Raw genomic sequence first — 56,044 nt, 5'->3', positions numbered from 1 at the left:
CGCAACCAGAACTTCCCGTCGACCTTCGGCCACAACACGGTCGGCATGGTCTGGGGCTCCGGCGGCGCCTACGCCACCTGGTTCAGCGCCGAGCCCGAGATGATCCAGGGCATCAACATGCTGCCGATCACCGGCGGGCACTTCTACCTCGGCGAGTGGCCGTCCAACGTGCTGGTCAACTACAACGAGCTGGTCACCAACAACGGCGGCCCGCCGACGGTCTGGCAGGACATCATCCAGGAGTTCCGGGCCCTGGCCGACGGGCCGGCCGCGTTGTCGGCCTTCCAGGCCAACCCGAACTTCACCTCCGAGGAGGGCGAGAGCAAGGCGCACACCTTCCACTGGCTGCGCAACCTCGCCTCGCTGGGTACGGTCGACACGACGGTCACCGCCAACCACCCGCTGGCGAAGGTCTTCGTCAAGAACGGCACCCGGACCTACGTCGCGTCCAACATCACGGGCAGCCCCCTCACGGTGACCTTCTCCAACGGCACGACGCTGACCGCGCCGGCCGGTAAGACCGTCACCTCGGGCCTGTTCACCTGGAGCGGCGGCAACGCCTCCGGCGGCGGCACCTCGTCGCCCAGCCCGTCGCCGTCTCCGTCGCCCTCGCCGAGCCCGTGCGCGACCTCGCTGCTCTCGCAGGGCCGCCCGGCCACCTCGTCGAGCGTCGAGGCCGCCTACTCCGCGAACCTCGCGGTCGACGGCAACGCCGCCACCCGCTGGGCCAGCGCGTTCAGCGACCCGCAGTGGATCCAGGTGGACCTCGGTTCGACGCAGAACATCTCCCGGGTGCAGCTCAGCTGGGAGGCGGCCTACGGGCGGTCGTACCAGATCCAGACCTCGACCAACGGGTCGACCTGGACCAACGTCTACACCACCACGACGGGCGACGGCGGCACCGACAACCTGACCGTCTCCGGGACGGGCCGCTACGTGCGGGTCTACGGCACGGCGCGCGGCACCGCCTGGGGCTACTCCCTCTGGGAGTTCCAGGTGTACGGCGGCGGCTGCCCCACCAGCCCGTCGCCCAGCCCGTCACCCTCGCCCTCGCCGGGCGGCCCGTTCGCGGCCACCCGCTACCCGCAGTCGAACGGCACCCTGCCCGGGACGACGGGGTCGGCCGCCACGGTCACGCTGGCCGCGGCCAACGGCAACCGCGACGGAACGCCGACCAACGCCGCCGTCTACAACGCGACCGGCCTGACCGCGACGTACAGCGGCGCGGCCACCACGTTCGACCTGTTCGTGGACGCCGGGACCAACGTCGGCAACGCCACCCAGGTCAGGGTCTCCTACGACCTGACCGGCAACGGCAGCTGGGACCGGGTGGAGACCTACACCTACTTCGCCACCGACCCGGTCGCGGGGTATGAGCACTACACCCAGGCGGCCGGGGTGAAGACCGCCACCGGCGCGCTCGGCAACCTGGCCAACGGCTCGGTGCGGGTCGAGGTCTGGAGCGCGATCGGCTCCACCACGACCAACGTCGGGATCGGCAACCAGAGCGTCATCGGGCTGCCCTTCGCGTGATCCGGCCCGAGGGCCGTCTCTCCGGGGGGAGAGACGGCCCTCTCGTCGTCGAGGCCGGACCTTTGCCTGCAACACCGGGAAAGCGGACATATCGGTGGGAATCTCTGTCCTCGTCCAGAGAAACGCCACACCGGGAGACCGCTGATGCTGAGTAAGGCCCGTTTGCCGCTGGTTGTCCCGCTGGGTGTCGGCGCCGTCATGATCGGCGTCACCGCGCTGGGCGTGCTGAAACCCGGCCAGAGCGGCGTGCCCGCCGGCGCCGTGATCAAGAACGTGCAGGGCCAGACGGTCGGCTCGCTCCAGATCGAGGACGCCGGCAACGGCAAGTCCAAGGTCACCGTCGCCGTGACGAACCTGCCGGCCGGCTACCACGGCTTCCACGTGCACGCCAAGGGCGTCTGCGACGCCCAGTCGAAGGACCCGGCCACCGGCAGCGCGTTCTTCAGCGCGGGCGGCCACTTCGACCTCGGCTCCCACCCGCACGACCACCACACCGGGGACCTGCCCAACCTGCTGGTCGGCGCCGACGGCACCGGCACCGCCTCGGCGGTGACCGACCGCTTCCAGGTGGCCCAGCTGTTCGACGTCGACGGCAGCTCCATCATGATCCACGCGCTGGCCGACAACCACGCGAACATCCCCGACCGCTACCAGGACGAGACGGGCAAGAAGGGCCCCGACGCCGAGACCCTGAAAGCCGGCGACTCCGGCGGCCGCATCGCCTGCGGCGTCATCGCCAAGGGCTGACCGGGGCTGCGCCGCTCGATGAGGACCACGTCGCGTCGGCGGCGCTCGATCTCGTCCATGACCGCGACGACGGCGGGGTCGACGGTCGCGGCGGACGCCGACCCGGCCGACCGCACCACGACCGCGCCCTTGGCGTGGTGGTCGAGCAGCGCGGCCGCCATCTGCGAACGGCCGGCGTTGTGGACGCAGACGAACAGCACCTCGGGCAGCCGGACGGGGTCGGCGACCGCCTTGAGGACCCTCGCCAGCTCTCGCCGACCTGGAGGCGTCCATCGCCTTCTCTTCGGCACCGAACCGGCCAAGCGCCGCCCCGGTCACGCCAACTACGCCATCGCCGAGCCGTCGCTGAAGCTCGTGCTCCTGGAGGGCGAGCCCGGCCGGGCGACGGTGCTCGACCACCTCGGCGTCGAGGTCGCCTCCGCCTCCGCCCGGCTGGCCGGGGAGGGGCTCGCCACCGCCGACGAGGCCGACACGTCCTGTTGCTACGCGCTCCAGGACAAGGTGTGGGTGCACGGGCCGGGCGAGGTCTACACGGTGAAAGCCGACGCCGCGACTCTGACCAAGGAGAACTGCCGCCAATGAGAAAAGCCCTTCCGGACGACCCGGAAGGGCTTTCACTCATCGGGTCAGACGCAGATGGCGTAGACCTTGAGCGAGGCGCTCTTGTTGTGGTCGAGCGTGACCCGAACCGCCCAGCCGGTGCTGTTGCCGTTGACGTTCGGCTTGCTCATGGACACGTTCTTGACGAAGTCGGAGCCGGAGACGACCTCGTGGCCGCCGCCGACGACCTTCTTGCCCGGGTCGCACCAGGTCACGATGATGTCCGAGCTGCTGTCGACCAGGGACGAGACGCCCGTCTTGATCACCGGCGTGACGCCGCCGGGGGCGCCGTCCTTACCGTCCTTGCCGTCCTTGCCGTCGACGCCGTTGCGGCCGTCGGCGCCCTTGGCTCCGGCCGGGCCCGCGGGGCCGGCGGGGCCGTTCTCGCCCTTCTCGCCCTTGGCTCCGGCCGGGCCGGTCGCGCCCGTCTCACCCTTCGGGCCCTGCGGGCCGGCGGGGCCGGTCTCGCCCTTCGCGCCCTGCGGCCCGGCGGCGCCGGTCTGGCCCTTGGGACCCTGCGGGCCGGTCTGGCCCTTCGGGCCCGTCGCGCCGGTCGCGCCGGTCATGCCCTGGAGGCCCATCGGGCCCTGTGCGCCCTGGCCACCCCAGGTGACCTTCGTCTCGGTCGCGCGGCACTTCGTGGTCGCGTTAACAATGCGCGCGTAGCGGGTCTTCTTGTTGACACAGGCGTAGATGACGGTGTCAGCAGCCGAAGAAGCGGTCGCCATGCCTCCGACGGCGAAAATCGAACCCGCGAGCGCGCCGACGGTCAAAATCCCGATCGTGCGTCCGCCCGGCAACCTGATAGCCACTGCAATTCCTTCCGTGAAAAAACCGTGCCTCTGTTTCTGCAGAGGATCCTGTGGTTGACGGTTAAACCACACGCTCGGTTCACCGCTCGAATATCACGGCTCGATATCGACCGCTACCATTCAGTAGGTGTTCACTTACGAGAAAGTCGGACCATTTGTCAGCCGTCCGATAAAGAAAAGCGACTGGACGGTACGTCCAGCCTGGACATAGAGTCCAGGCCATGGACGACGACTCCCGGGTGCGGACATGGGCCCCGGTCTGCCAGGCCGTGGCCGCGCTGCTCGGCCCCTATGCCGAGGTGGTCCTGCACGATCCCGGCACCGACCGGATCCTGGCGATCTGGAACCCGATGAGCACCCGGAGGCCCGGCGACGCGTCGTTGCTGGGGGAGCTGGACACCCTCGACCCCTCCGCCCCGGACGTATTCGGCCCCTACGAAAAGCTGCTCGCCGACGGCCGCCGGTCGTCGTCTGTCAGCGCGATCGTGCGCGACGCCGACGGCCGCGCCTCGGTGGTGGTGTGCGTCAACCTCGACCGCACGCCCCTGGAACAGGCCGCCGCCGTGTTGTCCGCCTTCGGCGCGCCTGCCGTCGCCCGGCCGGAGCCACTGTTCGAGCACGACTGGAGCGAGCGCGTCCAGCACGTCGTCGGCTCCTACGTACGCGAGTGCGGCCGCCCCGTCGAGCGGCTGACCCGCGCCGACCGCCTCGCCGTGCTGGCCCGGCTGGAGCAGGCCAAGGTGTTCGCCGTGCGCCGCGCCACCCCGGTCGTCGCCGCCGCGCTGCGCGTCTCCCGATCCACCCTCTACGGCCTGCTGGCCGAGCTCAGAGCACCGAACCCGAAGGACCACGCACGATGACCCGGCTGCCCGACTTCCGGCTTGAGACCTACTTCTCCCGGTGGGAGTTCACCGCACGGCACCACCTCACCGCCTCCGACGCCCAGAGCATGTCGCTGCGCGACCTGCTGGCGCTGGCCGACGACGGCGACCGGGCCGCGTTCGAGAACCTGTCCCTCGGCTACACCACCACCCACGGCGACCCGGCCCTGCGCGAGGCCGTCGCCCAGACCTACGACCGGGTCGACGCCGCCGACGTGCTCTGCTTCGCGGGCGCAGAAGAGGCCCTCTACCTGGCGATGAACGTGCTGCTCGACGCCGGCGACCACGCGGTGGTGGTGACCCCCAACTACCAGGCGGCCGAGACCGTCCCGCTGGCGCTCTGCGAGGTCACCGGCGTGGCCCTCGACCCCGACGACGACTGGGCGCTCGACCTCGACCGGATCAGGGCGGCGATCAGGCCGAACACCCGGGTCGTGTCGGTGAACTTCCCCAACAACCCCACCGGCAAGGTCGTCGGCGCGGCCGACTTCGCCGAACTGGCCCGGATCTGCGACGAGCACGGCGTCCACCTGTTCAGCGACGAGGTCTACCGGGGGCTCGAACGCGACCCCGCCCGCACCCTGCCGCAGGCCGCCGACCTGTCGGAGCGGGCCCTGTCGCTGAACGTGACCTCGAAGGCGCTGGGCCTGCCGGGCCTGCGGATCGGCTGGCTGGCCTGCCGCGACCGCGACCTGCTGGCGCGGCTGGAGCGGGCCAAGCACTACACGACGATCTGCAACTCCGCGCCCAGCGAGGTGCTGGCCCGGATCGCGCTCAAGGCCCGCGACACGATCCTGGCCCGAAACCGGGCCCTGATCGCCCGCAACGTGCCCGTCTTCGACACGTTCTTCGCCGGGTTCCCCGATCTCTTCGAATGGCGCGCGCCCGACGGCGGCTGCGTCGCCTACCCCCGCTACCTCGGCCCCGACGGCGTCGAGGAGTTCTGCGCCCGCCTGGTGGCGGAGGCCGGCGTCCTGCTGCTGCCCGCGAGCATCTACCGGTCGGAGCTCACCCCCACCCCCGCCGACCGGTTCCGCGTCGGCGTCGGCCGCGCCGCGCCGGAAGAGGGCCTCGCGGCCTTCGGTGACTGGCTCAGGCGAGGGATTTGACCAGCTCGCGCATCGTCTCGGCGAGCTCGGTCGGGCAGGTGACGGTCCGGTCGCCGCAGGTCCGGTAGAGGCCGAGCCGCTCGGCGTCGTAGAGCTCGGCCAGTTCCGCCGCGATCCGCGGCGGGAGACCGGCGTCCACCATCGCCCCGGCCCAGCCCTCGCGGGGCACGGTGACGACCTGGAGCGGGCGGCCGAGCGCGGCCGACAACTCCTCGGCGACCTCGCGCTCGGTGTAACGGTGACCGTCGAGGTCGACGACCTCGCTGCCCGGGGCGGGGGAGAGGAGCGCGTTGGCGGCCACCACGCCGATGTCGCGGGTGGCGATCATCGTGGTCGGCACGTCGGCCGACTCGGCGAACACCGGGTAGACGCCCTGGAGCACCGCGCCGAGCAGCATCTCGGCCTTCTCCTGGAAGTGCCACGACCGGATGGCCGTCACCCGCGTGCCGGTCGCCCGCAACCCGTTCTCCAGGTGGTGCAGCCACCGGATCGGCCCGGTGCCCTCGGCCAGCTCGGCCCCGATCGACGACAGCAGCACGACGTGCGGCACGCCGCTGTCGGCGACCGCCCCCGCGATGGTGTCGGCCAGCGCGCGGTGGAAGGCGTCGGGGTCGGCCGGGCTCAGGTCGGTCGGCAGCAGCACGAACGCGCCCGCGCACCCGCGCAGCGCCTCGGCCAGCGCCGCCCGGTCGCCCAGGTCGGCCACCGCCACCTCCGCGCCCTCGGCCGACCAGCCGGCGCCCTTCGCGGCGTCGCGGACCACCGCGCGCACCGCCTCTCCCCTGGACAGCAGCTCACGCGCCGCCGCTCCGCCGACGTGGCCGGTCACTCCGGTGATCGCGTACATCGTGGTACCTCCGTTGCGGTTCTTTTTCGGGTACGCCAAGTACATCCGGGCCCGGTGAGACGATCCATGTTCCACGCACTCGATTCCATGTCTGAACGTCTACGCTGGAGTCCATGGACCCCCTCGCCGACCTCCTCGACGGCGTCCGCGCGCGCAGCGCGGCCTTCTGCCGGGCGATCCTCGAACCGCCGTGGGCGCTGCGCATCGCCGACGAGGCCCGGCTCGCCCTGGCCACCACGCTGCGCGGCCACGCGTGGATCGTCCCCGACGCCGGGGAGCCGATGTTGCTGGCCGCCGGCGACGTCGCCATCGTCAAGGGCCCGAACCACTACACCGTCGGCGACGATCCGGCCACCCCGCCCGACATCGTCGTCCTCCCCGGCAACCGGCTGACCACCCTCGACGGCACCGACGTCACCGACCAGCTGCGCCTCGGCCCGCGCACCAGCGGCCGCTCCGCCGAGGGCTCGGCGGTCGTGGCCAGCGGCACCTACCAGGTCAGCGGCGAGGTCAGCGACCGCCTGCTGAACGCCCTCCCGGAGATCGTGCTGGTGCCGAGGTCGAGCACCCCGTCACCGGTCATGGACCTGCTCGCCCACGAGGTCGACAACGAGGGCCCCGGGCAGGGCGTCGTCCTCGACCGGCTGCTCGACCTGGCGCTCATCGCGACGCTGCGCGCCTGGTTCGCCCGCCCCGAAGCCCGCGCCCCCGGCTGGTACGCCGCCCAGAGCGACCCCCTGATCGGCCCGGCCCTGCGGCTCATCCACGACGACCCGGCCCACCCGTGGACGGTGGCCTCCATGGCCGAGAAGGTCGGCGCGTCGAGGGCCGCCTTCGCCCGCCGGTTCGCCGTCCTGGTGGGGGAGCCGCCGCTGACATACCTGACGGGCTGGCGCATCGCCCTGGCGGCCGACCTGCTGCGCTCCTCCGACACGACGATCGACGCGGTCGCCCGCCGCGTCGGCTACGCCAACGCCTTCGCGCTGAGCGTCGCGTTCAAACGCGTCCGCGGCGTCTCACCGAGCGGCCACCGGGCCGGTGTGCCGCTGGTCAGCAGTTGAGCGAGGCCGTGGTCTGCGGCCGGCCCGAGCCGGGGTGGAGCGCGACGGGGAAGGCCCGCCCGTCGCCCACCCGGATCTCCAGCGTGTCTGGCCCCGTCCACCTGACCGAGTCGAACCCGTCACCGGGGACGTCGTCGTTGAAGCAGCCGAGTTCCCACTCCCGGCTGAGCAGCCCGTCGTCCCTGCGGAGGCTGAGCCACATCACCGCGTCCGGCCCGAGCCCCGCCATCGTCTGCTGAACGCGGATCCGGTACGGGTCCGGCCCGTCGACGAAGCCGTCCTCTCCGATGGAGGAGAAGGCGAGGGCGAGCACCGCCACGAGCAGCGTGGCGGCCGTGGCCAGCCCGGCGAAGGCCATCAGGAGATCGCGTGCCCACGCCGGCCGCAGTCCGGCGGCGGCGAGCGTCGCCAGGAAGAAGGCCAGCGCGCTGAACGCGAACGGGCGGTCCAGGTGCTCCCGCCAGAGCACCAGGTCGAGGGCGTCGGTGAACGCCAGGGCCGCAAGAGCGGCCGCGCAGAGCGAGGCGGCCGACAACACGCGTGAACGACTGGACATCGGGGATCCCATCGGTGAGGCGCCGTCAAGATCATGACGGTGCCGCCGTGCCGCGGCCAGGCCATGCACGGGATCTCGACGAAACCCCTACGAACTCCTCCGTTGGCGGAAGGCCCTGACCTTGGCGCGGTTGCCGCATTCCGACATGCCGCACCACTGCCGGTTCTCCGCCCGTGAGGTGTCGACGTACAAGCGGGTGCACTCGGTGTTGGCGCAGCGCTTGACGCGGCCGGGGACCGGGGCGGCCAGCAGGTCGAGCAGGTCGGCGGCGAGGGTGGCCAGGAGTTCGTCGGGGGTGCCCGACCGGCGGGTGCTGCCGTCGGGCCGCAGGGTGGGGACGAGCTTCGGGCGTCTGGCGTGGTCGTTCAGGAGGGTCACGTCGGCCTGCTCCGGGCGGCGTCCGTCGAGGCGGGCCGAGGCGGTGCGGTAGACGGCCTCCCGCAGGTCGATCGCGGTGGCGAGGTCGGATTCGCCGAACGGGGGCACGACGTCGAGCAGCCCGGCGGCCTCGACCCATCGCGACAGGTCGGCGGGGGAGAGCAGCTGCTCCTCCGGTGTGTCGGCGTGCCGCCACTTGCGGGTGCCGGCGAAGTCGAGGGAGCGGCGGCCGCTCACGAAGACGAACCCCATGTAACCATCTTGACAGGTTACGGACCCGGCGTGCAATCGTGTAACCATGCAGGACGGTTACACGCAAGTGGCGATCACCGGTGACGACTTCCTCTTCTTCGCCGGTCGTGCGGTCGAGGGGATGAGCACGATCCTCGGCGAGCTCGGCGACGAACTGGCCAACACCCGGCCCGGCCTGCCCGCCGCCAACACCCCGTTCGCGCTGCTCACGCACTGTCTCGGCGTGATGGAGTACTGGGGCGGCCACCTCGTCGCCGGCCGCCCCGTGCGGCGCGAGCGGGAGGCGGAGTTCCACGCGAGCGGCCCGGTCGCCCCCCTTCAGGCCAGGGCCGCCCGCGCGCTGGAGACGCTCCGCGACGACGTGCGGGCCTCCCGGCCGGGGGCGTCCCTGCACGCGGAGCCCGACCCCGGCGCGCTCGGCCCGCGCCGCGAACTCACCCGCGACTCCGCCCTCCAGCACCTCTACGAGGAACTGGCCCAGCACCACGGCCAGATGGAGATCATGCGCGACTGCCTGCTCGCGGCGCGCCGCCCGGCCGATCCGGTCGAGGCGCCGATCGAGTGGTTGCGGGCGAAGCAGGGCGTCAAGTGGCACCGCCCCGGGCCCTCGCTGCTGCCCGCCTGGGTGGCCGACATGGACTTCCCGCTCGCGCCCGTGATCGCCGACGCCATCGGGGCCGCCCTCGGCCGGGGCGACCTCGGCTACCCCGACTGGGACGGCCACCCGCTGGCCGGGGCGTTCGCCGACCGTATGGACCGGCGGCACGGCTGGCGGCCCGACCCGGGTCACGTCCGGGGCGTCACCGACCTCATCCAGAGCCTTCAGCTGACCCTGACGCTGCTCACCGAGCCCGGCGACGGCGTGGTGGCCTTCACGCCCAGCTATCCGCCGTTCCTGCGCACGCTGGAGTCGATGCGCCGCCCGCTCGTCGCGGCCCCGCTGGAACCCGGTCCCGGCGGGGGCTGGACCTGGGACCACGACCTGCTGGAGCAGCGGGTACGCGCCCAGCGCGCCCGGATCCTGCTGCTGGTCAACCCCCACAACCCCACCGGCAAGGTGTTCACCGCCGCCGAACTGCGGCGCGTCGCCGACCTGGCCGAACGCCACGACCTGACCGTGATCAGCGACGAGATCCACGCCGACCTCGTGCACGCCCCGCACCGCCACCACCCGTTCGCCGCCCTCGACGCGGCCACGGCCGCCCGCACGGTGACGGTGACGTCGGCGTCCAAGGCCTTCAACATCGCGGGGCTGCGCACCGCGCTCGCCCACGTCGGCCCGGCCGCGCTGCGCACCGCCTGGGACGCCCAGCCGCCCGACCTCTACGGCGCCACCAACGTGCTCGGCGTGGCGGCCACCCGCGCGGCCTGGGCGCACGGCGACCCGTGGCTGGCCGCCGTCACCGCTCACCTGACCCGGCAGCGCGACCACCTCGCCGAACGCGTCGCCGCCCTGCCGGGCGTGGACCTGCTCGTCCCGGAGGCCGGCTACCTGGCCTGGCTCGACTGCCGCGACGCCGGGCTCGGCGAGGAGGCCGCCGACTGGTTCCGCCGCAACGCGGGCGTCGAGCTCAGCGCCGGGAGCGAGTTCGGCTCCGGCGCGGTGGGCGTCGTCGCCGGGTCGCGGGCCCGGCTGAACTTCGCCACCACCCGGGAGGTCCTCGACCTGATCCTCGACCGGATGGCGGCCTCCCTGGGCAAGGGAAACGGATTCCGACCCCCAGAAGCCCATCTTTCGGCCAGCGGATGACCATGAGCGGAAGGGTCGGTGAATTGGGGCGGCGGAGGTTGCCGGGGCTGAAGCGGCCGCAGCAGTGTTGGGAAACGACCGCCATCCCCCCATGACGGAAGTGCCCCCTCGTGCGTCTGCTCGCCCTCTTCGCCGCCCTCGTCGTCACGTTCCTCACCGCGACGCCGGCGCAGGCGCACGTCCGTGCCACCTCGGTCGCCGTCGACCTGCGGGGGCACGGCGACGAGGTCGCGGCCGTCGTCGACGTCGAGTACGACGTCCTGGGCCGGCTGCTGAGCCTCGACGGCGTGGTCAGCCCCGACGCCGACGGCGGCGTCGCCGAGGTGCCCGCCGGGGTGCGGCGCGACTCGCTCGACGCGCACGCGGCCGAGGCGGCCGCCTACATCGGCGGGGCCGTGCGGCTGAGCCGCGGCTCGATCGGGTGCGCCGCCCAGGAGGGCGGCCGGGTCGAGCTCACCGACTCCGGCGCGGTGCGGGTCGCGCTCGCCTACGCGTGCCCGGCGTCCGGCGCGCTGACCGTGCGCAGCGACGTCTTCGGCAGCACCGAGGGCCTGGTCGACGACGTCCGCACGACCGTCGCCTACGACGTCGACGGGATCCGGGGATCGGCTCTGCTCGACGTGGCCCGCACCAGCGTCACCGTGGGGCACGCCGACCCGATCGGGGAGATCCCGGGCTTCGTCCTGCTCGGCGCCGAGCACCTGTTCTTCGGGCTCGACCACGTGCTGTTCCTGCTGGCCCTGCTGCTGGGCGCGAAGCGGCTGCGCGACGTCGTCGAGGTCGCCACCGCCTTCACCGTCGCCCACTCGGTGACCCTCGTGCTGGCCGCGATCGGCTGGGTCAGCGTGCCCGGCTGGATCGTCGAGCCGCTCGTCGCCCTGTCGATCGCCTTCGTCGCCCTCGACAACCTGCTCTCGCCCCGGACCGGCCGCCGCCTGCCCGTCGTCTTCGCCTTCGGCCTGCTGCACGGGCTCGGCTTCGCCGGTTCGCTCAGCGTCGACGGGCCCGCGTCGCTCTCGATGCTGGTCAACCTGGTCTCCTTCAACGTCGGCATCGAGCTCGCCCAGCTGGCGATCATCGCACTCGCCTTCCCGGCGTTGCTGTTCCTGCGCAGGGCCGCGACCGGGCCGGTCGCCGCGCGCGCTCTCATGCTCGGCACCGCCGGGGCGGCTGTCGCCGTCGCGGGTGCCGGTCTCATCTGGTTCGTCGAGCGTTCCCCGCTCCTCACCTGAAGGATCACGAATTGTCCGCGTTAACCGGGACACGCGCGCGCCTGCGCGCCGTCCTGTACACCGTCACGCTGGCGCTCGCCGTCAGCGTCGTGGCGGGTCCGCTCACCACATATGCCGCGAACGCCGTCGACCCGCCCGAGGCGGTCGTCACGGGCGTCGTGTACGTCGACGCCAACGGCGACGGCCGCCGCGACGCCGGTGAGACCGGTCTCGCCCGCGTGCGCGTGTCCGACGGCACGGTCTCCACCACGACCGCCGCCGACGGCTCCTACGCCCTGACCATCTCCACCGACCGCCGCAAGACCGACATCGTGTGGGCCACCCAGCCCCGCGGCTACCGGTTCGGCCTCGACCAGTACAAGGAGCCGAGGTTCTGGGCGAACCTCGGCGAGCTGGCCGACGACGCCACCCCGACCGCGGACTTCGCGCTGGTGCGCGACGAGCTCTCCGACGGCGACGTCTTCTCCTGGGCCAACATCGCCGACCCGCACGTCAACGCGCAGCTGCCCGACCAGATCCGCGAGATCAACTCCACCGGCACCGACCTGCGTTTCATCGCGGTCAGCGGCGACCTCACCAACGACGCCAGCCAGGGCCAGTTCGACACCTACCGCCGCGGCACCGCGCAGTCGGCCGTCGGCGTGTGGCCGGCCGTCGGCAACCACGAGTACGCCGGCGGTTCGGCGTACGCGGACCGGATCGACAACTACCGCAGGAACGTCGGCCCGGAGTGGTACTCGTTCAACTACGGCAACCGGCACTTCGTCGTGCTGGAGAACAACGGTTCGGCGCCGTTCGAGGAGGAGCTGAACTGGCTCAAGGACGACCTGGCCGCCAACGTGCACGACGGCATCGAGGTGGTCGTGCTGACCCACCAGCCGATGAACGTGCCGTTCGGCTCGCCGTCGACCTATGACGCCTTCGGCGACGTGCTGGAGCAGTACAAGGCGCAGCTGATCCTGGTCGGCCACGAGCACTCCAACCACGTCGAGAACAAGTCGGCGTTCGCCTCGACCGCCAAGCACATCCAGACGGTGTCGAGCTCGTACACGATCGACAACGCGCCCCGCGGCTTCCGCTACATCCACATGGCGGGCGCCGGTTTCCAGAACCCGTTCCGCATGTACGGCGAGAACGAGCGCATCACGATCGTCAACCCCGCCCCCGGCTCGAGGGTCCCGGCCGCCGGCATGCCCGACGTCCAGATCAACGCCTACGACACCGGTGACGAGGTCGTGTCGGCGCGTTTCCAGATCGCGGGCGACAAGAACTGGCGGCCGCTCTACCCCAGCGGCGAGTTCACCTGGCACGGCAACCTGCCCAACAGCCAGCAGACCCCCGGCCCGCACCGCATCGACGTCCAGGTGACCGACAAGGCCGGCAAGACCTGGACCAAGTCGGCCGAGTTCACCCTCACCGACGAGCCGGAGCTGAAGACGGTCGCCGGTGACGACTGGACCCAGCACCACGGCGACCAGGGCCACACCGGCGTCGCGCCCGCGCAGGAGCCGGGCCGCCGCCTGGCCTGGAGCTTCCGCTCCGAGGGCACCTTCCTGACCGGCTCGCCGGTCATCCACGACGGCGTCGTGTACGCCGGCACCCGCGACGAGAACGGCGACGGCAACAGCCGCATCCACGCGATCCGGCTGCGCAACGGCCGGGAGCTGTGGAACGTCGAGGTGCCGCAGTCGATCCACGGCAGCCTCGCCTTCGCCGACGGCCTGGTCTTCGCGCCGACCCTCGGCTCGGAGCTGTACGCCGTCGACGCCGAGACCGGCGACGTGAAGTGGAAGGCCGTGCCCGAGCAGGCCCCGGCCCCCAACAACCAGCGCACCTACGGCTACTACTCGCCGGCCGTCTCCGGTCACACGGTCCTCTGGCCGTACCAGACCCGGTTCGGCATCGGCAGCCAGGGCGTGCTGAAGGCGCTCGACACCCGTACCGGAAAGCAGATCTGGGCCTCCCCGATGTCCGGCGCGACCATGAGCGACGGCACCCCCGCCGTCATGGACGGCACCGTGTTCGTCGGCAACGAGACCGCCGACCGCGTGCTCGCCTACGACCTGGCGACCGGCGCCCGCAAGTGGACCGGCACCGAGGCGCTCGGCAGCTGGCAGGACGGCGTGCCGACGGCGGCCGAGGGCAAGGTCTTCATCGGCGCCAACAACGGCATGGTCGCCCGCGACGCCAAGACCGGCGCGACGCTCTGGACCTACCAGAGCCCGCGCTCCTCGCTCGTCTCCAGCGGCTCGACCCCGAGCGCCGCGGCCGTCAAGGACGGCGTCGTCTACATGGGCTTCCCGAGCGGCGCGGTCGTCGCCCTCGACGCCCAGACCGGCAACGTCTTCTGGGAGCGGCTGCTGCCCGGCGACATCTACCACGGCGGCGTCATGTCCAGCCCGGTGATCGCCGGCGACACCCTGTTCGTCGGCGCCAACAACGGCCGGTTCTACGCCCTGGCCGTCGACACCGGCCAGATCCTGTGGAACCACGAGATCGGCACCTGGGTCGGCGCGGGCCCGGCCGTCAGCGGCAACACCGTCGTCGCGGGCGCCTGGGACGGCAACCTGTACGCCTACGTGCCGGGCGGCGAGTCCGCGCCGCGCTGGGCGACCGTCAGCGGCACCGTCACCGACGAGGAGACCGGCGCCCCGATCGCCGGCGCGAAGGTCACCGCCGTCGCCGCCGGTCAGGACACCGCCGTGACCAGCACCGACGCCAAGGGCCGCTACACGCTCGGCCTGGCGGCCGGGGCCTGGAACGTCACCGCGGCCAAGCGCGGCCTCGTCGCCGACGACCGCTCGGCCGTCGCCGTCACGGTCGGCGCGACCGGGAACGAGAAGGCCGACCTGAAGCTGATCAAGGTCACCCACCCCGTGGCGGGCAGGTCGACGTACACGCCCGACTACGGCAACGGCAGCACCCGCACCGACTTCGTCGCGGGCAAGGAGTACTACTACCTCGCCAACGACAAGGTGCGCGCGTCCATCACGCCGTACAGCGCCGCCAACAACCTCGCCGGCGGCCTCGGCCTGGGTCACCTCTCCGACCTGCTGCTCAACGACGCCAACGGCGCCGAGACCCTCGACTGGGGCGAGATGCTGCTGCGTCCGAGCCTCACCCCGCCCGATTCGTGGGACCGGCCGAACGACCTGATCGACCTGCCCGACCTCTCGGTCGACGGCGCGGCCGTGGTCGGCAACGGCCAGTACAGGGCGAACCCGGCGATCAAGGCCCAGGTCCGGTACGAGACCCTGCCGGACGCCCCCATCGTGAAGATGACGGTCAAGCTGACCAACACCGGCACGACGGGCTACCAGGGCTACTTCAACTACATGATCGACCCCGACAGCTCGGTCGACAACGGCCGCATCCCCGGCTTCGCCGGCACCAACCCCGGCCTGAAGACCACCGGCTGGACCGGCAAGTACGTCTACGTCGGCGCCGACGCCGCCACCACGAACGGCCAGGCCGCGCACGGTCTCGCGTGGGCGCTCGACACCCCGGCCGCCGTCGGCGCGTACGGCTACGTCGAGGGCCTCTACTACGACGCCACGCTGGCCGCCGGCGCGACGAAGCAGTTCAGCTTCTACCACCTGACCGACTACGCGACCAACGGTGGCGACCCCACCCGGAACATCGCGAAGTGGGCCGGCGAGATCGACCTGCACGACCCCCAGGTCCCGGACGCCGCCCGCGCGGCCGGCACGGTCACCTCGGGCGGCGACCCCGTCCCGGGTGCCCGTGTCACCCTGGAGAAGGCCGGCGCGGTGGTCGCGACCGCCGCCACCGACGCCCAGGGCGAGTACCTGGTGGACGCCCCCGCCGGTCCCTACGACGTGCGGGTCGCCAAGCTGGGCTACCTGACCGCCACCACCACGGTCACCGTGCCGGCGGAGGGCAACGGCGTCGCCGACGTCGCGCTGAGCCCGGTCACGGTCGAGGCGAGCTACGGCAAGCAGATCGGCTCCGGCCTGGTCGAGGCGGGCGCCGGCGACGTCATGATCGAGAACGACAGGTTCTCCATGGCGATCGCCGACGCCTACAACGACTCGCAGCTCTCCGGCGGCACCCGGGGCAAGCCGGTCGACGTCGCGGTCCGCGGCATGGCCGACCAGTTCGACTGGATCAACCTGCCCTACGTCTCGGCGACCCAGCCGACCGGCGGCAGCGCGTGGGACATCCGGACGGTCGCGGCCACCGACGTCAAGATCGTCCAGGCGACCGGCGACCAGGCCGTCGTCCGGGTCTCCGGCCCGGTCACCGGCTTCACGGGGCTGACGGCGACGACGACGTACACCCTGAAGCCCGGCGACGACTTCGCCACGGTCGCGACCGAGCTGAGCAACGCCGGCTCGGCGCCGCTCGACCTGTGGACCGGTGACGCGATGGACCACGACGCGGCCGGCCAGGCCAGCGTCATCCCGGGCGCGGGCGTGGTCCCGCCGGGCACCGCGACGGTCTACGCGCCGACCAGGCCGTACATCGGCATGACCGGCACCGACCCGCAGGTCTTCGGCCTCGTCTACGGCACCCCGGCGTCGGCCTTCGACGTCTTCGCCGCGGGCAACTGGGTGATGAGCCGGTTCAACGTCGAGGTTCCGGCGGGCGGGTCGTACACCCTGACCCGCAAGCTCGTCGTCACGCCGGGCACCGACGCGGTGGGCATCCTCGACGCGGTCTCCGCGCCGTAACCCCGCTTCTATGAGGGCCGGTCCGGAACCCATCCGGGCCGGCCCTCGATCATCTGCCCCGCCAGCGAGGGCAGGTCGGGCGCGACGAAGTCGGGCTGCGGCAGCGCGGCCACCGGCAGCGGCGCGTTGCCCCGCCGGGTGATCAGCCCCGCCGAGAACCCGGCGCTCTGCGCGCCCACGCTGTCCCAGACGTGGCAGGTGACCATGAGACACGCCGACGGCGGCACCCCGAGCCCCTCGGTCACCAGGCGGTAGACCTGCGGTGCGGGCTTGTACGCGCGGGCGTCCTCGACGGTGAACTCGCGCTCGAAGTACGCCCCCAGCCCCGCGTTGTCGAGCGGGCTGGGCGCGCCCGGAGAGTTGGTCAGCGTGACCAGGCGGAAGCCGGCGTCCAGCAGCCTGGTCAGGCCGGGCTCGACGTCCGGGTGGGCGGGCATGGTCCGCATCGCCTCCGTGACGTCGGCGACGTCGTCCGGTGTGATCTCGACGCCGTGGACGCCGGCCAGCATGCCGAGCACCCCCTGACCCAGGGTGAAGAAGTCCGTCCACCGATCGCACAACGTGGCCGTCATCGAGTACGTGATCAGCTGCCCGAACCACTCGCGCACGACCCGGGCGTCGCCGAAGACCCGCTCGAACAGCGGGTTCATCGACTCGATGTCGATCAGGGTCTCGTTGACGTCGAACACCAGCACTCGGTCCATGCCCGGGACCTCCCCGCTAACCCGGGTCTTTCAACGCCCGGCGCAAAGCCGCCCCGAGCTCGGCGTTCTGCCGCTGGGACACCCCCGCCGACAGGATCGCCTGCGAGCCGTGGAAGGTGCCCGGCCACTGGTGAAGTTCGACCGAGACGCCCGACTGGAGCAGCCGCACCGCGTAGGCGATGCCCTCGTCGCGCAGCGGATCGAACTCGGCCGTCGCGACGTAGGCGGCCGGCAGCCCGGAAAGGTCGGTGGCCCGGGAGGGCGCCGCGTAGGGTGTGGCCGGGGCTGACCCGAGGTTGGCCCGCCAGATGACGGCCAGGTTCTCCGCGTCCAGCCGGGGAGTTCGGGTGAACGCCCGCGCCGACCAGGTGTGCCTGCGGTCGTCGAGCATGGGCTGGTTGAGCAGCTGGAACCGGATCGGCGGCCCGTCCTCGTCCCGCGCCCGCAACGTCATCGCCGCCGCGAGCCCGCCACCCGCGCTCATGCCCCCGACGGCGATCAGCCCGGGGTCGACACCGAGCTCGGCGGCGTGGCCGGCCAGCCAGCACAACACGGAGTAGGCGTCGTCGAGCGCGGCCGGGAACACGTGCTCGGGCGCGAGCCGGAACCCGACCGAGACCACCATCGCCCCGGACGCCTCGGCGAGCCGCGCGGCCGACGGGTGCTCGGTGTCGAGGTCGCCCACGATGCCCCCTCCGCCGTGCAACCAGACGACCGCACCGCGCGCGTTCGGCGGCCGGTACATCCGGATCGGCACCGGCACGGTCGCGTCGGTCACCTCCATGGCCGAGGTGTCCGGAGCGGGTAAGGAGGCGAGCAGGGCGGCGGTCATCGCCCGTTCGGCGACGGGGTCGGCGTAGTCCGGCCGGGGGATGAGCGGGATGAACGGGTCGAGTTCGGGGTCCATGGCGGCCATCCTCCCCGCCCGCGCCGCCCGGATCATCCGCCAGGCGTCGGCTTGACGGGCGATGATCTGCGCCGTTCTGCGGCTTCTATCCTCGGGACATGGAGGCACTCGCCGTACGGTTGTCGCAGCTGGATTCCGAGGCCGAGGGGGCCATCCGGGTCGTCATGTTCTACGACACCCTGATGCGGCGGCGAGTCGATCTGCCGGCGCTGGCCCGCGCCTCGGCGGGCCTGGCGGAGTGCGTGGCGGGAATCCGGCTTCACGGGGCTGCCCAGGTGATCCGGTTCGCCCCCGACGGCGGCCGCGCACCCGTGCCGGCCCCGTCGGCGTCGACGGCCACCCCGATCTCCCTCGACGACGAGGAGATCGGCGCGGTGTGGCTGGAACGCCCCGGCCCTCCCGGTCCGCTCGACGAACTGCTGCTCGACCGCCTTGCCATCGCGGCCGCGTCGGTCGTGGAACGCTACGGCCCGGCCCGCACCACGATGGCCGACCCCGCCCTCGTCGAACTCGTGATCAGCGAGGACGCCGACGAGGCGGCCAGAGCCCGGGCGCTGCGGCTCCTGGGCTTCGCCCCCGGCTCGCCCGTCGCCGTCGCCGCGGTCGTGTCACCTGTGCCGCTCGACCGGGTCGCGCGTCTCGTCTGCGCGGCGGGCCTGGCGAAGGCGGCGGCGCTCGGGGACGTGGGCGTGCTCCTGGCGGCCTCTGTCGACGTGGCCCGGTTCCCGGCCGGTTCGCGCGCGGGCGTCGGCCGATCCTGGCGGGACGCCCGCACCGCCCTGCGCTTCACCACACCGGGCGAGCCGGTCATCCGGTACGCCGATCTCGGCGCGCTGGCACTGCTCGCGGAGATCCCCCCGGAGACCGCCCGCGCCAACGCCGACGTGGCCGCCCTCGCCCCGCTGAACCCTGATGACCTGGAGACGCTGGACGCCTACTGCGCCACCGGCTCCCTGCGCGGAGCCGCCGACCTGCTCCACCTGCACCACAGCAGCGTCGCCCGCCGTCTCGCCCAGCTCGGCGCGGTGCTCGGCCTCGACCTGGCCGAACCCGGGGGACGGACCAGGGTCAAGATCGCGCTGACGATGCGGCGGTTACTCGACGACGTGCGCCGGCCTGGTCAGAGCGAAGTAGGAGACGGCGGCGACGAGCAGCCCCAGGCCCCATGACGTGTAGCCGAACATCTCCATCGACACCTTCCAGACGGGCGCGGCGGCCAGGTTGCCCTTGCCGAGGACCCAGGCCGTCATCCCGGCCACGCCGAAGTAACCGGCCATGCCCGCCCCGACGAACAAGGCAGGTCCGAGCACGAGCCATCGCGGCACCTGACGTCCGGCCAGCGGAACCACCCACCGCGGCCAGATCCGGCCGAACCGATGCACCAGCGCCAGCGGCAACAGGGTGCCGGCCACGATCAGCAGGCCGACGAAGATCCCGAACGGCGACGTGAACGGCAGCGGCTCGTGCGCCGAGACGGAGTCGAGCACCAGCGCGGCCAACCGAGCGGCGCACCCGCCGACCGCGACATAGGCGGCGACGTAGGCCCATCGCGGCGCGGGGTCGGTACGCCGCTCCGGCGAACGCCCGTGCACCCGCCCGCAGTGGACGCAGGCCCGCCGGACCCTGCGCTGCTCGGCGACGGCACACACCAGCGTCAGCACCCCGGCCACCGCCCCGGCCGCGCGGGTCAGCAGGGACCCCCAGTGGTCGACCTGCCCGAAGAGCATGGTGGCGAGACTGATGGCGAGCATGTAGGAGTAGACGATCAGCCCGGCTCCCGACACCCATGCGACCGCGACCAGCGTCCACCGCGCGGGCGTGGCCCAGCGGTGCGCGATCGTGGCGGCCGAACACACCGTCGCGGCCGAGAAGGCGAGCGCCACGGCAACCCACCGGCCGGGCGAGAACGGCTCCTCGGGAGGGGCCAGCGGCGACCCCGGGTCGACCAGCCACCACACGTGCGCCAGCCCGTAGAACGAGCACCACACCGCCGCGACGTATGGCCACCTGCGTGACCCGCCTAATCGCTCGGCTCTCACCCGACCTCCTCAGCTCGTGACTCGACGAGCTTGCTCCGTCCGAGCTGTGATCGTGCTGAGGGGCGCTGAGAACCCACTCAGGTACCGGCGATCGAGTGTGAGAGCTGGGCGGCGACCTGATCTCCTGAGCATCTTGAAAGGGAACGGGACGATAGCCCGCACCTCGCTCCTCTTGACGAAGGCGTCCGCAGGATCTCGCCGATGTCGATCACTGGCGCTGACTTGGACGGCGGTGCAGGCAATCGCGGCAGGTCGAAACGGCCGACCTGATACGCACGCCCTTGCCCGAAGCCTTTGGCGTCAATCCGGATCGAATCACCGGGCTCCTTGCTGGGTTCTTCCCGGTCGGCTGACGTTGGGCCGTCTGGTCGCCGCCGGCCCGATACACCAGACCCGTTCATCTGGACAGTGCGTGCCCTGTCTCGGTGGAGACGATCCCGCTGTTGGCGCCGCAGATGGTGGCCGACCGCTCACCTGCGGCTTCTTCGCCGCTTTCGTCGGCAGCGGACGCTGAACGCGTGAGCAGATGCGTCATCCACGTCAGCACGGCCGAGAACACCACCGCGGCGAGGATCCACCACGGGCTCCGCTTCGCATTGTTGAAGATCCGGTTGACGGCCACACCCACCCGCGACCGGCGGCACCACAGTGCCAGGAACGAAATTCCGAACGCACCGGACCCGATTTCCGCCATAGCGTCATCGTCGCCACAAACCGGCGCTCCGTTTCATCGGAACCGCAAACGGTCCGTTTTCATCCCGCGTCCAGCCATCCGGCGGCGCTCAGACCGCAAGTCGACCCCTCCGAAAGTGGTTTCTACCGTGAAACGGCGTGGTCGCTGTCTGCTAGCGGTGTTTAATAGACGACCGCGCAATGCCGCGAAGCTAAGCTTTACGGTGCCGTCTCCAAAGGTAGTGGGGTAATCCGGTAGGTGTCCGGGGCAATCCTCACTTGGGCGCCGCGTCCACCAGCTCGAGGGGAATCACCTGCGACGACTCGACCGGATACCCCGGGGCGAAGACCTCACCGCCAACCGTGTGGGGACGAGTGAGAGTGACGACGGACTGACTACGCAAATGTGACCTCAACATTTGAGCAAGGACCACAATACGGGGCTTGATTGATCAGGCTCTATCAGCCTCTTGACGACCGGGACTCGCCCCTGACTTCTAGGCATGGGCGACCGCTTTAAAACAGCCCGACCGGAGACACCGGATATCTGGGCGATGTACTGGATGCCAGGACGTTTCTTGGACGGCTTGAGGATGTCCGCCACGGCGCCCCCAGATCATGATCGTGCGGCATGTCGGCGGGTCCAGCGTCGTGATCTACTCGGGCGGACAGTGGGCCCACGCGATGCGGAGGCCAGACTGGCCGGCCGGGTCACCGGCGACCGCGACGGCGTCCCGCAGAGACCTTCAAGGATCCCGAGATCGCCGCCGCTGGGCGGCTCTGACCGGTCAGCGCCACTTGGCCCGTGGACACATGCGTCCACGGGCCCTTCGTGCCTTTCGGTGGCGATCACGTCGCGGTCTGGCGTCGCGCCAGATCCGCCGCGGCCGTCACGCCGGCGGGGGTGAGGCGGCACATCCGGCGGTGCCTGCCGCCGGTCGAGGCCGTTTCGGTGACGATCAGCCCGCGCTGCTCCAACCGCTCCAGCACGGCGTAGACCGTAGTCGACCGCAGGCCGGTGGCGCGCGCGATCGCGTACCCGTGCGCGGCCGCGCCCTGGCGGCGCGCGGCGGCCAGGGATTGCATGATCAGCATGGTGGAGGGTGTCGCGCGCAGGGGTCGCGCGGGACGGGAGAGGGTGGAGGAAGCAGGGGCGCGGCCCGATGTGCTCATACCCTCAAGATGTCCAGAGCACGGCGGAGGGTTGCATGGGGGCCGCTAAAGGTCTTCGTGGCCGATGTCCGCCTCCTGGCAACGCGGCTGCTGCCCGGATTCGGTCGAGGCTGAGATTCATCGCATGCTGGCGGCGCGCGACGAAAGAGGGCGTGCGGGAATCAGGGTCCCTGATCCTTCATCGTGCTCGGAGAAGAGTTGCGGATTCACAGAAGCTGAACGGCTGCAGTGGTGAACCCGACGCTTATGGCGCAGTGACTGACGTAAGGTTCACTTACAAGATGACTAACGCTGAGGCGGCTCGGGGCAGGATGGTGGTCGTCGACTCCGACGGAACCTGGCGCGAGATCGACCTCCCGGCTGATCCGGCCGAACGCGTCGACGCGTTCGCCGTGCTGACCGGCGCGGACCAGGTCGAGTGGGTGGCCGTCGACCGGGACCAGGATCTGTGGCCCGACGCCGGGCCGTCGGGGCAGTTCCTTGGGGCGGTCAAAGCGGCGGCCTCGGCGCTGACCGCCGACCTGAGCGGCGAACCGCGGCGGTCCGTTACGGGCCAGTGATGGTCTGCGGGGTGGTACTGAGCGAGACGGGCGACGAACACGACGTGGACCTGACCGGCGACCGGCGACCGGCTGGCGGCACCGGCGAATCGGGCGCCACTTTCTCGGCACCCGGACCGGTGAAGTCGGTGCGCTCGTGCAGGAAGGCCGTCACCTGGCCGGGGGTGAAGACGCCGGTGTCCACCGCCTGGTACAGGGCGTGGAAGGCACGGTTGCGGGTGGTTATCAGAATCTGCATGGCCCGGTGGCCTGACCCCACGTCCTCACCGGTACACCGCCATGGCGTTGTCGAATACCAGCAACGCTGGCTCATCAGCGGCCGTCGGCCAATCCCGTGCCTTGACCGCCGCGGTTGTGCGTCATCCTCGGCGGACAACAACTCAGACGGCGGGCCAGCCCGCCAGTTCGGTGATGACCTGGTCTTTGGGCTTGGCGGGTAATCCAGGCGATGACCGGCCATCCGGCCCGCTGACACGCCCCCGCATATGAGGCGGCCAGCAAGCTCTTCTCAACGCCCGGGGTGCTGGTGACCGCATTGACCACCGCACCACCCCGCCGATGCAACCGCTCAAGCAGATCAGCGCGCTTCTGGAAAGCACGCGGCTGCTGAGGGATGTACCCTTCGACGATCTGCCGGGCGGGGGAGGGGAGCGGCGGGAGGTTGAAGATGAACTGATCGTGGCTGGCCTGATAGATCTGGCCGTCATCTAAGGCGGTGGCCTCCATCCGGATCAACTCACCGCTACCCTGTCCTGGTTCCCGACCGGAATCTGGTTCCCTCCATAGCGGCAATATCACCACAAACCTATGCCCCGTTTCACGGAAGCCGCCAACGGCCCGCACTCGATCCCGCTATGTGGCCGGTCTTGCAATGAACCGCTATGGTCGCCGCTGGCTCGCGGAGTTTCAGCTTTGTCCACCTATGAAACGCCGCCAGCCGAGACGGGCCACCAGAGCGAATCGCGTTGCATGTGTCGTTGCAAACAGCGAAGCGGTTTGAACGGACACATGAAACACTTCGCGATGTGAACGACATCAACAACGCCAACGACGGCGACGGCATCAACAGCGGAACCGACAACGGCGCCAACAGTGACGGCGATGATTACCGGCGGGTGGAAGAACGCGACTGCCCGATGTCGGCCTGCGGGGCGCCGGCCGGGTCGCCGTGCCGGACCAGCCGGGGCAAGGTGGCCACGCAGTACCACACGGCGCGTTTCCGGCTGGTGCCCCATCTGGCCAAGGCGCTCACCGTTCCGACGCCGGCGGTCCGCAAGCCGGGGACGCTGTGGATCGAACTACCCCGCCCCACAACCGCTGGCGGGGAGGAGGCGGTCGGGCATGTGCGGATCGGGTACGCCCGCGCCTCCACCGTCCGCCAATCCCTCGATACACAACTGGACGCGCTGAAGGCGGCCGGGGTAAGCCGGATCTTCCACGAGAAGATCTCCACCCGCGCCCTGCGCCGGCCGGAACTCGATAAGGCGGTCAGCTTGGCGCGGGAGGTGCGTGCGTCGGGGGTGGCGGTCACGCTGGTGATTCATGAGCACAAGCGGTTGGGCCGGGGGCTGCAGATGGCGGAGCTGGCCGAGCAGCTCAAGGCCAGTGATGTCGGGCTGGAGTTCTTGAGCGGGGAGTTGCAGGGGTCGCATGATCCGTCGGGGATCGTATTCACGGTGCTGGCGGCGTTGTCGGGGATGGAACGCGAATACATCCGCGACCGCACTCTGGAAGGCCACGAATCCGCGCGCACCCGCGGCAAGACCATCGGCGGCGCCACCGTCACCGACGACACCATGCTCGCCATGGCCCTCCACCTACGAAGCCAGGAACTGAGCCTGCGCGACATCGCCGCCCGGCTCGTCATCACCAAGGGCAAGAAGAAAGGCAAACGCCCCTCCGCAGCGACAGTCATGCGGATGCTCCGCGAACACGACGAGACGATCGCTGACAGGAACGGCTGACCAAACCCGTCGCGGAGAGCGGCTATTTGTGTCATTCCAGGTCATCCCACGTCCACAGGATGGCAGCGCTACCGTCGGGATCCAGCCCGAATCTGAACCGTTCTGGATTCCTTTCGAGTTTCAGGAACTGGCGGTATTGCGCTGCAGCGGGAAGCCGTGCGGTGATCCTTTTGATCTGGTCGTGCGATCCCGCCTTGCGTAACGCGTCCAGCAGCCTGCCCACGTCGTAGAGCTTGTCGAGAGGGACGTGGGTGGCGACTCGTTCGGCCAGCACATTGACTTGATTGTTCGCTCGCGACTCTCGTAACGCGTCCAGCAGCCTGGCTACGTCGTAGAGGTTGTCGAGAGGGGCGTGGATGGCGGCCCGTTCGGCCAGGGCGATGACCTGCTCGTGCGCCTCCACCTCCCGCAGCACCTCCAACAGTTGAGCCACAGCAGACGGGCAACCCAGAGGGCCATGGGTGGCGACTCGTTCGGCCAGCACATTGACTTGATCGTGCGATCCCACCTTGCGTAACGCGTCCAGCAGCCTGGACACGTCGTAGAGGTTGTCGAGGGGGACGTGGATGGCGGCCCGTTCGGCCAGGGCGATGACCTGCTCGTGCGCCTCCACCTCCCGCAGCACCTCCAACAGTTGAGCCACAGCAGACGGGCCACCCAGGGGGATTTGGGTGACGGACCGTTTGGCGAGCGCGATGACCTGCTCGTACGCCTCCATTTCCCGCAACCTGCCTAGTAGCACAGTCGCGGCGGACGGATCGTTTAGGGCGGCGTGGGTGGCGGCCCGTTCGGCCAGGGCGATGAGCTGCTCGTACGCCTCCACCTCTCGCAGCGCCTCCAGCAGATTGACTATGTCGTATGAGAGGTCCAGGGTGGTGTGAGCGGCGGCCCGTTCGGCAAGTGCGATGACCTGGTCGTATGCTCCTATCTCTTGCAACCTGACCAGCAGCGTGGCCACGGCGAAGGAGTCGTTCAGAGCGGCGTGGGTGGCAGCCCGTTCGGCCAGCGCGGTGACTTGGTCGTGCGCCTCCACCTCCCGCAACGCCTGCAGCAGGCGGTCCACCCCGGACAAGTTCTTAAGAGCAGTGTGGGTGGCAGCCCGTTCGGCCAGCGCGGTGACTTGGTCGTGCGCCTCCACCTCCCGCAACGCCTGCAGCAGGCGGTCCACCCCGGACAAGTTCTTAAGAGCAGTGTGGGTGGCAGCCCGTTCGGCCAGCGCGGTGACTTGGTCGTGCGCCTCCACCTCCCGCAATCTGACCAGCAGCACGGCCACCGCGGACGGATCGCTCAGGGCGGCGTGGGCGGCGGCTCGTTCGGCCAGCGCGGTGACTTGGTCGTGCGCCTCCACCTCCCGCAACGCCTCCAACAGTCGGGCCACCCCCGCTGGATCGTTTAGGGCGGTGCGCGTGGCGGCCCGTCTGGCCAACGTAGTGATTTGGTGCTGGGCTCTCACCTTCTTCAATGTGGTTAACAACACCGCTGCGGTGAACGGGTCATTGACGGCGGCGTGGGCGGCGACTCGTTCTGCTAGCACTGTGATCTGGCCGTACACCTGCATCCTCTGCAACATATCCAGCAGCATGATCACGGCAGACGGGTTGCCCAGAGCAGCGGTAGCGGCGGTTCGTTCAGCTAACGCGGTGACCCGGTCGTGGGCCCCCACTTCCCGCAGTGTGACCAGCAGCCGGGTCGCGCCAAGCGGGTCGTTGGCAGGGGTGTGGTCGGCGGCTCGCTTAGCCAATGCGATGGCCTGGTCATGCGCTCCTACCTCCTGCAGCGCCTCCAGTAACAGGGCGGCGGCAAATGGGTCGTCAACAGCGGTGCGGTCGACGACTCGTCCAGCCAATGCGATGGCCTGGTCATGCGCTCCTACCTCCTGCAGCGCCTCCAGTAGCAGGGCGGCGGCAAATGGGTCGTCAACAGCGGTGCGGTCGACGACTCGTCCAGCCAATGCGATGGCCTGATCGTGCGCTCCCACTCTCTGCAGCATGCCCAGCAGGTGGGCTACGGCAAAGGGGTCGTCCAGAGCGGTGTGGTCGGCGGTCCGTTCCGCTAATGCGATAGCCGGCCCATGTGCTCCCACCTCTTGCAGCGTTTTCAGCAGCCAGCCCACGGCAGACAAGTCACCCAAGGTCGCGTGAGCGACAGCCCAGTCAGTAGGACGGTGATCTGCGGGATGCAAGGTGTGCAGATGGGTGATGAGGTCACAGGCAGCCTGATAACTGCCCTGACGGGTGGCGTTTTTGTGCAGTTGGGCTGCATCGCGGTACAGGCCGCGCCGCCAGGCGGCGTCTCCGAGCGTTTTCAGGTCGACGGGATGAGCGTGAGCTGCGGCGGCGGTCCAGAAATCGATTGGCGGAATGTAACTGCCGCGGTGGCGGCGGCCGTGCTGGTCGAGGTAGTCGGCCAGCCGGTAAGAGGTCGCCGTGTTGCGGCCGCGGTCCCGCGCGCGGCTGCCGCGTTGGTTGCGGGTGCCACCGCTCTGGACGGCGGTCAGAATGCCGGGGATACCGTTGCAGGGGGCGGTGACATAGTGCAGGGCGTGCTCCAGCCAGTCACCTCCGGCTTGTGCCTGGTCCCATTGGGTGTCGGTGAGATAGCCGGGAGCGGCTTCAGTCAGCAGCGCCAGCGGCAGGTGGGGGCCGTAGCCCAGCCGTCGGGCGTCCATCGCAGCATGGATCAAGGCTTTGACCGTCGGTGGAGCTTGCTCATAGCGGTCCACCAGAATGGGCACGCCAGCCAGGTATTGGGTGATTTGGCCATCCCTGGCCTGTTCGGATGCTCCTCGTAACCGCGGGTCAGTGGTGGACAGTTCAGCTAAGGCGGGCAGATCGGCGCCGGTGAAGGAGTCCGGGACGTGGATGGCGTGGCCGTCCAGCAGTTCGCGGGCTTGGGCGTGCGGGTCGGTATCGGTACGGGTGGTCAGGGCTTCCCAATAGACCGGCCACATAGTGGCCAGCACCAGAACCGGAGCACGGTCCGGGTCACGCAGCAACTCCCGCACACCTGCAGCGACGCGTTCACCGAGAATGGGGTCGGCCAGGTAGAACTGGGCCTCGTTCAGCCACACCACTGTGTGCGGCCCGATCCAGGCCAGATCGGCCAGCGCGGCGTCGGGCCGGGTGGGGTCGATCGGGTGCCACAACCGCCACGCCTCCGGCTGGCCGCGCAGGAGATGAAGGGCCTCCCAGCATGCGCGGGTCTTGCCGGTGGAGGACCCACCCACCAACACCGCGATCCGGCTCACGCCATCAGCCGCCTGCCCAACCGCCTCGCTCAGCGCCCGGTCATGAGTACGCGGCACATACAACGGCAATCCCGCCGAGCCTGTGGTGTCTGCCGGGTCGACGCTGTCGGAGTCGATGGCGCGGTGGATTTCCAGTTGATGCTCGAACGGGTCGGTCACCTCTGACAGCAACCGGCCCGGCCGCCGGCGGGCCGGCTCAGCCGCTTCGGCCGCAGAGGTCTGGGCTGGCGGCGCGCCGAAGTTCACCACTCCCGCCGATCCGATCTGCACGGCGTCCCCGCCGATGCTGGACCCGGCCATTGACGCACTGCCGGGCACAGGGGCACCTGACCCCGGCTTCGGCAGCTTCGGCGAGGAGATCGATGAGCCTGCGGGACTAGGGGCCGGGGGCTCGGATTCGGGAGAGGAGAGTGACATCACCTGCGGGCCGATCTGAAGAAACTCTGCGTTGGTGCGGCCGCCAGAGTTAACCGGGGCTACCTATCGGTGTCTTCTGCGGCCGGGGCGGCCTTGGAGGTGTTCGCGGGGGTGGAGGACGGGCGGCGGAAGATCGACATGCTGCCCGCCGAACCGATCTGGAAGGCGTCCCCACCGATGTAGCTGCCCGAGATCACCTGACTGCCCGGCCCCGCGGTAGCCGGGGCCGCTGCGGCCAGCATCTGCTGGATGTCGGCCGCCAGGGCCGGGTCGGCGGCCAGCGCCTTGCGGATCTGCACCCGCAGTACCGCCACCGCGTCCTGATCGGCAGTGTCGGCGGCGACGTCGGCGACCGCACTCTCCAACGCCGGCCGCCCTTCCTTTCGCTCGGCCACCCGGCCCAGCAGACGCCGCCCCCACCCGACCACCCCATCAGCCACCGACTCCGCCGCGGCATCAGCCACGGCGTCCTGGGTCTTGCTCCACACCGACGCGCCCAAAGCGCCGATCGCCGCCGTCACGTACGGAACCACCCGCGCGGCCACCTCCGCGAAATCCATCCCCGCCCCCTCGCCCCTTTTCCCGTCTTTTGCGTATCAGGTTCGCGCGATCGTAACCCGCCTGCCCGCCGTTACCGGAATCTCTGACGCGATATACGCATACCGGTCCGGTTGCCGTCACACGAACGGAACGGCAGAAACTCCCGCCTCCACTGTTTCGGCCGAATTCCTGGAATGCCGTATATGTCGGATTCGATTATTCGCAGGCCAGGATCGAGGCGCCGCCGGCAGGCCACGGGCCGGCCGCCGCGACACCGCCACCTGGCGGAAACCCCCGTTCCTTCAGGGCAGGTCAGGCACTCCGCTGCGCGAGTTGCCGGGTTCCGCGCGCGTTCCGTCATCAGAAACGTCCGACTACGGGAACTTGCGCATGGATCTTTTGTCCCCGGAGGCCGGCTGGTTCGAATTGGCGAAATGGTGTCCGGCCGGGAACTGCCGGCGGCGTTTGCGCGTGGTTGTGGGTGGCGGGCGCGTTACGATCGCATCCACCTTTCGGGTGATGAAAAAGGCGAAGGGGAGAAAAACAGCGATGAGTGATGTCACGAAGCTAGCCACCCAGGCGGTTGCCCATCTCACGGCGGCGATCACCGCGCACGGCCCGCAGATCTGGACCGTCGCCAACCAGGCGGTCCAGGAGATGACGCTGGCGGCCGCACCGGAAACGCCGGCCGAGCGGGCCGGCCAGGCCCCCGCGCCGGCGCCTGACCCCGAGCCGGTAACGGGGCCGCTGCCAGGGCCGGTGACGGGGCCGGGGGTGGGAGTGGGGGTGCTGCGGCGGCTGGCCCAGCGCCCCGAATCCCGGCCGGCGCTGGAGGCCGCCGTCGCCGACCTCGCCGCCGACACCCACGATGAGGACCTGGTCACGGTGCTGCGGGTGCAGGTGAAGAAGATCCTGGCCGCCGACCAGCAGCTGGCCGCCGACATCGCCGCGCTGCTGAAGACCGCGCCGATCGCCGCCGGGGCGGGCAGCCAGGTCATCTCCAACAGCCGCATCGGCGGGGACGCCTTCCAGATCGGCACCGCCGGGAACATCACCATCGGCGAACGCCGCTCAGCCACCGTCCACGGAGACAACTCCGGCATCGTCTTCACCGGCGACAACGCGCGGAACGTGCAGATGAGAGCCGAAGCGACCGGGTCGGGGCGGGTGTACCAGGCCGGCCGCGACCAGATCATCCACGAGAAGTGACCACCCCCGAACCCGCCGGCCGGGAAGAACCGGACGCGGGTCCCCGCCCGGAGCCCGGAGGAACGGCCCACCTGGAAGGGAAGGCTTCCGGGGATGGCCGGGTGTATCAGGCCGCCAGAGACCTGCACATCACCGAGACGGTGCTGCATTTCCATCTCCCGCGGTTGCCTGCGCCGCCGCAACAGATCGTGGAGGGCGAGATCCCGCAGCAGCCGCTGGCCTTCCAGGAACGCGCCGACCTGCTGGAGCGGCTGCACGAGCGGGTCACCGGGCACGGCACCGCAGTCGTGGACGCGGTCACCGGCACCCCGGGCGTGGGCAAGAGCCTGCTGGCCGCCTCCTACGCCTGGGCCTGCCAGCGGGCCCGCTGGCCGGTCATCGCCTGGATCACCGCCGACACCGAAGACCAGATCATCACCGGCCTGGCCGCCCTAGCCCGCCGCCTGGAGCTGTTCACCGACCAGGACGACGCCCGCACCGCCGCGGTCAAGGCGCGGGATTGGCTGGCGGCCGCCGATCAGCCGGTGCTGCTGGTGTTCGACAACGCCGCCCAGGTGGAGCAGGTGCGGCCGTGGTGCCCGGCCACCGGAAAGGCCCGGATCCTGATCACCACCCGCAACCGCGCCTTCCACACCCGCTATCCCTCCGTCGACGTCGACGTCTTCACCCCGGACCAGGCCACCGCGTTCCTGCACCAGCGCACCCGCAACACCACCCCCGGCGCCGACCAGGTCGCCGACGAACTGGGGCATCTGCCGCTGGCGGTCGGCCAAGCCGGCGCCTACATCCACCGCCGCCGCCTGACCTACCCCGCCTACCTGACCCTGCTGCGCGACTACCCCCTCGACAAATACTTGCCGCACGCCGGCGACGGCTACCCCGACGGGACCGCCCAAGCGATCCTGCTGTCGATCGACCAGGCCGAACAGACCATCCCCGGCGCGCGGGAGGCGCTGGAACTGCTGGCGGTGCTGGCCGAATCCGGCGTCCCGCGGGCGGTTCTGTACGGCACCACCGACCCCGACCCCGCCGCCACCGAAGGCATCGACCAGCTGCTGGCCGATCTGGCCGACACCTCGCTGATCACCTTCGGCGAGGACGGGGGCACGGTGCTGATGCACCGGCTGACCAGCCGGGTCCTGCGCGAACGCGCCCACCACAACGCTGCTGACGACGGGACCACTGCTGATGACGGCGAGCGTGAGAACGGAGACAACCGTGAGGACGTCACCCGTCTGGCCCAGGTGCTCGACAGCGCCGTCAACCTCCTGCACCGCTTCAACAACCACATCCCCGATGACGCGGCCACCTGGACCGCCCGCCCCGCCGTGGACATGCTCCTCGAGCAGACCACCGCCCTGCACACCCTGGCCACCGCTCTGGGCGACCCCTCCGAAAGCCTGCTGGCCTTACGCGCCTGGTGCGGGCGGTACCTCCAGTTCCTGGCCGACCTGACCCGCGCCATCCCCCTGCTTGAGCAGACCCTGGCCGACTACGAACAACTGCTGGGTGGCGACCACCCTCACACCCTGATCTCCCGCAACGACCTCGCCGACGCCTATGAGTCGGCGGGGGACCTGGGCCGGGCCATCCCGCTGTACCAGCAGACCCTGGCTGACCGGGTGCGGGTGCTGGGCGGCGACCACCCCCACACCCTGACCTCCCGCAACAACCTCGCCTACGCCTATGAGTCGGCGGGGGACCTGGGCCGGGCCATCCCGCTGTACGAGCAGACCCTGGCCGATCGGGAGCGGGTGCTGGGCGGGGACCACCCCGACACCCTGACCTCCCGCAACAACCTCGCCGCCGCCTACTACACGGCGGGGGATCTGGGCCAGGCCATCCCGCTGTATGAGCAGACCCTGGCCGACCAGGTGAGGGTGCTGGGCGGCGACCACCCCTACACCCTGGCCTCCCGCAACAACCTCGCAGGCGCCTACCGGGCGGCGGGGGATCTGGGCCGGGCCATCCCGCTGTTCGAGCAGACCCTGGCCGACCAGGTGAGGGTGCTGGGCGGCGACCACCCCTACACATTGCTCTCCCGCAACAACCTCGCAGGCGCCTACCGGGCGGCGGGGGATCTGGGCCGGGCCATCCCGCTGTACCAGCAGACCCTGGCCGACCGGGAGCGGATGCTGGGCGGCGACCACCCCGACACCCTGACCTCCCGCAACAACCTCGCCAGCGCCTACCGGGCGGCGGGGGATCTGGGCCGGGCCATCCCATTGCACGAGCAGACCCTGGCCGACCGGGAGCGGGTGCTGGGCGGCGACCACCCCTACACCCTGGCCTCCCGCAACAACCTCGCAGGCGCCTACCAGGCGGCGGGGGATCTGGGCTGGGCCATCCCGCTGTACCAGCAGACCCTGGCCGACCGGGAGCGGGTGCTGGGCGGGGACCACCCCGACACCCTGACCTCCTGCAACAACCTCGCTGGCGCCTACCGGACGGCGGGGGACCTGGGCCGGGCCATTCCGCTGTTCGAGCAGACCCTGGCCGACTGCGTGCGCGTCCTGGGAGCCACTCATCCCACGACCAAGACTGTGCGCGACAATCTGTCCGCCGCTCGCAGGCAAGCCGATGCCCGTCATAAGAAGCGATTGAACTAGGTGCGCCAGGTTTGGCGTTTCATGAGCGGACGCCCAATGCCGCGAAGTTAAGGGTCGTTCCCAGGCGTCAAGAGGCTGGTTGATGCGGTGCTCACCGAGACGGGCCGGACCGAGCGGAGGCTGCGGGTGCTGCCTTCCCCGGGTCGGGGTGTACTTCGTGTTGGCGTCGGCCCTGTTCGGACATGGTGGTGCCTATCTGGTGGACACAAGCCAGCCGCTGGCTGGACTTCCAGAAGGTCAGTAGTCCACGACTTCCGAGTTCTTGATGATGATCGGCCACTCGTGGTTGAAGACCTGCCCGCCCCAAAGGCCGCTGTTGCCGGTCTCGTTAACGTCGATCACCAGCCGCCTGTTGATGTAGACCTGAAGTTGCGCCTTCCAGGACCACAAGCCCTTGTTCTTCACGGCGAACCGGACACTGTACTCGCCGTCGGCCAACTCCCGGCGGAAGGTCGTCTGCTGGTCGAGTTGCGTGGTGTAAAGCGCGGTGCCGTTGATGTACAGGGTGGCGACATCGTCGCACGGTCCCATGTTGACGAGAAGATTCGCTGCCATTTCCTTTTCTCCTTAAATGCAGGCTTGTGGAGCGCCGATTCGACCGAACCAATGTGCGACCCCGGCCCAGCTGATGTGGATGTCGATTCCCTGGGCGCCGATGTTGTTTCTGATGATGGCCTTGTGCAATGCGATCGCGCCGATCACTAGTTGCCCGTATGGGGGTGGTATCGCGTTGAGCGCCAGTTCCCCCTCAGGTCTGCCTTTGGCCAGTAAGCACGCTTCGTTCTGGTCGAGGTGGAGGATGACCCCCCACCATCGGAGTTCGGCACTGGCCATGTCATCCTCCGATCGGCTTGATGGCGCCCGATGAGTCGACTTCGAGGGCGCCGTCGGCGATGAGCCCGTTCAGCGCCGCCACGGACCGGTGTAGATGTTCGGCGAGGTGGGGGTCGAGGCTGTCGGGTGCCTCCCAGACCACCTGGCCGTTCTCCGTGTACGCCGCGCCGAGGGCATCGAGCGCGTCGTCGAGTTCGCCGCCGCCCTGTCCGGCCCCGTCATCGGCCAGCAGGAGGTGCACACGCGCCGCCGGCGTTGAAACGGCCTGGCCGAAGTCGGTCGACGGTCCGGCGGGAAATTCGAAGTTCTGGATATCACCTCTTCGCAGGGGCCGTTTCTCCGGATTCTGCATGTCCGCTCCATTCGACTGTTTGAGGATCCGTACGAGTAGCCTCTTCCGCAGGCTATTCCGGTCGCCATACGCTCTTTTGGGTATTGCAAGAGCGAGGCCGGGGGAATAGTGGACATCCGTGTGGTTGTACAGGAAGTGAGTTATCAGGGACAGGCGGTGCTCGAGCACAGTGCCTATCTGGAAGTGGTGCACGATTGCCTGCGCCGGCTCATCGACGCGGACCACATCGCTTGGTGGCGTCAAGATGATCGAGTGATCCAAACCTGGGGATATCCGGATGATGTTTATCCGGGGCCGGAGGCGTTCGGCGTGGCGATCCACCAGCATCCGATCATTCTTCGCTACCGCTCGCGCGCCTCCACGATGCGCCCCGCGCGGATCAGCGACTGCCGGACTCGTAGTGAACTCATGTCAGACGACTTCTACAACGACTACATGCGCAGCATGAGAATGAATCATCAATTGATGCTGTGCACCGCAAGACCGGAGAAGCTCACAGGCGGCAGCGGCTGGGGACTGTCCCGGGAGTCGGGTGACTTCACCGATCAGGACGTTTTCGGGGCGCATGCGATCTGGCCCGTCATCCGCTCGCTCGACCGATTCGCCCTTCCCTGGCCATCGCCACCCGGATTCGATGAGGGCAGGTCGCGAGCGGGGCTTACGCAGAGAGAGGCTGACATCATGGTGCTCATCGCTCGAGGGGCCAGCGCCCAGCAGATTGCCAGCCTCCGGCGTATCAGCGTGACCACCGTCCGTAAGCACATTCAGAACATCTACGCGAAACTCGGCGTGCATGATCGGATACTGGCTGTTGTGAAGGCACACGAACTCGGAATCGTCGAGTTTCCGGCCCGAGAGGCGAAATAACACAACGTCTGGTGTGGGGGCCGGGCGGCAAGCGGACGCCGACCGCCCTGCGGCGAATCGCGCTGATGTGCCGGGGCTTCCGGACGTCTTGCGGAGGATATCGGCCCTCAAGACGTCCCAAAGATGTCCTAGACGTCTGGCCCCGGAGCGGAGAACAGACCTGCGTCGCGATCCCTTACGGGAGTAAGCGGCCACTGATTGACGTACGTTCACGTACAAGATCACCGCACCGGAGGTGGCTTGGGGGCAGGACGGGTGCGGGTTACGCGGTCCTCACTTACGGGCCCATCTCTATAAGCGGCCCCCGCCCATAAGGGAGCGCGACATGATCTACCTGCTGATCGAGGTCGATGGCACCGCGCGAGCGGTCGAGCTCCTGGCCAATGCGGGTGACCGTGCCAAGAGGATCGCCACGCTGACCGGCGCAAACCGGGCCATCCGGGCGGCGACCGGCCGGGAGCTCGATCGGCGCGGCGGCCCCGGCGCTGGTGGCCGACATGAAGGGGAACCCTGGGCGGACTACCCAGGGCTGGTGCTGATCTGCGGGCTGGAGCTCGGGGCTGAGGGTGAGGAACGGGCGGTGGGCCTCACCGGGAAGCAGGTGGTGAACCTGCGCAAGCGGGTCGGCAGCCAGAGCGCTGACCGACCCCAGGCCGAGGTGCCGGGGCCTCACAGACGGGCCCCATTTTGAAACCGCACGGCGCACGGTGCATACCTCGCACACCTCGCACACAAAGACAAATAGGGCCTACATAATCGGGTGTCTGTAGGGCTGGCGGGTTTCTGATCACGATTTGTGTCGCCATGCTGCCGTTGGGTGCGTGCGGGCGGCAGCATGAACTGTGTGAGCCAGGGCGTCCAGGAACCAGGCGGAGCAGCGTCTGGCGGCCAGAGCGTGAGCGGGTCGGCCGTGGGTGGTCACCTCAACCAGGTGAATGCCCGCGAGGTGACCATTCACCAGCAGCAAGTGGTGTCGCGGCCGCCGTTGCCGGACGCGGCCACGCTCACCGTCCCCGCCAGCTTGTCCGGGTTACCCCGCCCGCCGACGGCGGTCTTCCTGGGCCGCCAGCAGGTGCTCACCCGGCTGCGCAAGACACTGACCACCACACCCAAGACGCCAGGCAAGCCACCAGTGGCAAGGTCCGCAGGATCGGCCAGGGTGGAGCCGGTGGTGATCACGCAGGCGGCCGTGTACGGGCTGGGCGGGATCGGCAAAAGCGAACTGGCGTTGCAGTACGCCGCCCGCCACCACGACACCTACCGGCTGGTGTGGTGGATCGACGCCGACACCCCGGCCCAGATCCAGACCTCGCTGGCGGGCCTGACCCGGGCGATCTGCGCGGGCGCCGACTCGGTGGCGGCCTCTGCGGCGACGGCGCAGGAGGCGGCCGACTGGGCGCTGGCGTGGCTCGCCGCCCACCCCGGCTGGTTGCTCGTCTTCGACAACGTCGAAGACGCCCGCGACCTGCACCCTTACCTGGGCCGGCTGACCGGCGGGCACGTGCTGATCACCACCCGGCGCGACACCGGCTGGAGGGACCTGGGCTGCACCCCCATCAGCCTGGAGGTACTGGACCCCGAACCCGCCCAGCGACTCCTCACCCGGATGATCATCCAGGCACATCCCAGCCGACCGCCCGGCAGAGGCGTCCCCGCGCACAAGGCCGGCCCGGCCGAGTCGGCCGAACTGGGCGGGCTGGCTGAGGATCTGGGATTTCTGCCGCTGGCCCTGACGCAGGCCGCGGCGTTCATCGCCCGCACACCCGGGATGAACCTCACCACCTACCGCGCGCTGCTGCGCGACAACCCGGGCAAGGTTCACGCGGCCGCGCCGCCCGGCGGCGACGGCGAACGCGTCATCGCTCAGGTCTGGACGATCACCCGCATCCGGATCGCCGCCCAGGACCCGCTGGCTCCCCGGCTGCTGGCGCTGCTGGCCTGTTACGCCCCCGATCAGCTGCCCATCACCGTCCTGCACCACCTGCCCGACGCCGATGAACTTCAGATCGGCCAGGCACTGGGGCTGCTGGCCTCCTACAGCATGATCACCATCACCCCGGACAGCGACACCGGCACCGGCACCGGTTCCGACACCGTCAGCGTCCACCGCCTGGTCCAAGCCGTCACCCGGAACGACCTCCCCGAACACGAGCGCCACGACATCCACGCCCAGGCCGCCGACCTGCTGACCGCCGAGCTGCCCGAGGATCCGGACGTGATCGGCAGCTGGCCGGCCTACCGGCGGCTGCTGGCCCACGCCCGCGCGGTCCTGCCCCCGCGATCGGAGGCGATGTACCAGGTGATCGCCTACCTGGACGCCAGCGGGGGCTACGCCACCGCCAAAACCCTGCAACACCAGCGCTACCAGGCCCAGCTCAACCACCACGGACCCGAACACCCCAACACACTGACCGCCCGTGCCAACCTCGCCCGTTGGTCGGGGCAGGCGGGGGACGCGGCTGGGGCGCGTGACCAGTTCGCCGCGCTGCTGCCCGTCCGCGAACGCGTCTCGGGTGCCGAACACCCCGACACGCTGACCGCCCGGCATGAACTCGCTCTCTGGTCGGGGTGGGCGGGGGATGCGGCCGGGGCGCGTGACCAGTACGCCGCGCTGCTGCCCATCCGCGAACGCGTCTCGGGTGCCGAACACCCCGCCACGCTGACCGCCCGCGCCAACCTCGCCTACTGGGCCCGACGCTGCGGAGAAACAAGCGCCGACAACCGGTCCCAGGATTGCTCGTGAGCGTTCACTGCGATTCGGTCATTCCGGAATTATTCGGGCCGTCATAAGCGCAGTTATGGTGGAAGATCACCTAAAGGTGTGTCCGCAACTCTCACCAGTTCCGCCTTCTCACCGGAGACCTCCAGCCGCCACCCCGTCGATCACCGTGGCGGCCGGCCAACGGCCGCCCCGTCGAACGGCAGTCCCGGTGAAGGCCGCATAGTTGAAGCGGACCAGGCGAAGCCTCATCCCGTCGAACCCGCCACGTCCATGCGCCAGACCTGCCGCACGATCACGGCCAGGCACACCAGCTCAACAGCACCCAGCACCAGGTAATGCGGTTTGAGCGACCCGCCGCCGACGATGAACACCGCCGTCAGCGGCGCCGCCACCAGCGTCACCCGCCGCATCACCACCGGTTTCAGCACCCGCGACAACACCACCATCACGATCGGGATCTCGACCATCACCGCCGACCCCACCAGCAGCAGCGAGGTGACGGGAACACCGCCGGCATGCCCGGCCAGGAGCCCCCGCAGGAACTCCCCGTCCAGGAAACTGAGCACGTCCGCGTAGATCATGGTGAGCAGAACGACGATCCACAGAGTGGACAGTCTCGCTCGCATCTGGTCATCGGTCATGGCGACAGGCTCACCCGCCGAGCAAGCCCGTCGCCACGCCCGAAGGTCGGCGAAACAGGACCTACTTTGGTCGAATTCCGCTGGGTCACCCCCGGACGTACCCTGTTGATCGTGACGACCCCAGGTCGCGGCCGGGCCACCGACGCGGCGTTGTTCCTGCTGGCCATCGCCCTGACGACGCTCGGCGTGATCGACAACCTCGACCACCACCCCGCGCCGGTCCCGTTCGCGGTCGACGCCGTCCTCGGCGCGCTGAGCTGCCTGGGCGTGTGGCTGCGCCGAAGCCGACCCGTCGGGTTCGCGGTGGTCACGGTGGCGGCGAGCGTCTATTCGATGTCGGCCGCCGGCGTCGCGCTGATCGCCCTGTTCACCGTCGCGGCCCACCGGCCCGTGAAGGTGGTCGGCCCGATCGTGGCCGGGGCCGTGCTGGTCCCGTTCGTGACGCCGTTGGTCAGGCCCGACGTTCCGGTGCCGGCCTGGTGGCAGTTCCTGCTCGGCTTCGCCTGCGTGGCCGCCGTCCTCGCCTGGGGGCTGTTCGTCAAGGCCAGACGTGAGTCCCTCCGTGAACGCTCCCGGCGCGTCGAATCGGAGCGGGAGCTGCACCTGGCCCAGGTCCGCCAGTCCGAACGCGACCAGATCGCCCGGGAGATGCACGACGTGCTCGCCCACCGCCTGTCCCTCCTCAGCCTCCACGCCGGTGCCCTTGAGCTCCGTCCCGACGCCGCTCCCGAGGAGGTCGCCCGCGCCGCCGGGGTGATCCGCGACAGCGCGCACCGGGCCCTGGAGGAACTGCGCGAGGTCATCGGCATGCTCCGCACCGACCGGTCCCCGGAGGTGCCGGAGTTGCCCCAGCCCAGCCTCGCCGACCTCTCCGACCTGGTCGATCAGTCACGCCGCGCGGGGATGCGGGTGCTGTTCGACTGCCAAGTGGGGGAGCCGCCCGCGGCGATCGGGAGGGGGGCGTACAGGATCGTGCAGGAAGGGCTCACCAATGCGCGCAAGCACGGCCGCGACGGCGAGGTGTCGGTGGCCGTCGGCGGGGCGGCGGGGGAGGGGCTGACGGTCGAGGTGCGCAACCCGGCGGGGGGCGTCGCCGGGATTCCGGGCGGCGGCAGGGGGCTGATCGGGCTCGCCGAGCGGGCCGGGCTGGCCGGTGGACGGCTGGAGTACGGGCCGACCGCCGCGGGTGAGTTCCGGCTGCGGGCGTGGTTGCCGTGGCCGAGGTGAACGACCCGATCCGGGTGCTCATCGTCGACGACGATCCGCTGGTCAGGGCCGGGTTGAGGATGATCATCGCGGCCGCGCCCGAGCTGTGCGTGGTGGGCGAGGCGGGCTCCGGGGCCGAGGTGCCCGCCGCCGTCGAGGAGTGCGCCCCCGACGTCGTGCTGATGGACATCCGCATGCCGGTGCTCGACGGCCTCGCCGCCACCGAGCTGCTGCGGGCGCGGGCCGATCCGCCCGAGGTCGTCGTGCTGACGACCTTCGACGCCGACGAGTACGTGCTGCGGGCCCTGCGCGCCGGAGCGGGCGGGTTCCTGCTGAAGCACACGCCGCCCGCCGAGATCCTGCGGGCGATCGTCCGGGTGGCGGCGGGGGAACCCATTCTGTCGCCGACGGTGACCCGTCAGCTGATCGCGCACGTCGCCGACTCGGGCGCGGCCGCCCGGCGGCAGCATGCCGTGCGGGTGCTGGGCGGGCTCAGCGCGCGGGAGCGGGAGGTGGCCGTCGCGGTGGGGCGGGGCAGGTCGAACGCCGAGATCGGCGGCGAGTTGTTCATGAGCGTCGCGACCGTGAAGGCGCACATCTCGCACATCCTCGACAAGCTCGACCTCAACAACCGCACCCAGATCGCCCTGCTGGCCCACGACGCCGGGCTGACCGGTTAAGGGCCGATCGGGATGTCCAGCACCACCGCGTGGCCGCCCGATTCGTCGATCAGGTGCTCCTCCAGCGCCGGGCCGGCCACCGTCAATCCGTGGCGGCCGATCCAGGTGAACAGGTCGTGGCCCGCCCGCACCACCCCCGCGGGCGTGGGCAGCACCGCCCTGACCACCTCGCGGGCCGGGAGGGTGAGCGGTTCGCCGCCCTCGTCGGCGACGGCGGCGGAGAAGGGGCCGTCGAGCCAGGTCAGCAGGGTCCCCGAACACTGTCCGGCCAGTTCGGAGGGGTGGGTGGCGGTCAACCGGCGTACTTTCAATCGCCGGGACCCGACCGTTGCGGTGCGGGGGACCACGGTCAGCTCGTCGGCCAGGTAGTGCTCCGCTTCGGCGGCCGTGGCGGTCAGGGCGGCGACGTCGGCGCGCAGGCGGGTGAGGGTCTCGGCGACGGCCCGGCGGGTCTCGGTCTCGGGGGCGTCGAGCAGGTCGGCGATGTCGCGCAGCGGCAGGCCGAGGCGTTGCAGGGCGCGGATGCGTTCGAGGCGGGACAGTTCGGCGACGCCGTACCAGCGGTAGCCGGTGAGGTGGTCGACGGCGGCGGGGTGGAGCAGCCCGGTTCTGTCGTAGTGGCGCAGGGTGCGTTCCGACACCCCCGCCATGCGGGCCAGTCGCCCGATTCGCCACATGCTTGACCTTGTCCGTGCGTCAGGGTTCTACCGTCCCGGCATGACCGACCTGTCCAGGCTCGCCGGAGTCCTGCTGTTGTCCTCGTTCACCGCCATGGTCGCCGGAGTCGCGGTGGCGGCGCCATCGGGGTTGACCCTGAATCCCGCCGATCTCGACGCCACGCTCCGGGCCGTCCACGACCTGACCGGCCTGCATCTCGCCTCGCTGGCGCTCGACCTGGCCGGGTGGCTGGCGCTGACCGCCGCCGGGCTCGCTGTGGCGGGGGTGCCGGGCGGGCTGCTGGCCGCCGCCGGGCTGGCGGGGCTGCTGCACGACGCGGGCAACCTCGCGGTCACCCAGCTGACCGATCATCCCGAGGCGGCGCTGCCGGTCCTGCTCACGGCCAAGTGGATGGTCAACCTCGCCGGATTGTCATGGGTCGCCGCGACCGTCGCCGGTGCGGCCCTGCTTCCGCTGCCCCGCTGGTCGCGGTTCGCGGGGGCGCTCGCGGCCCTTTCGGGGCTGGCCGCCGTCGTCCTGCCCTGGACGACCGGGCTCGCGGGCCCCTCGGCCGCGCTGGAGCAGGTGGGCTACGCCCTGCACCTGCCCGTCATGATCTGGTACGTCTTCCTCGGACTCCGCCTGGTGAAATAGTCGGATCGTCCAGCCCATCCCACGGTTCCACCATTCCGGCCACGCTCAGAGCACCCATAGTTTCTTCCTCACCCGCGTTCATCTGTCTAGTGATGCGGTCCGCCCCAACGGACGGCCCGCCGCTGACCTGGACTTATGCTCGGCCGTGGCCTGAGGCGAAGCAGCGATGGAGAAGGTGTGAGCGACGAGACGAATGGCACCCGCGCCCAGATCGGGATCACCGATGAGGGCGTGCGGCTGACCGTGAGCCGCGGTGCGGCAGCGGTCGTGGACGGGGTCGCGCTCGGCTTCTCCCTGGGCGGCACCCGGCTGGGCGTGGCCCCGGAGCAGCTGAGCGTCACCGAGCAGGTGGTCCGCGACCGGTTCACGCTCCGGTCGGGCAAGGCGACCGGCCCGCACGACTACGCGCACCGCGAGACCGTGCACACCTTCCGGGAGGAGGGCGTGGTCTGGCAGGCGATCGTGCGCACCGGCCCCCACGGGGCGGCCGTGCGCTACGCGCTGCCGCTCCTCGACGGCGTCGCGGAGATCACCGCCGACCACACCGCCGTGCCGCTGCCCGCCGGGTCGCGGAACTGGGTGCTCGACTACCAGACCTGGTACGAGACCCCGCGCTACGGCGCCGACACCGCCGACCTGGCCGAAGAGGCCTACGGCCTGCCGTTCCTCACCCGCCTCGCGCCCGACGTCCACCTGCTGATCACCGAGTCGGGCATCGACGGCCGGTTCGCCGGCGCGCACGTGCGCTGGGACGGCGTGCTGCGCTTCACCCTCGCCGACACGGCCGTCGAGGTCACCCGGGGCGTGGTGACCCCGTGGCGGGTCCTCCTGGTCGGCAGCCCGGTCGAGCTGGTCGCCTCGTTGTTCGTCGAGGAGCTGGCTCCGGCCGCCGCGCCCGAGCTGGAGGCGGCCGACTGGGTGCGGCCGGGCCGGGCGGCCTGGTCGTGGTGGTCGGACTTCTACTCCGGCGCGCAGCTCGGCAAGCAGAAACACTTCGTGGACGTCGCCGCCGACCTGGGCTGGGAGCACCTGCTCATCGACTGCGGCTGGGAGGAGACCTGGGTCCCGGAGATCGTCGCGTACGCGAGCGAGCGCGGCATCCAGGTGCACCTGTGGACCATCTGGCGCGACCTCAACAGCCCAGAAGACCTGCGCAGGCTCGCGCTCTGGCGGTCGTGGGGGGTGGCCGGGATCAAGGTCGACTTCATGGAGTCGGAGTCGAAGGACCGCTACCGCTGGTACGACACGATCCTCACCGAGTCGGCCCGCCTCGGGCTCATGGTCAACTTCCACGGCTCGGTCATCCCGCGCGGCTGGGCCCGCACCTTCCCCCAGGTCATCGGCTACGAGGCCATCAGGGGCGCCGAATACTACGTGTTCTTCGAGAACCAGGCGCTGACCGCCGCCCACAACGTCATCCAGCCCTTCACCCGCAACATCGTGGGCGCGATGGACGCCACCCCGGTCGCCTTCGGGGCGGCCGGCCGGACCACCGGCGACGGCCACGAGCTGGGCCTCGCGGTGGCCTTCGAGTGCGGCATCACCCACTTCGCCGACCACGTCGACGCCTACACCGCCCGCCCGGCCGCCGCCCGCTTCCTCGCGGAACTGGCCCCGAGCTGGGACGAGACCGTGCTGCTGGCGGGCGACCCCGACAGTCACGCGATCGTCGCCCGCCGGGCTGGCGACCGCTGGTTCGTCGGCGGCGTCGCCACCGGCGAGGCCCGCACGATCCACGTGCCCCTCGACGCCATCGCGGGCCCGGACGCCCAGGTCTGGTTCGTCGGCGACGACCTCACCGAGACCACCGCCACGGGCTCCTTCGACGTCAAGATCGCCCGCGACGGCGGGTTCGCCGCCATCGTCGCCCCTGCGGGCGCCGACCTGTTCCGCGCCCGCCCCCGGCCCCGGCTGACCCCGCCGCAGGCCGCCCCGATCGCCGAACTCGGCCCAGACGGAACCACGACGCTCGTCACCGACGCCGGCGCCCGGTTGCGGCCGCCCCCGGGCTGGACCGCCGAGCGGCGTACCGAAACGGAATGGCTGGTGCGGGCGCGCGGCCTGCTCCCCGGACGACTCGGCGTGGTCACCGTCGAACGCGACGGCGACGACGGGGTCCCGGTCGTCGCGCACACCCGCGTGACCAGCCCGCTGACCGAGGGCGGGCACGCCCTCTCCGACCTGCCCATGATCGCCTTCGCCAACGCCGACGGCCCGGTCGAGCGCGACCAGTCGAACGGCGGCGGCAACCCCCGCGACGGCGGCCCGCTGCGGGTGGCCGGGCGCGAGTTCGCCCGCGGCCTCGGCACCGCCGCGCCCTCGGAGGCGCGCTTCCACCTCGGCGGCCACGCCCACCGGCTCACCGGCGCCGTCGGCGTCGACGACGAGTCGGCCGGTGAGTCGGCCGGTGAGGCCCGGGTCGCGGTGCTCGCCGACGACCGGGAGATCTTCACCGCCGACGTCACCGCCGGTCGGCCGGTCGTCCCCTTCGACCTGGACGTCTCGGGCGTCCGCACGCTCGTCCTGCGCGGTTCGGGCGGCGACGCCGCGCACGTCGACTGGGTCGACCCCATCGTCCACGTCAACCAGCCCCCCAGCACGAACTGAAGAGGTACGACATGAGACACACCTGGACGGCCGCCCTGGCCGCGGCGGCGACCCTGCTCACCGCCTGTTCCAGCGGTTCCACCGGTTCCACCGGCGAGGCCGCCCCCGCCGGGGAGAAGGTCACGCTGACCTACGCCAACTGGAGCGAGGACCAGGCCCCCGCGATGGAGCAGATCGCCGCCGAGTTCCAGAAGGAGAACCCGAACATCACGGTCAAGGTGCAGACCCTGCCCTGGCCCGAATACTGGTCGACCCTCCAGGTCGGCGCGGCGGGCGGCACCGCCCCCGACGCGTTCTGGATGCTCGCCGACCACTTCCGCGAGTACGCCAAGGGCGGCGCGCTCATCGACCTGTCCGACACCGTGAAGTCGGCGGGCATCGACATGACCGCCTACCCCAAGGCCGTCTCCGACTCCTACACGTACGAGGGCAAGATCTTCGCCCTGCCGAAGGACTTCGACACCAACGGCATCTGGTACAACAAGGCGCTGTTCGACGCGGCCGGGGTGAAGTACCCCGACGACACGTGGGGCTGGCAGCAGGTGCAGGACGCCGCCGCGAAGCTGACCGACAAGGCCAAGGGCGTGTGGGGCATCGCCGCCCCGATCGACGCGCAGGGCGGCTACTACAACACGATCCTCCAGGCGGGCGGCAGCATCATCAAGCCGGGCGGCACGGCCTCCGACTTCGCCGGCCCCGAGGCGGTCGCCGGGCTGAAGTTCTGGACCGACCTGCAGAAGGCCGGGTCGTCGCCGACGCTGAAGCAGCTCTCCGACACCGAGGCGGTGTCGATGTTCGAGAGCCAGAAGGTCGCCATGTACTTCTCCGGCGCCTACTGGGCGCTGCGTTTCCACAACAACGCCGACCTGAAGGGCAAGGTCGACGTCGCCCCGCTGCCCCAGGGCGTCAAGCGCGCCACCGTCACCAGCGGCATCGGCAACGCCGGGTACGCCGGCAGCAAGCACCCCGAGGAGCTGAAGAAGTTCCTGGCCTTCCTCGGCGGCACCAAGGCGGCCGAGATCCAGGCGGCCACCGGCACCGTGCTGCCCGCCTACAAGGGCACCCAGCAGCCGTGGCTCGACTCGATGCCGGAGTTCAAGCTCCAGGTGTTCATCGACGCCGTCGACTACAGCGTGCCGCTGCCCGTCGCGGGCAACACCGCCGAGTGGCAGGGCCTGGCCGCGCAGTACCTGGCCCCGGCCTGGGACGGCGCCAAGCCCGTCGAAGAGGCGGCCAAGGAGTACCAGGCCGCGGTCGACGAGGTGCTCGCCAAGCAATGACGCCTTCAGCGAGGAGCGCGGGCAGGCCGGGCGTGGGGTGGGCGCTGCTGTTCATCGCGCCCGCCACGATCGGCCTGGTCGCGCTCTACCTCTGGCCGTTCCTGTCGACGTTCGTCAAGAGCTTCCAGGACGTCCCGGCCTTCGGGCCCGCCACGTACACGGGCCTGGACAACTACGTCGAACTCGTCGGCGACGGCGAGGTGTGGAAGGCGTTCGGCAACTCGGCGCTCTACACCGTGCTGGTGCTGCTCGGCATCCCGCTGGCGGTGGTGCTGGCCGCGCTGATCGAGCAGGTGAGCCGGGGGCGCTCGGTCTACCGGGTGCTGTTCTTCCTGCCGGTGGTGACGCTGCCGGTGGCGGTCGGCATGGTGTGGCGCTTCATCTACAACGGCGACTTCGGGCTGCTGAACTACGTGCTCTCGTGGTTCGGGATCGACGGCCACTACTGGGTGGCCGACCCCCGGTTCACCATCTACGCCTTCGCCGCCGTCGGCATCTGGATGGGCCTGGGCATCAACCTGATCATCCTCGGCGCGGGCCTGCAGGCGATCCCGAAGGCCGTGTACGAGGCGTCGGCGCTCGACGGCGCGGGCCGGGTGCGGCAGTTCTTCCACATCACGGTGCCGCTGCTCAGCCCGAGCATCTTCTTCGTGACGATCCTCACCGTGATCGCCGCGCTCCAGATGTTCGACCTGATCTTCATCATGCTGCGCAGCGTGAACAACACGGCGCTGGCCGACTCCAAGACGATCGTGTACCTCTTCTACGAGAAGGCGTTCGTCCAGTTCCAGCAGGGCTACGGGGCCGCCGTCGCGATCGTGCTGCTGATCGTGATCATGATCGCGACCGCGCTCCAGTTCCGGCTCCAGAGATCGTGGGTGTTCTATGGGTGAGCGCCGCACGTGGCCGATCCACCTGCTGCTGATCGCCGCGTCCGTGATCATGGTCGTGCCGTTCGCCTGGCAGATCCTCACGGTCTTCAAGACGACGCCCGAGGTGGCCCGGATCCCGCCGACGGTCCTGCCGCAGGAGTTCAGCCTGCACGCGTTCGAGACGTTCTTCTCGACGGTGCCGTTCTGGTCGATGTTCGCGGTCTCCACGGGCTCGCTCGTGCTCCGCGTCGTCGGCCAGGTCGCGGTCGCCGCGCTGGCCGGATACGCCTTCGCGCGCCTGCCGTTCCCCGGCAGGAACCTGCTGTTCGGGCTGTTCGTCGCGATGCTGATGGTGCCGAGCCAGCTCTTCCTGATCGGCCAGTACGGCCTGATCCGCGACTTCGGGCTGCTCGACACCCTCCCGGCGCTGGCGATCCCCGGCATGTTCTCGGCGTTCGGGACCTTCCTGATGCGCCAGGCGTTCATGAACATGCCCGCCGACTTCGAGGAGGCGGCCCGGCTCGACGGGGCCAACCCCTTCCAGGTCTTCTGGTACGTCATGCTCCCGATGGCCAAGCCCACGCTGGCCGCGCTGACCGTGCTGACCGGCCTCTACTCGTGGAACGACCTGCTCTGGCCGCTGATCGTCTCGCCCTCGGGCGAGAACCGGCCGCTGCCGGTCGGCCTGGCCGGGCTCCAGGGCCAGTTCGGCACCGACTACCCGACGCTGATGGCGGGCGCGCTCGTCTGCTCGATCCCGCTCGTGCTCGTCTTCCTGCTGCTGCAGCGCCAGTTCTTCCGCGGCATCGCCAGCAGCGGACTCAAGGGATAAGGAACCATGAACCCGATCCACCTGCGCGCGGGCGGCACCAGCGTGGTCGTCGCCGTCGACGGCGGACGGCTGCCGCGCATCCTGCACTGGGGCCCCGACCTGGGCGACCTCGGGCCCGATGAGCTGGCCGGCCTCCAGCGGGCGGCGCTGCCGGCCGTCGGCGACAGCGCCGTCACCTATCCGCAGCCCGTGCCGGTGCTGCCGCAGCTCCACGAGGGCTGGCTCGGCCGGCCGGGGCTCGTCGGCGACGGCGACGGGCGTCGCTGGGCGCCCTTCTTCCGCGAGGCGGCGTACACGGTAGAAGGGACCCTGCTCCGGGCGGCGGCCCGCGACCCCGAGTTCGGGCTCGGGCTCGACGTCGAGATCGAGGTGCTGCCCGGCAGCGGGCTGGTGCGGCAGCGGGCCAGGGTGGTGAACGAGGGGGCGGAGCCCTACCGGATCGGCTCCCTGGAGCTGGCGCTGCCGGTGCCGCCGGAGGCGGCCGAGATCCTCGACCTGACCGGGCGCTGGGCGCTGGAGCGGGTGCCGCAACGGCGGCCGTTCCAGGTCGGCGAGTGGGTGCGCGCCTCCCGCGGCGGCAAGCCGGGGCTGGAGCACACGATGCTGCTGGCGGCCGGCGAGCGCGGGTTCGGGTTCCGGCGCGGGCTCGTGTGGGCCACCCACCTGGCGTGGAGCGGCAACCAGGTGCTCGCCGCCGAGCTGACCCCGGCGGGCACCCGGCACCTGGCGGCCGGTGAGACGCTGCTGCCGGGCGAGGTCGTGCTCGCCCCGGGCGAGTCGTTCCAGAGCCGCTGGCAGTACGGCTCGTGGGGCGACGGCCTCGACGAACTGGCCGGGCGGTTCCACCGGCACCTGCGGACGACGCCCCGGCCGCCCCGGCCCGTGGTGCTGAACACCTGGGAGGCCGTCTACTTCCGGCACGACTTCGACACCCTGGTCGCGCTGGCCGAACGCGGCGCGGCGGCGGGCGCGGAGCGGTTCGTGCTCGACGACGGCTGGTTCCTCGGCCGCCGCGACGACACCACCTCGCTGGGCGACTGGACGGTCGACCCCGAGGTGTGGCCCACGGGGCTCGGGCCGCTGGCCGGCCGGGTGCGCGAGCTCGGCATGGACTTCGGGCTCTGGTTCGAGCCCGAGATGGTCAACCTCGACTCCGAGCTGGCCCGGCGGCACCCCGACTGGGTGTTCCAGGCCGGTCACGGCCCCGGCCTGCCCTCCCGCCACCAGCACGTGCTGAACCTCGGCCACCCCGGAGCCTACGCCCACGTGTTCGAGCGGATCAGCGGGCTGGTGGCGGCGCTGGAGATCGCGTACATCAAGTGGGACCACAACCGCTACCTCCTCGACGCGGGCGAACGCCCGGGGGTGCGGCGGCAGGTCGAGCAGGTCTACCGGCTGATGGCCGAGCTCAAGGCGGCCCACCCCGGGCTGGAGATCGAGTCGTGCGCCAGCGGCGGCGGCCGGGTCGACCTCGGCGTGCTGGAGTTCGCCGACCGGATCTGGCCCAGCGACTGCAACGACCCGCACGAGCGGCTGGAGATCCAGCGCTGGACCGGGCTGCTGGTCCCGCCGGAGATGCAGGGCACCCACATCGGCGCGGCCGAGTCGCACACCACGCACCGCGTCCACCCCCTCGACTACCGCGCCGAGAAGGCGCTGTGGGGCCACCTCGGCGTCGAGGTCAACCTGCTCACCGCCGACGAGGAGACCCTGGCCGCGCTGGCCGGGTGGGTCGCCTTCCACAAGGAGCACCGCGCGCTGCTGCACTCGGGCGACGTCGTGCACGCCGACCTGCCCGACCCGGCCTTCCGGCTGGAGGGCGTGGTAGCGGCCGACCGCTCCGAGGCCCTCTACGCGTTCAGCGTGGTCGAACGCCCCGCCGTCTGGCCGCCCGGCCGCATCGCCTTCCCCGGCCTGGACGCCGACCGCGTCTACCGGGTCGACGCGGTGTACCCCGGCGCGACGCCCGGCGGTGTGCTGCCGCCGTGGCAGCACACCGGGGTCACCCTGCCCGGCCGGGCGCTGCGGGTGGAGGCGCCGTCGCTGGACGTCGACCGCTCGGTGCTCTTCCGCGCCGTCGCCGTCTAGCCCTTGGCCCGGTTGCGGTATTCGGTCGGGCTGGTCTCGTGCAGGCGGCGGAAGTGGCGGGAGAAGTAGAACGGGTCGGTGTAGCCGACCTCGCGGGCGATGTCGGCGACGGTGGCGTCGGTGGTGTCGAGCAGGTTGCGGGCCTGGGCCATGCGCAGCGTGGTGTGGTGCGCCAGCACCCCGCCGCCGGTGGCGCGGCGGAACAGCGCCGACAGGTGGGAGGGCGAGACGCCCACCAGCGCGGCGAGGTCGGCGACCCTGACGGTGGTGTCGAGGCGTTCGGCCAGGTAGGCCATCGCGCGCTGGAGCGGGTCGCCCGGCACCGGCATCACCCGGTCGAGCACGATCTGGGTGAGCAGCTTCCAGGCGGCCCCGGCCGCGCCGGTCAGCGCGGCGGGGGAGTGGTCGCGCTCCATGATCGTGACGATCTCGTCGAGCAGCGCCACCGCCCGGTCGAGCCGCCGGATCGACACCACCGGCCGGGAGGGCCCCGCGCCGATCTCCTCCAGGAGTTCGGCGAGATCGGTGCCGCGCAGGTGGCACCACCAGATCGTCCAGGGCGCCTCGGCGGAGGCGCCGTAGGCGTGCGGCACGCCGCGCGGGATCACCAGGGCCGCGTTCGACCCGATCCGGTAGTGGACGCCGCCCACGGTCGCCCACCCGAGGCCCCCGGCGCACAGGATGAACACCGCCTCCTCGATGCCGTTGGGCCGCCTCATCAGGTGATCTGTGGCCACGGGGTAGTAGCCGGTGTCGGTGACCATGAGCCGCCGGGTGACCGGCCGGGTGCTCGCCTCGGCCACCACCCGGCGCGGCACGACGGTCAGCCGCTGGTTGCGGAACCCCTCCTGGATCGGCATACGCCCAGTATGGCGGATCGTCCAGGTGCAGACATGAAACAGACATTGGATTGGAAAGAGAACACTTGTTGACTGAAGCCATGGGACGCGGATTGTTGTCGGAGAAGGTCGCCGTGGTGACCGGGGCGGCGTCGGGCATCGGCGCGGCGGTGGTGGATCGCTTCCTGGCCGAGGACGCCCGCGTGATCGCGGTCGACGTGGCCGAGCTGGCCGCCCGGCCAGGCCTGGTGCCGGTGACCGGCGACGTGGCCGACGTGGCGACCTGGCGGCGCGTCGCCGACCTGGCCCGCACCGAGTTCGGCCGCCTCGACGTGCTGCACAGCAACGCCAGCACCTCGGTCGGCGCGCCCGCCCACGAACTGGCCGAGGACGACTGGGACCGCCAGCTCGCGGTCAACCTGAAGGCCGCCTACCTGGCCGTGCACACCTGCGCCGGGCTGCTGCGCGAGAGCGGGGGAGCGGTGGTGCTCACCTCCTCGGTGCACGCCCTGGTGGGCATGCCCGGCCACCCGGCCTACGCCGCCGCCAAGGGCGGCCTGGTCTCGCTCGGCCGCCAGCTCGCCGTCGAGTACGGCCCGGCGGTCCGGGTGAACACCGTGCTGCCCGGCCCGATCCTCACCGCCGCCTGGGAGGGCATCGGCGAGGAGGACCGGCGGCGCAGCGTCGCCGCGACCGTGGCCGCCCGGTTCGGCCGCCCCGACGAGGTCGCCGCCGCCGTCACCTTCCTGGCCAGCGCGGAGAGCTCGTACATCACCGGGACCACGCTGGTCGTCGACGGCGGCTGGACCGCGGTGAAGGACTCCGCGTGAAGATCACCAAGGTCGAGACCTTCCTCGTGCCGCCCCGCTGGTTGTTCTGCCGGGTGGAGACCGACGCCGGCGTGGTCGGCTGGGGCGAACCCGTCGTCGAGGGACGCGCCGAGGCGGTGCGGGCGGCCGTCCACGTGCTGGCCGAATACCTGACCGGCCGCGACCCGCTGCGCGTCGAGGACCACTGGCAGGTCATGGCGACCGGCGGCTTCTACCGGGGCGGCCCGGTGCTGTCGAGCGCCCTGGCCGGGCTCGACCAGGCGCTCTGGGACATCGCGGGCAAGACCTACGGCGTGCCGGTGCACGCGCTGCTCGGCGGCCACGTCCGCGACCGCGCCCGCGTCTACGCCTGGACCGGCGGCGACGAACCCGCCGAACTCGCCGACGGCATCGCCGCCCGCGTCGAGGCGGGTTTCACCGCCGTCAAGATCAACGCTTCTGGACGCATGCCCGCGCTCGCCGGCCCCGCCGCCGTGTCGGGCGTCGTCGACCGGATCGCGGCGGCCCGCGAGGCGCTCGGCCCCGACCGCGACTTGGCGGTGGACTTCCACGGCCGGATCGGCGCGGCCGACGCCCGCCGGATCCTGCCGCTCATCGCGGAGTTCCAGCCGATGTTCGCCGAGGAGCCCGTGCTGCCCGACCGCCCGCACCTGCTGCCCGGCGTGGTCGCCGCCTCGGGCGTGCCGGTGGCGGTCGGCGAGCGGCTCTACTCGCGCTGGGACTTCCGCCCGGTGCTGGAGGCCGGCGTCGCCGTGGTGCAGCCCGACCTGTCGCACGCGGGCGGCATCTCCGAGACCCGGCGCATCGCCGCGCTCGCCGAGGTGTGGGACGCCCGGCTCGCCCCGCACTGCCCGCTCGGCCCGCTCGCCCTGGCCGCGAGCCTCCAGGTGGCCTTCGCCGCCCCCAACTTCCTCATCCAGGAGCAGTCGATCGGCATCCACTACAACGAGGGGGCCGACCTGCTCGACTACGTCACCGACCCCGAGGTGTTCCGCTTCACCGGCGGATACGTCGCCCGCCCGCTCGGCCCCGGCCTCGGCGTGGACATCGACGAGGCCGAGGTCAGGCGGGTCGACAAGGTCGGCCACGCCTGGCGCAACCCGGTCTGGCGGCACGACGACGGCGCGGTGGCCGAATGGTGATCCTGCTCTCGGCCCGTTTCGACCTCGCGCTGGGCGGCCGCTGGACGTCGTTGTCCGGCGGCGGCCGGGAATGGTTGTGGTCCCGCCCCGACCCCGCCCGCGAGCTGGTCCTGCCGGGCGCGCCGTTCGTGGACGCCGGCGGCCTGGAGGAGTGCGTGCCGACGGTCCGGGGCCGGCCCGACCACGGCGACGCCTGGAGCCGCCCCTGGACGGGCACCCCCGCCCGCGCGACGGTCAAGTGCGACGGGTTCGACCTGACCCGCACGGTCGGCGCGGAGGCCGGGGCGGTGGTGGCGACCTACCGGTTGTCGGCTGACCCGGGCTTCCGCTTCGTCTGGTCGGCGCACGCCCTGCTCGACCTCAGCGAGCGGGCCCGGCTGATCGCGCCGCCCGGAACCCCGCTGCGGCTCTACCCCGAGGCCGCGCCCCTGCTCGACACGGCCTGGCCGCCCGGCGCGCCCTACGTGGAGGGGCACTGGCCCGACCCGTTCGGCCTGGCCCTCGACCGGCTCGGCCCCGCCGACGGCTCGGCCGCCGGGGCGGTGCTGCGCTGCGCGTCGGTGCGCGTCGAGGACGGGACCGACCATCTCGACCTGCGCGTCGAAGCGCCTTCGGGGGTGCCGGTGGGCACCGCGTTGTGGCGCAACCTGGGGGGCTTCCCCGACGACGCGCCCTACCGGAGCATCGGCGTCGAACCCATGCTGGGCACCGTCTTCGACGTGGCGGAAGCCGGGCCAGGCGACACGGCGGAAGTGCCCGCGTCGGGGGAACTGACCTGGCGGCTCGTCATCACGGCGGGACGGCTGCGCTGATGTCCGGCGCTTCTGAACACAGCGGTCCCGGCGGCCGCGGAACGGACGTGGTGATGGACTTTCTCTCCGATCTGACCGAGCACCGCCTGCTGGCGATCGTCCGGGGCACTGACCCCCGGGCCGCGCTGGACACGGTCCTGACCCTCGCGGCCGAGGGCGTGCGGCTGATCGAGGTCTCCCTGGTCACCGCCGGGGCGCCGGAGGTGATCCGCGACGCGCGGGCCGCCCTCGGCCCCGGCGCGCATCTCGGCGCGGGCACCGTCGTCACCGCCGGCGACGCCCGGCGGGCGGCCGACGCGGGCGCCTCGTTTTTGGTCACCCCGGCGGTCAGCGAGGCCGTCGGGGCCGGGGTCACGCTGGGGCTGCCGGTGCTCGCCGGGGCGCTCACCCCGACCGAGGTCGTCGCCGCCCGCGCCGCCGGGGCCGCCGCGATCAAGTTGTTCCCCGCCTCGCTCGGCGGGGTGCGGCATCTGCGGGCGCTGCGCGACCCCTTCCCCGACATCCCCTTCGTCCCCGTCGGCGGGGTGGGACCGGCCGAGGCCGCCGAGTACCTGGCGGCCGGGGCGGTCGCGGTCGGCGTGGGCTCCCCGCTCGTCGGCGACGCCGCCGCGGGCGGCGACCTCGGCGAACTGACGGCCCGCGTGCGCCGGTTCCTGGAGACGCCGTGACCGTCGTGACCTTCGGCGAGACGATGGCCGCCCTGCGCGCCGACGGCCCGATCCGGCTCGGCGGCGGCATGCGGTTGTCGGTCGCGGGCGCGGAGTCGAACGTCGCGATCGGCCTGGCCCGGCTCGGCCACCCGGTGCGCTGGGCCGGTCTGGTGGGCGACGACGAGACGGGCGCACTCGTGCTGCGCACTTTGCGCGCCGAGGGCGTCGACGTGGCGTACACCCGCACCGACCACCGGGGCCCCACCGGCCTGGTGCTGTTCGAGCGCAGGGTCGGCGAACTGACCCGGGTCATCTACCACCGGGCCGGCTCGGCCGCCTCGTTCCTGTCGCCCGCCGACGTGCTGCCCGCCCTCGACCCGCCGCCCGCGCTGCTGCACGTCACCGGCGTCACCCCCGCGCTCGGCCCGGGGCCGGCCGAGGCGGTGCGCGCCGCCGTCGCCTCCGGCGTCCCGGTCTGCCTGGACGTCAACCACCGCGCCCGCCTGTGGGACCGCGCCACGGCCGCCGCAGCGCTGCGCCCGCTGGCCTCCTCGCTCACGGTCGTCGTCGCCTCCGACGACGAACTCGACCTCGTCGCCCCCGCCGCCGCGACGACGGAACAGGACCGGGTGGGCGCGCTGCTCGACCTCGGCGTGCGCGACGTCGTGGTCAAACGCGGCGCCGACGGCGCGACCGGCCACACCGCGACCGCGACCGTGCACGCCCCCGCCCGGCGGGTCAGGGTCGCCGACGTGGTCGGCGCGGGTGACGCGTTCGTCGCGGGGTACCTGTCGGGGATGCTCGACGATCTCGACCTGACCGCCCGCCTCGGCCGGGCCGTCACCGTCGGCGCGTTCGCGGTCGCCTCCGAGGGCGACTGGGAGGGCCTGCCCACCCGTTCCGAACTGGCCCTGCTCGACACCCTGCCCGGATCCGTCATCCGATGAGGAGAACCATGGACGTCTGGAGTGCGATCGACTGCGAGCTGGGCGAGGGCGCCCGCTGGGTCGACGGGCGGCTGGTCTTCGTCGACATCCTGGCCGGCCGCCTGCTCACCGTCTCGGCCGACAAGCCCGCCGACCCTGAGGAGCTGTTCCGCCTGGACGTCCCGCTCGGCGCCGTCGCGCCTATCCAGGGCGAGCCGGGCCGGTGGCTGGCCGCCGCGGGCCAGGGCTTCGCCCTGCTCGACGAGCACGACGGCTCAGTGATCTGGCTCGACCGGCCGGTGCCCCCGACCTCGCGCATGAACGACGCCGTCTGCGACCCCTCGGGCCGTATGTGGGCGGGCGCGATGCCCTACGACTCCACGCCGGGCGCGGGCGTGCTCTACCGGGTCGGCCCCGACCTGGCGGTCACGCCGGTCCGCACCGGCCTGACCATTCCCAACGGCCCGGCCTTCACCGCCGACGGCCGCACGATGTACCTGGCCGACAGCGCCGAAGGCCGCATCGACCGGCACGCCGTCGACCCCTCGACCGGCGACCTGGGCGACCCGGCCGTCTTCGCCACGATCGAGGAGGGCGGCCCCGACGGCATGACCGTCGACGCCGACGACCACCTGTGGGTGGCGATCTGGGGCGGCTCCCAGGTCCGCCGCTACACCCCCGACGGCCGCCTCGACCGGGTGGTCGACGTGCCGACCCCCCAGCCCACGAGCGTCTGCCTCACCGACGGCCGCCTGTTCGTCACCTCCGCCGCCCTCGGCCTGACCTCAGGCCCGCCGGCCGGAGCCCTCTTCGCCGCCGACGGCATGCCCCCCGGCCGCCCGGCGGCCCCGTTCGTCCGGGCTCAGTAGACGCACTGCACGACGACGTCGTCGAGGTGGAAGGCCGCGGTGTAGGGCCCCGTCCCCATCCGCAACCCGGCGAACCGCAGCAGGACGTCGGCCCGCTGCGCCGTCCACGTCACCGAGTGGAACGTCCACCCGTCGACCCACCCGGGGTCGGGCACCGACTTCAGCGCGATGTACGAGAACGTGGCCGGATCGATCACCTCGACGTTCAGCTGCGGAGCCGTCCCCCGCAGCTTCGCCCAGACACCCGCCGTACACGTGATCCCCGGCCTGCTCAGCACCGGCGTGAGCGTGATCCGCCGCCCGATCGAGCACCACTCGCGGTTCCAGAGCACCTCCCAGTACGCCATCCCGCTGCCGGTCCGAGGGGACTGGGCACTGGGCTGGTACGTCGGCCCCCAGCAGGTGCCGACCTGCGTCCACGCCCACCGGGACGCCGGATTGGTGCCCGGCTCGAACGAGTCGGTCATCTGCCAGATCCCGGCCGACGCCGGCCCGGCGGGCACGAACACGACCGCGACGGCGACGACGACCGCGACGAGGACACGGGACACCCGGGAACGTAAGCGCATGCCCCGAGTGTGCCCGCCGCCCCACGCTTTGTGGACCCTGGACTTTCCGGCCGGAAAACCTAGGGTGCCGTTTCTAGTACGAGTAGAAATACCAATTGTTCTCAGGGTGGTGCGTGCAGGCGGAAACCCGCAGACCGGTGGCCTTGACGGCGCTCCGCCAGTAATTGCAGTTACCCATGTCGGGATAACCCTTGTAGATCTTGAGCGCCATCGTGGTCGACGCCGAAGCCGTGCCGACCACGGCGGTTCCCGTCAGGGAGACCGCCGCTCCGGCGATCGCCAGACCTACCGCCGCCTTTTTGAGAATTCCCATGCTTCGCCCTTTCCGGGAAACGCCATTGCGTTTTGATGGTCGGCCGCGGAATTCGGGCGGGCAAGGCGAGCCGGGGCGGTCGGCGCGTTCGGGCAATGCGTTGGCACGAACGGATAATTCTCCGAAGCCCGGATCACATTCCGCGCTGGCCGGACACCCGCTGCCACACCGTGTTGCCGTAGTGATCGATCTGCAGGCGGTCGCCCAGCACGTCCAGCCGCGCGCCCGGCCGTCCGTCGGTCGCGGTGGCCCTGACCGGGCTGCCGTCGGCCCGGAGCAGGACGAGATTGCCGTCGTACTGGAGATAGG

53 protein-coding genes and 1 pseudogene (2 of these 54 cut by a window edge) are annotated in these 56,044 nt (G+C 71.0%); 32 read left to right on the top strand and 22 right to left on the bottom strand.

What is annotated here, in order from left to right; translation table 11 throughout:
* Both AW274_RS26325 and AW274_RS26320 read left to right on the top strand, forming a co-directional pair.
* On the top strand, positions 1-1,533 hold the 3' end of the coding sequence (locus AW274_RS26325; protein ID WP_083974821.1) for a glycosyl hydrolase. Its footprint begins 1,824 nt before the window's first position; only the last 1,533 of its 3,357 coding nucleotides appear in the window; the start codon falls outside the window, past its left edge; the stop codon is at positions 1,531-1,533.
* A gap of 144 nt (positions 1,534-1,677) precedes the next feature.
* Positions 1,678-2,280, top strand: a complete 603-nt coding sequence (locus AW274_RS26320) for a superoxide dismutase family protein (protein ID WP_062437227.1) — start codon at positions 1,678-1,680, stop codon at positions 2,278-2,280.
* A 47-nt stretch (positions 2,281-2,327) separates the two neighbouring features.
* On the opposite strand, the pseudogene AW274_RS42185 reads toward AW274_RS26320, so the two are convergent.
* A pseudogene (locus AW274_RS42185) lies at positions 2,328-2,489 on the bottom strand (arsenate reductase/protein-tyrosine-phosphatase family protein); the annotation flags it as partial.
* Between the two features lie 145 nt (positions 2,490-2,634).
* Here AW274_RS42185 and AW274_RS26315 point away from each other — a divergent pair.
* Positions 2,635-2,862, top strand: a complete 228-nt coding sequence (locus AW274_RS26315; protein ID WP_439648789.1) for a hypothetical protein — start codon at positions 2,635-2,637, stop codon at positions 2,860-2,862.
* A gap of 44 nt (positions 2,863-2,906) precedes the next feature.
* Here the strand turns inward: AW274_RS26315 and AW274_RS42720 are convergent, their stop codons facing one another.
* Complete coding sequence (locus AW274_RS42720) at positions 2,907-3,692, bottom strand: collagen-like domain-containing protein (protein WP_269750623.1); 786 nt, start codon at positions 3,690-3,692, stop codon at positions 2,907-2,909.
* Between the two features lie 221 nt (positions 3,693-3,913).
* Here AW274_RS42720 and AW274_RS26305 point away from each other — a divergent pair, with 221 nt between their 5' ends.
* Entirely contained in the window at positions 3,914-4,552 is a 639-nt protein-coding gene (locus AW274_RS26305) for a helix-turn-helix transcriptional regulator (RefSeq protein WP_062437225.1), read from the top strand.
* The gene (locus AW274_RS26300; RefSeq protein WP_062437224.1) at positions 4,549-5,682 is read left to right on the top strand and encodes an aminotransferase class I/II-fold pyridoxal phosphate-dependent enzyme; all 1,134 of its coding nucleotides are present in this window, start codon (positions 4,549-4,551) and stop codon (positions 5,680-5,682) included. The genes AW274_RS26305 and AW274_RS26300 overlap by 4 nt, the downstream gene beginning before the upstream one ends.
* On the opposite strand, the gene AW274_RS26295 is transcribed toward AW274_RS26300, so the two are convergent.
* Positions 5,666-6,529, bottom strand: coding sequence for an NmrA family NAD(P)-binding protein (locus AW274_RS26295; protein WP_062437987.1), 864 nt, complete (start codon positions 6,527-6,529; stop codon positions 5,666-5,668). The two genes, AW274_RS26300 and AW274_RS26295, sit on opposite strands and share 17 nt — an antisense overlap.
* A gap of 113 nt (positions 6,530-6,642) precedes the next feature.
* Between AW274_RS26295 and AW274_RS26290 the strand changes: the two genes are divergently transcribed.
* Positions 6,643-7,590 (top strand): AraC family transcriptional regulator, encoded by a 948-nt coding sequence (locus tag AW274_RS26290; RefSeq protein WP_062437223.1) that lies wholly within the window; start codon positions 6,643-6,645, stop codon positions 7,588-7,590.
* Here AW274_RS26290 and AW274_RS26285 read toward each other — a convergent pair.
* Together AW274_RS26285 and AW274_RS26280 are read right to left on the bottom strand one after the other, a co-directional pair.
* A complete protein-coding gene (locus AW274_RS26285; protein WP_157520740.1) occupies positions 7,580-8,146 on the bottom strand; it encodes a hypothetical protein in 567 nt (188 codons plus the stop codon). The genes AW274_RS26290 and AW274_RS26285 overlap by 11 nt on opposite strands.
* An 87-nt stretch (positions 8,147-8,233) precedes the next feature.
* A complete protein-coding gene (locus tag AW274_RS26280; RefSeq protein WP_063813605.1) occupies positions 8,234-8,776 on the bottom strand; it encodes a CGNR zinc finger domain-containing protein in 543 nt (180 codons plus the stop codon).
* Between the two features lie 46 nt (positions 8,777-8,822).
* Between AW274_RS26280 and AW274_RS26275 the strand changes: the two genes are divergently transcribed.
* From AW274_RS26275 to AW274_RS26265, 3 genes are all read left to right on the top strand, one after another.
* Positions 8,823-10,526, top strand: a complete 1,704-nt coding sequence (locus AW274_RS26275) for an aminotransferase class I/II-fold pyridoxal phosphate-dependent enzyme (RefSeq protein ID WP_198169420.1) — start codon at positions 8,823-8,825, stop codon at positions 10,524-10,526.
* A 110-nt stretch (positions 10,527-10,636) separates the two neighbouring features.
* Positions 10,637-11,758 carry a HupE/UreJ family protein gene (locus AW274_RS26270; protein WP_062437220.1) on the top strand — a complete coding sequence of 374 codons (1,122 nt, stop codon included), beginning with the start codon at positions 10,637-10,639 and terminating at the stop codon, positions 11,756-11,758.
* Positions 11,759-11,769: 11 nt separating this feature from the next.
* On the top strand, positions 11,770-16,452 hold the full coding sequence (locus tag AW274_RS26265) for an outer membrane protein assembly factor BamB family protein (protein WP_062437219.1): 4,683 nt from the start codon (positions 11,770-11,772) through the stop codon (positions 16,450-16,452).
* 8 nt (positions 16,453-16,460) lie between these two features.
* Here the strand turns inward: AW274_RS26265 and AW274_RS26260 are convergent, their stop codons facing one another.
* On the bottom strand, positions 16,461-17,156 hold the full coding sequence (locus tag AW274_RS26260) for a haloacid dehalogenase type II (RefSeq protein WP_062437218.1): 696 nt from the start codon (positions 17,154-17,156) through the stop codon (positions 16,461-16,463).
* Positions 17,157-17,172: 16 nt separating this feature from the next.
* On the bottom strand, positions 17,173-18,063 hold the full coding sequence (locus AW274_RS26255; protein ID WP_198169419.1) for an alpha/beta hydrolase: 891 nt from the start codon (positions 18,061-18,063) through the stop codon (positions 17,173-17,175).
* A gap of 98 nt (positions 18,064-18,161) precedes the next feature.
* Here AW274_RS26255 and AW274_RS26250 point away from each other — a divergent pair, with 98 nt between their 5' ends.
* Positions 18,162-19,232 carry a helix-turn-helix domain-containing protein gene (locus AW274_RS26250; protein WP_062437216.1) on the top strand — a complete coding sequence of 357 codons (1,071 nt, stop codon included), beginning with the start codon at positions 18,162-18,164 and terminating at the stop codon, positions 19,230-19,232.
* Here the strand turns inward: AW274_RS26250 and AW274_RS26245 are convergent.
* From AW274_RS26245 to AW274_RS26235, 3 genes are all read right to left on the bottom strand, one after another.
* The gene (locus AW274_RS26245) at positions 19,158-20,102 is read right to left on the bottom strand and encodes a hypothetical protein (protein WP_157520739.1); all 945 of its coding nucleotides are present in this window, start codon (positions 20,100-20,102) and stop codon (positions 19,158-19,160) included. The genes AW274_RS26250 and AW274_RS26245 overlap by 75 nt on opposite strands.
* Positions 20,103-20,499: 397 nt before the next feature.
* Complete coding sequence (locus AW274_RS26240; protein ID WP_062437214.1) at positions 20,500-20,796, bottom strand: hypothetical protein; 297 nt, start codon at positions 20,794-20,796, stop codon at positions 20,500-20,502.
* A gap of 827 nt (positions 20,797-21,623) precedes the next feature.
* Entirely contained in the window at positions 21,624-21,860 is a 237-nt protein-coding gene (locus tag AW274_RS26235) for a PadR family transcriptional regulator (RefSeq protein ID WP_198169418.1), read from the bottom strand.
* Between the two features lie 368 nt (positions 21,861-22,228).
* Here AW274_RS26235 and AW274_RS26230 point away from each other — a divergent pair, with 368 nt between their 5' ends.
* On the top strand, positions 22,229-22,507 hold the full coding sequence (locus AW274_RS26230) for a hypothetical protein (protein WP_157520738.1): 279 nt from the start codon (positions 22,229-22,231) through the stop codon (positions 22,505-22,507).
* On the opposite strand, the gene AW274_RS26225 is transcribed toward AW274_RS26230, so the two are convergent.
* The gene (locus AW274_RS26225; protein ID WP_062437211.1) at positions 22,494-22,745 is read right to left on the bottom strand and encodes a hypothetical protein; all 252 of its coding nucleotides are present in this window, start codon (positions 22,743-22,745) and stop codon (positions 22,494-22,496) included. The genes AW274_RS26230 and AW274_RS26225 overlap by 14 nt on opposite strands.
* Before the next feature lie 320 nt (positions 22,746-23,065).
* Between AW274_RS26225 and AW274_RS40615 the strand changes: the two genes are divergently transcribed.
* Together AW274_RS40615 and AW274_RS26220 are read left to right on the top strand one after the other, a co-directional pair.
* Positions 23,066-23,218 (top strand): hypothetical protein, encoded by a 153-nt coding sequence (locus tag AW274_RS40615; protein ID WP_157520737.1) that lies wholly within the window; start codon positions 23,066-23,068, stop codon positions 23,216-23,218.
* A 314-nt stretch (positions 23,219-23,532) separates the two neighbouring features.
* The gene (locus tag AW274_RS26220) at positions 23,533-24,471 is read left to right on the top strand and encodes a recombinase family protein (protein ID WP_232320377.1); all 939 of its coding nucleotides are present in this window, start codon (positions 23,533-23,535) and stop codon (positions 24,469-24,471) included.
* 31 nt (positions 24,472-24,502) lie between these two features.
* Here AW274_RS26220 and AW274_RS26215 read toward each other — a convergent pair whose 3' ends face one another.
* On the bottom strand, positions 24,503-28,036 hold the full coding sequence (locus AW274_RS26215) for a tetratricopeptide repeat protein (protein ID WP_157520736.1): 3,534 nt from the start codon (positions 28,034-28,036) through the stop codon (positions 24,503-24,505).
* Between the two features lie 158 nt (positions 28,037-28,194).
* Positions 28,195-28,695 (bottom strand): hypothetical protein, encoded by a 501-nt coding sequence (locus AW274_RS26210; protein WP_062437209.1) that lies wholly within the window; start codon positions 28,693-28,695, stop codon positions 28,195-28,197.
* A gap of 529 nt (positions 28,696-29,224) precedes the next feature.
* On the opposite strand from AW274_RS26210, the gene AW274_RS26205 reads away from it, so the two are divergent.
* Positions 29,225-29,884, top strand: a complete 660-nt coding sequence (locus AW274_RS26205) for a hypothetical protein (protein ID WP_062437208.1) — start codon at positions 29,225-29,227, stop codon at positions 29,882-29,884.
* 101 nt (positions 29,885-29,985) lie between these two features.
* Complete coding sequence (locus AW274_RS40610) at positions 29,986-32,493, top strand: tetratricopeptide repeat protein (protein ID WP_062437207.1); 2,508 nt, start codon at positions 29,986-29,988, stop codon at positions 32,491-32,493.
* A 237-nt stretch (positions 32,494-32,730) separates the two neighbouring features.
* Here the strand turns inward: AW274_RS40610 and AW274_RS26195 are convergent, their stop codons facing one another.
* Genes AW274_RS26195 through AW274_RS26190 form a run of 3 tightly spaced genes read right to left on the bottom strand, consistent with a single transcriptional unit; the run spans position 32,731 to position 33,679 of the window.
* Positions 32,731-33,048 (bottom strand): hypothetical protein, encoded by a 318-nt coding sequence (locus AW274_RS26195; RefSeq protein ID WP_157520734.1) that lies wholly within the window; start codon positions 33,046-33,048, stop codon positions 32,731-32,733.
* 12 nt (positions 33,049-33,060) lie between these two features.
* Complete coding sequence (locus AW274_RS40605) at positions 33,061-33,327, bottom strand: hypothetical protein (RefSeq protein WP_157520733.1); 267 nt, start codon at positions 33,325-33,327, stop codon at positions 33,061-33,063.
* Position 33,328: 1 nt separating this feature from the next.
* On the bottom strand, positions 33,329-33,679 hold the full coding sequence (locus tag AW274_RS26190) for a hypothetical protein (RefSeq protein ID WP_157520732.1): 351 nt from the start codon (positions 33,677-33,679) through the stop codon (positions 33,329-33,331).
* A 108-nt stretch (positions 33,680-33,787) separates the two neighbouring features.
* Between AW274_RS26190 and AW274_RS26185 the strand changes: the two genes are divergently transcribed.
* From AW274_RS26185 to AW274_RS26175, 3 genes are all read left to right on the top strand, one after another.
* Complete coding sequence (locus AW274_RS26185) at positions 33,788-34,546, top strand: helix-turn-helix transcriptional regulator (RefSeq protein WP_157520731.1); 759 nt, start codon at positions 33,788-33,790, stop codon at positions 34,544-34,546.
* 325 nt (positions 34,547-34,871) lie between these two features.
* Positions 34,872-35,237, top strand: coding sequence for a hypothetical protein (locus tag AW274_RS26180; protein WP_062437203.1), 366 nt, complete (start codon positions 34,872-34,874; stop codon positions 35,235-35,237).
* Positions 35,238-35,492: 255 nt separating this feature from the next.
* Positions 35,493-37,289: a tetratricopeptide repeat protein gene (locus AW274_RS26175; protein WP_198169417.1), complete on the top strand. Its 1,797-nt coding sequence runs from the start codon at positions 35,493-35,495 to the stop codon at positions 37,287-37,289.
* A gap of 224 nt (positions 37,290-37,513) precedes the next feature.
* Here AW274_RS26175 and AW274_RS26170 read toward each other — a convergent pair whose 3' ends face one another.
* Complete coding sequence (locus AW274_RS26170) at positions 37,514-37,909, bottom strand: DUF6326 family protein (protein WP_062437201.1); 396 nt, start codon at positions 37,907-37,909, stop codon at positions 37,514-37,516.
* A 111-nt stretch (positions 37,910-38,020) separates the two neighbouring features.
* Here AW274_RS26170 and AW274_RS26165 point away from each other — a divergent pair, with 111 nt between their 5' ends.
* Both AW274_RS26165 and AW274_RS26160 read left to right on the top strand, forming a co-directional pair.
* Entirely contained in the window at positions 38,021-39,136 is a 1,116-nt protein-coding gene (locus AW274_RS26165) for a sensor histidine kinase (RefSeq protein WP_157520729.1), read from the top strand.
* Positions 39,133-39,795, top strand: coding sequence for a response regulator (locus AW274_RS26160; protein WP_062437981.1), 663 nt, complete (start codon positions 39,133-39,135; stop codon positions 39,793-39,795). The genes AW274_RS26165 and AW274_RS26160 overlap by 4 nt, the downstream gene beginning before the upstream one ends.
* Here the strand turns inward: AW274_RS26160 and AW274_RS26155 are convergent.
* On the bottom strand, positions 39,792-40,472 hold the full coding sequence (locus AW274_RS26155) for a MerR family transcriptional regulator (RefSeq protein WP_083974815.1): 681 nt from the start codon (positions 40,470-40,472) through the stop codon (positions 39,792-39,794). The genes AW274_RS26160 and AW274_RS26155 overlap by 4 nt on opposite strands.
* A gap of 40 nt (positions 40,473-40,512) precedes the next feature.
* On the opposite strand from AW274_RS26155, the gene AW274_RS26150 reads away from it, so the two are divergent.
* The 6 genes from AW274_RS26150 to AW274_RS26125 all read left to right on the top strand — a co-directional run bounded on the left by AW274_RS26150 (position 40,513) and on the right by AW274_RS26125 (position 48,785).
* Complete coding sequence (locus AW274_RS26150; protein WP_062437198.1) at positions 40,513-41,106, top strand: hypothetical protein; 594 nt, start codon at positions 40,513-40,515, stop codon at positions 41,104-41,106.
* Between the two features lie 177 nt (positions 41,107-41,283).
* A complete protein-coding gene (locus tag AW274_RS26145; protein ID WP_062437197.1) occupies positions 41,284-43,713 on the top strand; it encodes an NPCBM/NEW2 domain-containing protein in 2,430 nt (809 codons plus the stop codon).
* 11 nt (positions 43,714-43,724) lie between these two features.
* Positions 43,725-44,993 (top strand): ABC transporter substrate-binding protein, encoded by a 1,269-nt coding sequence (locus AW274_RS26140; RefSeq protein WP_062437196.1) that lies wholly within the window; start codon positions 43,725-43,727, stop codon positions 44,991-44,993.
* Positions 44,990-45,886 carry a carbohydrate ABC transporter permease gene (locus AW274_RS26135; RefSeq protein ID WP_062437195.1) on the top strand — a complete coding sequence of 299 codons (897 nt, stop codon included), beginning with the start codon at positions 44,990-44,992 and terminating at the stop codon, positions 45,884-45,886. Before AW274_RS26140 ends, AW274_RS26135 begins: the two co-directional genes overlap by 4 nt.
* Positions 45,879-46,697, top strand: coding sequence for a carbohydrate ABC transporter permease (locus tag AW274_RS26130; RefSeq protein ID WP_062437194.1), 819 nt, complete (start codon positions 45,879-45,881; stop codon positions 46,695-46,697). The genes AW274_RS26135 and AW274_RS26130 overlap by 8 nt, the downstream gene beginning before the upstream one ends.
* 6 nt (positions 46,698-46,703) lie before the next feature.
* A complete protein-coding gene (locus AW274_RS26125; protein WP_062437193.1) occupies positions 46,704-48,785 on the top strand; it encodes an alpha-galactosidase in 2,082 nt (693 codons plus the stop codon).
* Here the strand turns inward: AW274_RS26125 and AW274_RS26120 are convergent.
* Positions 48,782-49,645 carry an AraC family transcriptional regulator gene (locus AW274_RS26120; protein WP_062437192.1) on the bottom strand — a complete coding sequence of 288 codons (864 nt, stop codon included), beginning with the start codon at positions 49,643-49,645 and terminating at the stop codon, positions 48,782-48,784. The genes AW274_RS26125 and AW274_RS26120 overlap by 4 nt on opposite strands.
* Positions 49,646-49,725: 80 nt before the next feature.
* On the opposite strand from AW274_RS26120, the gene AW274_RS26115 reads away from it, so the two are divergent.
* The 6 genes from AW274_RS26115 to AW274_RS26090 are packed head-to-tail and all read left to right on the top strand — an operon-like array spanning position 49,726 to position 54,853.
* Positions 49,726-50,454, top strand: a complete 729-nt coding sequence (locus AW274_RS26115; RefSeq protein ID WP_062437191.1) for an SDR family NAD(P)-dependent oxidoreductase — start codon at positions 49,726-49,728, stop codon at positions 50,452-50,454.
* Positions 50,451-51,596 (top strand): galactonate dehydratase, encoded by a 1,146-nt coding sequence (gene dgoD, locus AW274_RS26110; protein ID WP_062437190.1) that lies wholly within the window; start codon positions 50,451-50,453, stop codon positions 51,594-51,596. Before AW274_RS26115 ends, dgoD begins: the two co-directional genes overlap by 4 nt.
* The gene (locus AW274_RS26105; protein ID WP_062437189.1) at positions 51,590-52,408 is read left to right on the top strand and encodes a hypothetical protein; all 819 of its coding nucleotides are present in this window, start codon (positions 51,590-51,592) and stop codon (positions 52,406-52,408) included. Before dgoD ends, AW274_RS26105 begins: the two co-directional genes overlap by 7 nt.
* Positions 52,409-52,461: 53 nt before the next feature.
* Complete coding sequence (locus AW274_RS26100) at positions 52,462-53,076, top strand: bifunctional 4-hydroxy-2-oxoglutarate aldolase/2-dehydro-3-deoxy-phosphogluconate aldolase (protein ID WP_062437188.1); 615 nt, start codon at positions 52,462-52,464, stop codon at positions 53,074-53,076.
* Positions 53,073-54,005: a sugar kinase gene (locus tag AW274_RS26095; protein WP_232320374.1), complete on the top strand. Its 933-nt coding sequence runs from the start codon at positions 53,073-53,075 to the stop codon at positions 54,003-54,005. Before AW274_RS26100 ends, AW274_RS26095 begins: the two co-directional genes overlap by 4 nt.
* A gap of 8 nt (positions 54,006-54,013) precedes the next feature.
* The gene (locus tag AW274_RS26090) at positions 54,014-54,853 is read left to right on the top strand and encodes an SMP-30/gluconolactonase/LRE family protein (RefSeq protein WP_062437187.1); all 840 of its coding nucleotides are present in this window, start codon (positions 54,014-54,016) and stop codon (positions 54,851-54,853) included.
* On the opposite strand, the gene AW274_RS26085 is transcribed toward AW274_RS26090, so the two are convergent.
* The 3 genes from AW274_RS26085 to AW274_RS26080 all read right to left on the bottom strand — a co-directional run.
* A complete protein-coding gene (locus tag AW274_RS26085) occupies positions 54,847-55,422 on the bottom strand; it encodes a hypothetical protein (RefSeq protein WP_157520728.1) in 576 nt (191 codons plus the stop codon). The genes AW274_RS26090 and AW274_RS26085 overlap by 7 nt on opposite strands.
* Before the next feature lie 73 nt (positions 55,423-55,495).
* Positions 55,496-55,735, bottom strand: a complete 240-nt coding sequence (locus tag AW274_RS40600; protein WP_157520727.1) for a hypothetical protein — start codon at positions 55,733-55,735, stop codon at positions 55,496-55,498.
* 133 nt (positions 55,736-55,868) lie between these two features.
* Positions 55,869-56,044 carry the final stretch of a hypothetical protein gene (locus AW274_RS26080; protein ID WP_062437185.1) on the bottom strand. Its footprint extends 1,300 nt past the window's final position, so only the last 176 of its 1,476 coding nucleotides appear in the window; its start codon lies off the right edge, out of view; its stop codon occupies positions 55,869-55,871.

It is taken from the genome of Herbidospora daliensis (assembly GCF_001570585.1).
Classification (GTDB): Bacteria; Actinomycetota; Actinomycetes; order Streptosporangiales; family Streptosporangiaceae; genus Herbidospora; species Herbidospora daliensis.
The sequence above is the reverse complement of the archived record's forward strand: the minus strand, read 5'-3'. Positions and strand labels throughout refer to the sequence as shown.

Excerpts from the sequence above, each read along its gene's own strand:
- AW274_RS26210 (WP_062437209.1), bottom strand. The coding sequence starts at position 28,695 with ATGGATTTCGCGGAGGTGGCCGCGCGGGTGGTTCCGTACGTGACGGCG.
- AW274_RS26085 (WP_157520728.1), bottom strand. The coding sequence starts at position 55,422 with ATGCGCTTACGTTCCCGGGTGTCCCGTGTCCTCGTCGCGGTCGTCGTC.
- AW274_RS26295 (WP_062437987.1), bottom strand. The coding sequence starts at position 6,529 with ATGTACGCGATCACCGGAGTGACCGGCCACGTCGGCGGAGCGGCGGCG.
- AW274_RS40605 (WP_157520733.1), bottom strand. The coding sequence starts at position 33,327 with ATGGCCAGTGCCGAACTCCGATGGTGGGGGGTCATCCTCCACCTCGAC.
- AW274_RS26290 (WP_062437223.1), top strand. The coding sequence starts at position 6,643 with ATGGACCCCCTCGCCGACCTCCTCGACGGCGTCCGCGCGCGCAGCGCG.
- AW274_RS26135 (WP_062437195.1), top strand. The coding sequence starts at position 44,990 with ATGACGCCTTCAGCGAGGAGCGCGGGCAGGCCGGGCGTGGGGTGGGCG.
- AW274_RS26100 (WP_062437188.1), top strand. The coding sequence starts at position 52,462 with ATGGACTTTCTCTCCGATCTGACCGAGCACCGCCTGCTGGCGATCGTC.
- AW274_RS26240 (WP_062437214.1), bottom strand. The coding sequence starts at position 20,796 with ATGGCGGAAATCGGGTCCGGTGCGTTCGGAATTTCGTTCCTGGCACTG.
- AW274_RS26105 (WP_062437189.1), top strand. The coding sequence starts at position 51,590 with ATGGTGATCCTGCTCTCGGCCCGTTTCGACCTCGCGCTGGGCGGCCGC.
- AW274_RS40615 (WP_157520737.1), top strand. The coding sequence starts at position 23,066 with ATGCAACCGCTCAAGCAGATCAGCGCGCTTCTGGAAAGCACGCGGCTG.
- AW274_RS26235 (WP_198169418.1), bottom strand. The coding sequence starts at position 21,860 with ATGCAATCCCTGGCCGCCGCGCGCCGCCAGGGCGCGGCCGCGCACGGG.
- AW274_RS26115 (WP_062437191.1), top strand. The coding sequence starts at position 49,726 with ATGGGACGCGGATTGTTGTCGGAGAAGGTCGCCGTGGTGACCGGGGCG.
- AW274_RS26230 (WP_157520738.1), top strand. The coding sequence starts at position 22,229 with ATGACTAACGCTGAGGCGGCTCGGGGCAGGATGGTGGTCGTCGACTCC.
- AW274_RS26225 (WP_062437211.1), bottom strand. The coding sequence starts at position 22,745 with ATGCAGATTCTGATAACCACCCGCAACCGTGCCTTCCACGCCCTGTAC.
- AW274_RS26180 (WP_062437203.1), top strand. The coding sequence starts at position 34,872 with ATGATCTACCTGCTGATCGAGGTCGATGGCACCGCGCGAGCGGTCGAG.
- AW274_RS26285 (WP_157520740.1), bottom strand. The coding sequence starts at position 8,146 with ATGTCCAGTCGTTCACGCGTGTTGTCGGCCGCCTCGCTCTGCGCGGCC.
- AW274_RS26255 (WP_198169419.1), bottom strand. The coding sequence starts at position 18,063 with ATGGACCCCGAACTCGACCCGTTCATCCCGCTCATCCCCCGGCCGGAC.
- AW274_RS26155 (WP_083974815.1), bottom strand. The coding sequence starts at position 40,472 with ATGTGGCGAATCGGGCGACTGGCCCGCATGGCGGGGGTGTCGGAACGC.
- AW274_RS40600 (WP_157520727.1), bottom strand. The coding sequence starts at position 55,735 with ATGGGAATTCTCAAAAAGGCGGCGGTAGGTCTGGCGATCGCCGGAGCG.
- AW274_RS26250 (WP_062437216.1), top strand. The coding sequence starts at position 18,162 with ATGGAGGCACTCGCCGTACGGTTGTCGCAGCTGGATTCCGAGGCCGAG.
- AW274_RS26090 (WP_062437187.1), top strand. The coding sequence starts at position 54,014 with ATGGACGTCTGGAGTGCGATCGACTGCGAGCTGGGCGAGGGCGCCCGC.
- AW274_RS26170 (WP_062437201.1), bottom strand. The coding sequence starts at position 37,909 with ATGACCGATGACCAGATGCGAGCGAGACTGTCCACTCTGTGGATCGTC.
- AW274_RS26305 (WP_062437225.1), top strand. The coding sequence starts at position 3,914 with ATGGACGACGACTCCCGGGTGCGGACATGGGCCCCGGTCTGCCAGGCC.
- AW274_RS26300 (WP_062437224.1), top strand. The coding sequence starts at position 4,549 with ATGACCCGGCTGCCCGACTTCCGGCTTGAGACCTACTTCTCCCGGTGG.
- AW274_RS26260 (WP_062437218.1), bottom strand. The coding sequence starts at position 17,156 with ATGGACCGAGTGCTGGTGTTCGACGTCAACGAGACCCTGATCGACATC.
- AW274_RS26190 (WP_157520732.1), bottom strand. The coding sequence starts at position 33,679 with ATGCAGAATCCGGAGAAACGGCCCCTGCGAAGAGGTGATATCCAGAAC.
- AW274_RS26195 (WP_157520734.1), bottom strand. The coding sequence starts at position 33,048 with ATGGCAGCGAATCTTCTCGTCAACATGGGACCGTGCGACGATGTCGCC.
- AW274_RS26125 (WP_062437193.1), top strand. The coding sequence starts at position 46,704 with ATGAACCCGATCCACCTGCGCGCGGGCGGCACCAGCGTGGTCGTCGCC.
- AW274_RS26280 (WP_063813605.1), bottom strand. The coding sequence starts at position 8,776 with ATGGGGTTCGTCTTCGTGAGCGGCCGCCGCTCCCTCGACTTCGCCGGC.
- AW274_RS26320 (WP_062437227.1), top strand. The coding sequence starts at position 1,678 with ATGCTGAGTAAGGCCCGTTTGCCGCTGGTTGTCCCGCTGGGTGTCGGC.
- AW274_RS26275 (WP_198169420.1), top strand. The coding sequence starts at position 8,823 with ATGCAGGACGGTTACACGCAAGTGGCGATCACCGGTGACGACTTCCTC.
- AW274_RS26205 (WP_062437208.1), top strand. The coding sequence starts at position 29,225 with ATGAGTGATGTCACGAAGCTAGCCACCCAGGCGGTTGCCCATCTCACG.
- AW274_RS26140 (WP_062437196.1), top strand. The coding sequence starts at position 43,725 with ATGAGACACACCTGGACGGCCGCCCTGGCCGCGGCGGCGACCCTGCTC.
- AW274_RS26150 (WP_062437198.1), top strand. The coding sequence starts at position 40,513 with ATGACCGACCTGTCCAGGCTCGCCGGAGTCCTGCTGTTGTCCTCGTTC.
- AW274_RS26130 (WP_062437194.1), top strand. The coding sequence starts at position 45,879 with ATGGGTGAGCGCCGCACGTGGCCGATCCACCTGCTGCTGATCGCCGCG.
- AW274_RS26120 (WP_062437192.1), bottom strand. The coding sequence starts at position 49,645 with ATGCCGATCCAGGAGGGGTTCCGCAACCAGCGGCTGACCGTCGTGCCG.